Source organism: Streptococcus infantis (assembly GCF_047464415.1).
Lineage (GTDB): Bacteria > Bacillota > Bacilli > Lactobacillales > Streptococcaceae > Streptococcus > Streptococcus infantis_AE.
Map to the genome: position 1 here is coordinate 1 of NZ_JASHBX010000003.1, position 57,671 is coordinate 57,671.

The 57,671-nt window shown below is 41.7% G+C and carries 51 protein-coding genes and 3 pseudogenes (1 of these 54 running past the window's edge); 18 read left to right on the forward strand and 36 right to left on the reverse strand.

Features of this window, described 5'->3' with window-relative positions; genetic code table 11:
• A partial coding sequence (locus QM460_RS02325; protein WP_414289131.1) for an Ig-like domain-containing protein occupies positions 1-5,827 on the reverse strand: 5,827 nt, incomplete at its 3' end.
• Positions 5,828-6,079: 252 nt separating this feature from the next.
• Between QM460_RS02325 and QM460_RS02330 the strand changes: the two genes are divergently transcribed.
• Complete coding sequence (locus QM460_RS02330) at positions 6,080-7,549, forward strand: M protein trans-acting positive regulator PRD domain-containing protein (protein ID WP_414289132.1); 1,470 nt, start codon at positions 6,080-6,082, stop codon at positions 7,547-7,549.
• A gap of 193 nt (positions 7,550-7,742) precedes the next feature.
• On the opposite strand, the gene QM460_RS02335 is transcribed toward QM460_RS02330, so the two are convergent.
• Both QM460_RS02335 and QM460_RS02340 read right to left on the reverse strand, forming a co-directional pair.
• Positions 7,743-8,180 carry an Rrf2 family transcriptional regulator gene (locus tag QM460_RS02335; RefSeq protein ID WP_414289133.1) on the reverse strand — a complete coding sequence of 146 codons (438 nt, stop codon included), beginning with the start codon at positions 8,178-8,180 and terminating at the stop codon, positions 7,743-7,745.
• 71 nt (positions 8,181-8,251) lie between these two features.
• Positions 8,252-9,091: a metallophosphoesterase family protein gene (locus QM460_RS02340; protein ID WP_414289134.1), complete on the reverse strand. Its 840-nt coding sequence runs from the start codon at positions 9,089-9,091 to the stop codon at positions 8,252-8,254.
• A gap of 144 nt (positions 9,092-9,235) precedes the next feature.
• Between QM460_RS02340 and QM460_RS02345 the strand changes: the two genes are divergently transcribed.
• A complete protein-coding gene (locus QM460_RS02345) occupies positions 9,236-9,688 on the forward strand; it encodes a universal stress protein (protein WP_045762643.1) in 453 nt (150 codons plus the stop codon).
• A 115-nt stretch (positions 9,689-9,803) separates the two neighbouring features.
• Here QM460_RS02345 and QM460_RS02350 read toward each other — a convergent pair whose 3' ends face one another.
• Entirely contained in the window at positions 9,804-11,195 is a 1,392-nt protein-coding gene (locus QM460_RS02350) for a Cof-type HAD-IIB family hydrolase (RefSeq protein WP_414289135.1), read from the reverse strand.
• Positions 11,196-11,260: 65 nt separating this feature from the next.
• Here QM460_RS02350 and QM460_RS02355 point away from each other — a divergent pair, with 65 nt between their 5' ends.
• Positions 11,261-12,223 carry an asparaginase gene (locus QM460_RS02355; protein ID WP_373094898.1) on the forward strand — a complete coding sequence of 321 codons (963 nt, stop codon included), beginning with the start codon at positions 11,261-11,263 and terminating at the stop codon, positions 12,221-12,223.
• A 406-nt stretch (positions 12,224-12,629) separates the two neighbouring features.
• Here the strand turns inward: QM460_RS02355 and ccpA are convergent, their stop codons facing one another.
• Positions 12,630-13,637, reverse strand: coding sequence for a catabolite control protein A (ccpA, locus tag QM460_RS02360; protein ID WP_049503580.1), 1,008 nt, complete (start codon positions 13,635-13,637; stop codon positions 12,630-12,632).
• Between the two features lie 205 nt (positions 13,638-13,842).
• On the opposite strand from ccpA, the gene QM460_RS02365 reads away from it, so the two are divergent.
• Complete coding sequence (locus tag QM460_RS02365) at positions 13,843-14,160, forward strand: DUF960 domain-containing protein (protein WP_060955265.1); 318 nt, start codon at positions 13,843-13,845, stop codon at positions 14,158-14,160.
• A 48-nt stretch (positions 14,161-14,208) separates the two neighbouring features.
• On the opposite strand, the gene QM460_RS02370 is transcribed toward QM460_RS02365, so the two are convergent.
• From QM460_RS02370 to QM460_RS02400, 7 genes are all read right to left on the reverse strand, one after another.
• Positions 14,209-15,492: a DUF308 domain-containing protein gene (locus QM460_RS02370; protein WP_414289136.1), complete on the reverse strand. Its 1,284-nt coding sequence runs from the start codon at positions 15,490-15,492 to the stop codon at positions 14,209-14,211.
• A complete protein-coding gene (folK, locus tag QM460_RS02375; protein ID WP_414289137.1) occupies positions 15,485-16,306 on the reverse strand; it encodes a 2-amino-4-hydroxy-6-hydroxymethyldihydropteridine diphosphokinase in 822 nt (273 codons plus the stop codon). The genes QM460_RS02370 and folK overlap by 8 nt, the downstream gene beginning before the upstream one ends.
• Positions 16,307-16,346: 40 nt before the next feature.
• Positions 16,347-16,901 carry a GTP cyclohydrolase I FolE gene (gene folE, locus QM460_RS02380; RefSeq protein WP_000380927.1) on the reverse strand — a complete coding sequence of 185 codons (555 nt, stop codon included), beginning with the start codon at positions 16,899-16,901 and terminating at the stop codon, positions 16,347-16,349.
• 1 nt (position 16,902) lies between these two features.
• On the reverse strand, positions 16,903-18,201 hold the full coding sequence (locus QM460_RS02385) for a bifunctional folylpolyglutamate synthase/dihydrofolate synthase (protein ID WP_414289138.1): 1,299 nt from the start codon (positions 18,199-18,201) through the stop codon (positions 16,903-16,905).
• A gap of 1 nt (position 18,202) precedes the next feature.
• Positions 18,203-19,153, reverse strand: a complete 951-nt coding sequence (folP, locus tag QM460_RS02390) for a dihydropteroate synthase (protein WP_414289139.1) — start codon at positions 19,151-19,153, stop codon at positions 18,203-18,205.
• 134 nt (positions 19,154-19,287) lie between these two features.
• Positions 19,288-20,487: a phosphoglycerate kinase gene (locus tag QM460_RS02395; RefSeq protein WP_001096781.1), complete on the reverse strand. Its 1,200-nt coding sequence runs from the start codon at positions 20,485-20,487 to the stop codon at positions 19,288-19,290.
• A 236-nt stretch (positions 20,488-20,723) separates the two neighbouring features.
• Positions 20,724-25,541: an endo-beta-N-acetylglucosaminidase gene (locus QM460_RS02400; protein ID WP_414289140.1), complete on the reverse strand. Its 4,818-nt coding sequence runs from the start codon at positions 25,539-25,541 to the stop codon at positions 20,724-20,726.
• Between the two features lie 304 nt (positions 25,542-25,845).
• Between QM460_RS02400 and QM460_RS02405 the strand changes: the two genes are divergently transcribed.
• Positions 25,846-27,477, forward strand: coding sequence for a Na/Pi cotransporter family protein (locus tag QM460_RS02405; RefSeq protein ID WP_049527702.1), 1,632 nt, complete (start codon positions 25,846-25,848; stop codon positions 27,475-27,477).
• Between the two features lie 141 nt (positions 27,478-27,618).
• Here QM460_RS02405 and tnpA read toward each other — a convergent pair whose 3' ends face one another.
• The 3 genes from tnpA to pepA all read right to left on the reverse strand — a co-directional run bounded on the left by tnpA (position 27,619) and on the right by pepA (position 29,636).
• Entirely contained in the window at positions 27,619-28,071 is a 453-nt protein-coding gene (tnpA, locus tag QM460_RS02410) for an IS200/IS605 family transposase (protein WP_414289141.1), read from the reverse strand.
• A gap of 179 nt (positions 28,072-28,250) precedes the next feature.
• Positions 28,251-28,547 (reverse strand): bacteriocin immunity protein, encoded by a 297-nt coding sequence (locus QM460_RS02415; protein ID WP_414289142.1) that lies wholly within the window; start codon positions 28,545-28,547, stop codon positions 28,251-28,253.
• 24 nt (positions 28,548-28,571) lie between these two features.
• Positions 28,572-29,636 carry a glutamyl aminopeptidase gene (gene pepA / locus QM460_RS02420; protein WP_414289143.1) on the reverse strand — a complete coding sequence of 355 codons (1,065 nt, stop codon included), beginning with the start codon at positions 29,634-29,636 and terminating at the stop codon, positions 28,572-28,574.
• 264 nt (positions 29,637-29,900) lie between these two features.
• Here pepA and galE point away from each other — a divergent pair, with 264 nt between their 5' ends.
• Complete coding sequence (galE, locus tag QM460_RS02425; protein ID WP_414289144.1) at positions 29,901-30,899, forward strand: UDP-glucose 4-epimerase GalE; 999 nt, start codon at positions 29,901-29,903, stop codon at positions 30,897-30,899.
• Between the two features lie 97 nt (positions 30,900-30,996).
• On the opposite strand, the gene yidD is transcribed toward galE, so the two are convergent.
• From yidD to QM460_RS02475, 10 genes are all read right to left on the reverse strand, one after another.
• Positions 30,997-31,233: a membrane protein insertion efficiency factor YidD gene (gene yidD / locus QM460_RS02430; RefSeq protein ID WP_414289145.1), complete on the reverse strand. Its 237-nt coding sequence runs from the start codon at positions 31,231-31,233 to the stop codon at positions 30,997-30,999.
• Entirely contained in the window at positions 31,233-31,958 is a 726-nt protein-coding gene (locus QM460_RS02435) for a pseudouridine synthase (RefSeq protein ID WP_016466836.1), read from the reverse strand. Before QM460_RS02435 ends, yidD begins: the two co-directional genes overlap by 1 nt.
• Positions 31,945-32,514 carry an SMC-Scp complex subunit ScpB gene (gene scpB / locus QM460_RS02440; RefSeq protein WP_414289146.1) on the reverse strand — a complete coding sequence of 190 codons (570 nt, stop codon included), beginning with the start codon at positions 32,512-32,514 and terminating at the stop codon, positions 31,945-31,947. The genes QM460_RS02435 and scpB overlap by 14 nt, the downstream gene beginning before the upstream one ends.
• A gap of 12 nt (positions 32,515-32,526) precedes the next feature.
• Positions 32,527-33,261, reverse strand: coding sequence for a segregation/condensation protein A (locus QM460_RS02445; protein ID WP_414289147.1), 735 nt, complete (start codon positions 33,259-33,261; stop codon positions 32,527-32,529).
• Positions 33,261-33,995 carry a site-specific tyrosine recombinase XerD gene (gene xerD, locus QM460_RS02450; RefSeq protein ID WP_414289148.1) on the reverse strand — a complete coding sequence of 245 codons (735 nt, stop codon included), beginning with the start codon at positions 33,993-33,995 and terminating at the stop codon, positions 33,261-33,263. The genes QM460_RS02445 and xerD overlap by 1 nt, the downstream gene beginning before the upstream one ends.
• Positions 33,992-34,453 carry a cyclic-di-AMP-binding protein CbpB gene (gene cbpB / locus QM460_RS02455; protein ID WP_049527719.1) on the reverse strand — a complete coding sequence of 154 codons (462 nt, stop codon included), beginning with the start codon at positions 34,451-34,453 and terminating at the stop codon, positions 33,992-33,994. The genes xerD and cbpB overlap by 4 nt, the downstream gene beginning before the upstream one ends.
• On the reverse strand, positions 34,450-34,971 hold the full coding sequence (locus QM460_RS02460; RefSeq protein ID WP_001118959.1) for a metallophosphoesterase: 522 nt from the start codon (positions 34,969-34,971) through the stop codon (positions 34,450-34,452). The genes cbpB and QM460_RS02460 overlap by 4 nt, the downstream gene beginning before the upstream one ends.
• Positions 34,947-35,918: a nucleoside-triphosphate diphosphatase gene (locus tag QM460_RS02465; protein WP_414289149.1), complete on the reverse strand. Its 972-nt coding sequence runs from the start codon at positions 35,916-35,918 to the stop codon at positions 34,947-34,949. The genes QM460_RS02460 and QM460_RS02465 overlap by 25 nt, the downstream gene beginning before the upstream one ends.
• The gene (racE, locus tag QM460_RS02470) at positions 35,915-36,709 is read right to left on the reverse strand and encodes a glutamate racemase (RefSeq protein WP_414289150.1); all 795 of its coding nucleotides are present in this window, start codon (positions 36,707-36,709) and stop codon (positions 35,915-35,917) included. Before racE ends, QM460_RS02465 begins: the two co-directional genes overlap by 4 nt.
• Positions 36,710-36,914: 205 nt before the next feature.
• Positions 36,915-37,160 carry a YneF family protein gene (locus QM460_RS02475; protein WP_001048970.1) on the reverse strand — a complete coding sequence of 82 codons (246 nt, stop codon included), beginning with the start codon at positions 37,158-37,160 and terminating at the stop codon, positions 36,915-36,917.
• Positions 37,161-37,447: 287 nt separating this feature from the next.
• Here QM460_RS02475 and QM460_RS02480 point away from each other — a divergent pair, with 287 nt between their 5' ends.
• A complete protein-coding gene (locus tag QM460_RS02480) occupies positions 37,448-42,601 on the forward strand; it encodes an SIALI-17 repeat-containing surface protein (RefSeq protein ID WP_414289151.1) in 5,154 nt (1,717 codons plus the stop codon).
• 265 nt (positions 42,602-42,866) lie between these two features.
• Here QM460_RS02480 and QM460_RS02485 read toward each other — a convergent pair whose 3' ends face one another.
• From QM460_RS02485 to nrdR, 6 genes and pseudogenes are all read right to left on the reverse strand, one after another.
• Positions 42,867-43,205 (reverse strand): hypothetical protein, encoded by a 339-nt coding sequence (locus QM460_RS02485; protein ID WP_414289152.1) that lies wholly within the window; start codon positions 43,203-43,205, stop codon positions 42,867-42,869.
• 83 nt (positions 43,206-43,288) lie between these two features.
• On the reverse strand, positions 43,289-44,599 hold the full coding sequence (gene der / locus QM460_RS02490) for a ribosome biogenesis GTPase Der (protein WP_045762664.1): 1,311 nt from the start codon (positions 44,597-44,599) through the stop codon (positions 43,289-43,291).
• Positions 44,600-44,612: 13 nt separating this feature from the next.
• A pseudogene (locus tag QM460_RS02495) lies at positions 44,613-45,327 on the reverse strand (NADPH-dependent oxidoreductase).
• Positions 45,324-46,220, reverse strand: coding sequence for a primosomal protein DnaI (dnaI, locus tag QM460_RS02500; protein WP_414289153.1), 897 nt, complete (start codon positions 46,218-46,220; stop codon positions 45,324-45,326). Before dnaI ends, QM460_RS02495 begins: the two are co-directional and overlap by 4 nt.
• Positions 46,221-47,387: a DnaD domain protein gene (locus tag QM460_RS02505; protein WP_414289154.1), complete on the reverse strand. Its 1,167-nt coding sequence runs from the start codon at positions 47,385-47,387 to the stop codon at positions 46,221-46,223.
• Positions 47,388-47,861 (reverse strand): transcriptional regulator NrdR, encoded by a 474-nt coding sequence (gene nrdR / locus QM460_RS02510; RefSeq protein ID WP_001203674.1) that lies wholly within the window; start codon positions 47,859-47,861, stop codon positions 47,388-47,390.
• Between the two features lie 139 nt (positions 47,862-48,000).
• Between nrdR and QM460_RS02515 the strand changes: the two genes are divergently transcribed.
• The 3 genes and pseudogenes from QM460_RS02515 to QM460_RS02525 all read left to right on the forward strand — a co-directional run.
• Entirely contained in the window at positions 48,001-48,366 is a 366-nt protein-coding gene (locus QM460_RS02515) for a GntR family transcriptional regulator (protein WP_414270685.1), read from the forward strand.
• Between the two features lie 3 nt (positions 48,367-48,369).
• On the forward strand, positions 48,370-49,065 hold the full coding sequence (locus QM460_RS02520; RefSeq protein ID WP_414289155.1) for an ABC transporter ATP-binding protein: 696 nt from the start codon (positions 48,370-48,372) through the stop codon (positions 49,063-49,065).
• Between the two features lie 15 nt (positions 49,066-49,080).
• A pseudogene (locus QM460_RS02525) lies at positions 49,081-49,660 on the forward strand (hypothetical protein); the annotation flags it as partial.
• Positions 49,661-49,845: 185 nt separating this feature from the next.
• Here the strand turns inward: QM460_RS02525 and QM460_RS02530 are convergent.
• Both QM460_RS02530 and QM460_RS02535 read right to left on the reverse strand, forming a co-directional pair.
• Complete coding sequence (locus tag QM460_RS02530) at positions 49,846-50,541, reverse strand: LrgB family protein (protein WP_414289156.1); 696 nt, start codon at positions 50,539-50,541, stop codon at positions 49,846-49,848.
• Positions 50,538-50,912 (reverse strand): CidA/LrgA family protein, encoded by a 375-nt coding sequence (locus QM460_RS02535; protein ID WP_000781321.1) that lies wholly within the window; start codon positions 50,910-50,912, stop codon positions 50,538-50,540. The genes QM460_RS02530 and QM460_RS02535 overlap by 4 nt, the downstream gene beginning before the upstream one ends.
• Before the next feature lie 181 nt (positions 50,913-51,093).
• Here QM460_RS02535 and QM460_RS02540 point away from each other — a divergent pair, with 181 nt between their 5' ends.
• From QM460_RS02540 to queF, 7 genes are all read left to right on the forward strand, one after another.
• Positions 51,094-51,474 (forward strand): MarR family winged helix-turn-helix transcriptional regulator, encoded by a 381-nt coding sequence (locus QM460_RS02540; RefSeq protein ID WP_414269436.1) that lies wholly within the window; start codon positions 51,094-51,096, stop codon positions 51,472-51,474.
• 95 nt (positions 51,475-51,569) lie between these two features.
• The gene (locus tag QM460_RS02545) at positions 51,570-51,791 is read left to right on the forward strand and encodes a DUF4649 family protein (protein WP_075227291.1); all 222 of its coding nucleotides are present in this window, start codon (positions 51,570-51,572) and stop codon (positions 51,789-51,791) included.
• Positions 51,792-51,805: 14 nt separating this feature from the next.
• Positions 51,806-52,120 carry a thioredoxin gene (trxA, locus tag QM460_RS02550; RefSeq protein WP_001029584.1) on the forward strand — a complete coding sequence of 105 codons (315 nt, stop codon included), beginning with the start codon at positions 51,806-51,808 and terminating at the stop codon, positions 52,118-52,120.
• Between the two features lie 202 nt (positions 52,121-52,322).
• Positions 52,323-52,976 (forward strand): 7-cyano-7-deazaguanine synthase QueC, encoded by a 654-nt coding sequence (gene queC / locus QM460_RS02555; RefSeq protein WP_414289157.1) that lies wholly within the window; start codon positions 52,323-52,325, stop codon positions 52,974-52,976.
• Positions 52,976-53,419 (forward strand): 6-carboxytetrahydropterin synthase QueD, encoded by a 444-nt coding sequence (gene queD, locus QM460_RS02560; protein WP_414289158.1) that lies wholly within the window; start codon positions 52,976-52,978, stop codon positions 53,417-53,419. Before queC ends, queD begins: the two co-directional genes overlap by 1 nt.
• On the forward strand, positions 53,412-54,128 hold the full coding sequence (gene queE, locus QM460_RS02565; RefSeq protein ID WP_414289159.1) for a 7-carboxy-7-deazaguanine synthase QueE: 717 nt from the start codon (positions 53,412-53,414) through the stop codon (positions 54,126-54,128). The genes queD and queE overlap by 8 nt, the downstream gene beginning before the upstream one ends.
• Before the next feature lie 18 nt (positions 54,129-54,146).
• The gene (gene queF / locus QM460_RS02570) at positions 54,147-54,638 is read left to right on the forward strand and encodes a preQ(1) synthase (protein ID WP_000082591.1); all 492 of its coding nucleotides are present in this window, start codon (positions 54,147-54,149) and stop codon (positions 54,636-54,638) included.
• Positions 54,639-54,884: 246 nt separating this feature from the next.
• Here the strand turns inward: queF and QM460_RS02575 are convergent, their stop codons facing one another.
• Both QM460_RS02575 and QM460_RS02580 read right to left on the reverse strand, forming a co-directional pair.
• Positions 54,885-55,553, reverse strand: a complete 669-nt coding sequence (locus QM460_RS02575; protein ID WP_414289160.1) for an MIP/aquaporin family protein — start codon at positions 55,551-55,553, stop codon at positions 54,885-54,887.
• 109 nt (positions 55,554-55,662) lie between these two features.
• Positions 55,663-56,454: pseudogene (locus QM460_RS02580) on the reverse strand (DUF2785 domain-containing protein).
• Between the two features lie 274 nt (positions 56,455-56,728).
• On the opposite strand from QM460_RS02580, the gene QM460_RS02585 reads away from it, so the two are divergent.
• Positions 56,729-57,493, forward strand: a complete 765-nt coding sequence (locus QM460_RS02585; protein ID WP_000048146.1) for a (S)-acetoin forming diacetyl reductase — start codon at positions 56,729-56,731, stop codon at positions 57,491-57,493.
• A 101-nt stretch (positions 57,494-57,594) separates the two neighbouring features.
• Here the strand turns inward: QM460_RS02585 and QM460_RS02590 are convergent, their stop codons facing one another.
• Positions 57,595-57,671, reverse strand: partial view of a thioredoxin domain-containing protein gene (locus QM460_RS02590; protein ID WP_414289161.1) — the end only. The gene runs 373 nt beyond the window's last position; only the last 77 of its 450 coding nucleotides appear in the window; the start codon falls outside the window, past its right edge; its stop codon occupies positions 57,595-57,597.

Here is a 57,671-nt window from a genome sequence, read left to right on the forward strand (position 1 = left end):
GGTCTGTATCTACAACTGGTGTGCTTGGTTTAGCTGGTGTTGCTGCTGTAGCTTCTTTTGGTGCGCTTGCATCTGATGTTTGACCATCTTTTGTAGCTTTAGCTGTCACATTACCTTCTGGAATATCTACAGTTGGTGTGATTTTAGCTTTACCATTTTCATCAGCTACGCCTTCACCAATCTTGTTACCATCTTTGTCGAACAATTCTACCTTAGTGCCTGGTTCTGCTGTCACTTCAACTGGTGTCTTAGTGCCGGCTTTACCTGTAAGGTCTGTATCTACAACTGGTGTGCTTGGTTTAGCTGGTGTTGCTGCTGTAGCTTCTTTTGGTGCGCTTGCATCTGATGTTTGACCATCTTTTGTAGCTTTAGCTGTCACATTACCTTCTGGAATATCTACTGTTGGTGTGATGGTTGCTTTACCATCTGTTCCTGCTGTAGCTTCACCAATCTTGTTGCCGTCTTTATCGAACAACTCAACTGTTGAGCCTGGTTCTGCTGTCACTTCAACTGGGGTCTTAGTGCCGGCTTTACCTGTGAGATCTGTAGATACAACTGGTTTGCTTGGTTTCGCTGGAGTTGTTGTATCTCTTTCAACATTGATTTCCTTCCAACCAACTGGACTTGAGTATTTACCTTCAACAATGTTCGCGATAGCTTTGGCTTTACCTTCTTTGACCGGTTCTTTCATTTCAAGAACGATAGTATCTGTGAATCCGTCTGTTGCGTATGATTTCACAACAGCTTTTGATTCATCTTTCGCATACCATGGTCCATCGATTGAATCACGTTTAAGAGCAACTTCGCCAGCTTTATTGGTATCTTTGTTCGTATAACCTAGATAAGCCATGCCTGCATCGTGTGGTACTTTAACAGTGATCGTCTTAGTACCTTCGATCAAGCTTTGTTTGTCAGATGATTTTTCATCTGGTTGGATAGTTGTTTCACCTAGACCGACCGGTACTTCTGTTTCAGCACTTGGAACACCATTAAGCGTTTGAGTAACGGTAACTTTTTCTTTTGAAGTCAACTGTGGTTGAGTAGTAATGTTACTGTTCAATCCTTTTGGAAGAGTAGCTGTCCAAGTTCCGTCTGCACCAACAGGTACATTTTCAACAAGTGTGTTATCACCTGACTTGATTGTAACAGTTGCACCTGGTGTTCCTGTACCTGAAATGGTCTTATCAGTTGAACTTACTCCTGCTCCAGGCATATTATTTGCAGTTGCTGGAATAGTTGGAGTAACTACTGGGGCCACTGGACGAACTTTGAAGACTGAGTCTTTTGGAAGTTCATCTGTACTTCCATCGTTATAAGTGACAATAACTTTATCACCATTCACAGCGACTGTCTTAATCTTATCGCTAAATGTAGGGTTAGCACTTTTAACTGCTTGTTCTAGTTCAGCAGCTGTTGGCGCATTATCTCCTACAAGTGGAGTTGTTGGAGCTGTTGCGGTGTATTTGAATGTTTGAGGTTTCCACATGAAGCGGATACGTCCAAGTGCACCTTTGTCCATTGGTGCTCCGACATGTTCATAGGCTGTGTTACCAGCTGCATCTTCTGCAAATAGGTAACGAGTAAACTGACCATTTTGTTCAGTGTACGTATTTGCTGGAACTTCACCTGTTACATGGATAACTGCTGGGGTAGTTTCAGTTGCCTCTGTTTCAGTCTTGATGCGATCAGCTTTCAAATATAAGCCCGCTCTTGAACCACCACCAAGATAGGAAGTATCTTCAGTTCCTAGGCCTTGACGGTTATCAGCTGGCATAGCCAAGTAAGCTTTGACAATCTTACCTGAGTTATCAGTCACCTTAAGCTCAATGTTGTTTGTTTCACCTGAATAAACGTATATTGCTTGGTTTGCAACATCATCATAAGGAATGTTCAATACTGGACGAACTGTTTCTTTTGTTGTCGCTACTTTTGGATCGCTTGCTAATGATGTATTTCCTGATTTATCAGTTGCTTTAGCTGTCACATTACCTTCTGGGATAGGCTTAGTTGGGGTGATTTCAACGACGCCTTGTTCGTTAGCATCCCCTTCACCAATCACATTGTTAGCTTGGTCATACAAGACAACATGTGATCCTTTTTCTGCGTTCACAGTTACTGGAGTTTGAGTTCCTGCTTTATCTTTAAGATCTGTTGTGATTTCAGGTTTCTCTGGAGCTGTTGTATCTCTTTCAACATTGATTTCCTTCCAACCAACTGGACTTGAGTATTTACCTTCAACAATGTTCGCGATAGCTTTGGCTTTACCTTCTTTGACCGGTTCTTTCATCTCAAGAACGATAGTATCTGTGAATCCGTCTGTTGCGTATGATTTCACAACAGCTTTTGATTCATCTTTCGCATACCATGGTCCATCGATTGAATCACGTTTAAGAGCAACTTCGCCAGCTTTATTGGTATCTTTGTTCGTATAACCTAGATAAGCCATGCCTGCATCGTGTGGCACTTTAACAGTAATTGTTTCAGCACCTTCGACAATACTTTGTTTATCAGATGATTTTTCATCTGGCTGGATAGTTGTTTCACCTAGACCAACTGGCACTTCTGTTTCAGCACTTGGAACACCATTAAGCGTTTGAGTAACGGTAACTTTTTCTTTTGAAGTCAACTGTGGTTGAGTAGTAATGTTACTATTCAATCCTTTTGGAAGAGTAGCTGTCCAAGTTCCGTCTGCTCCAACAGGTACATTTTCAACAAGTGTGTTATCACCTGACTTGATTGTAACAGTTGCACCTGGTGTTCCTGTACCTGAAATGGTCTTATCAGTTGAACTTACTCCTGCTCCAGGCATATTATTTGCAGTTGCTGGAATAGTTGGAGTAACTACTGGGGCTGCTGGACGAACTTTGAAGACTGAGTCTTTTGGAAGTTCATCTGTACTTCCATCGTTATAAGTGACAATAACTTTATCACCATTCACAGCGACTGTCTTAATCTTATCGCTAAATGTAGGGTTAGCACTTTTAACTGCTTGTTCTAGTTCAGCAGCTGTTGGCGCATTATCTCCTACAAGTGGAGTTGTTGGCGCTGTTGCAGTGTATTTGAATGTTTGAGGTTTCCACATGAAGCGGATACGTCCAAGCGCACCTTTGTCCATTGGTGCTCCAACATGTTCATAAGCTGTGTTACCAGCTGCATCTTCTGCAAATAGGTAACGAGTAAACTGACCATTTTGTTCAGTGTACGTATTTGCTGGAACTTCACCTGTTACATGGATAACTGCTGGGGTAGTTTCAGTTGCCTCTGTTTCAGTCTTGATGCGATCAGCTTTCAAATATAAGCCCGCTCTTGAACCACCACCAAGATAGGAAGTATCTTCAGTTCCTAGGCCTTGACGGTTATCAGCTGGCATAGCCAAGTAAGCTTTGACAATCTTACCTGAATTATCAGTCACCTTAAGTTCAATATTGTTTGTTTCACCTGAATAAACGTAGATTGCTTGATTATCAGCATCATCATAAGGAATGTTCAATACTGGACGAACTGTTTCTTTTGGTGCTGGTTGTTCAACAACTACAGTAACTTCAATCTCACCTGACTCTTTACCTTGGCTATCAACAGCTTTATACTTAACTGTGTAAGTGCCTTGGGTATTTGTATCAACTGTCTTGGTTGCTGCGTTGCCATTTACTGAAACAACTTCAGCATGTACCTTATCACCTAGAGTTGCTTGGGCATCATCTTCTTTATCTGCTACGGTCACAAGAGATGCAAGGTCAAGTTGAGCACCTTGAGTAACAGTTTTTCTGTTTCCTTCAACAGCTGATGCGATAGTTGGTGCTTGGTTTTCTACTCCACGAGGTTGCCAACCAGCCACACTTGAGAATCCACCATCGGTTACGTTTGAAATAGCTGATACTTCTGTACCTGCAATCTTGTCAGCCATTGTAAGCACAATCGTATCTTCAAACTTTCCGTGTTCGTAAGATTTGACAGTTGCCTTATCTGACTTTTGTGATACCCATGCAGATGAGGCATTGTCACGTTTGACTGGAATCTCAACTGCTTGACCCGCAGTATTTGTATAGCGCATGTAGGCAATTCCTGCATCATGAGGAACCTTAAGAGTAACTTCTTTTTGCCCTGCTACAACTGCATCTTGATTAGTAGTCAAGCTTGAAGGATCAACGGTGGTTACACCGACAGATACTGGTACTGTACGACGGCTACTTTCAGTTCCGTTGACAGTTTGACTCACCTGTACCGTTTGACGTGGTTTAATGGTTGTACCATCACCTTGGTTGTTGTTCAAGGCTGTCGGAAGCTCACCTGTAGTCCAGTTTCCGCTACCATCCACAGTGACATTGCCGATATTTTGTTCACGACCATCAATATAAAGTTTGATAGTTGCCCCTGGAGTTCCTGTACCTGAAAGAGTGCTTGAAGTCGAAGCTACTGTCTGAACAGGAACGTTGACAGAAGTATTGGTCAAGTTTGGAGTTACGCTTGGTGTTGCAACCTGACTAACCAAGTGCTTGTCGTACTTACCTGAGATCACATTCCAGTTAAATCTTGGTAGGTTCCCTGATGATTCGACACCTGCAAGATAAGAAATTGTTTGTGATGGGTCTTCAACCACTGTACGGTAGCGAACAGTAAACTTGCGAACACCTGAGTAAATACTTGTTTGAAGGACGTAGACCTTCTTGGAATCGCCCATAACACCACTCAAACCATCGACCTTATTATAGTCTCTAGATCCGGTAGAATTTTTCACACGCATCTCAAGTTTATTGCCAGCGTCAATATACTGAACCCCTTCTCGGCCTGCTGCCCCAGCACCAGACTCCTTATTTGCATCCTTCCAACCATATCGATTTATGTAGACACCGTCATAATCTGTCACAACATTATAAGGATCCGATACGTTTTTAGGGATTGTGAAATACCAGTAGCCTCCTGGTTTATCATACTGGGCCTCATTAAAGGTTACAGTCCACTCCAATACCGGACGTCCTTGACCAGATGGGTCAGTAGCCACTGTTTTCCCATTGACAACCTCATAGTCATCTAGCTGTCTGTACTCAATCTTAGCACGCTGAGTTGGTTCTCCACCATTTAACGTAGCTTGTCTATTTTGCCAGACATATTTGATATCTCTTCCTTCCATCGAACGTTCTTGTCCTGCAGCTCGACGGCTTCTTGACTTAGGTTGAGTGGCTGAAACTTCTGTTGTTTCGTCTGTTGGTACAGCTTTATCTTCTGTAGCCTCAGTCTTTTCCTCTGCTGCTACAGTTTTTTCTTCTGTTGCTACAGTTTTTTCTTCTGTTGCTACAGTTTTTTCTTCTGTTGCAACTGTTGCTGCTTTTTCTTCTTTGGCAGCAAGTTGAGCTACTGCCTCTTTGAGACTAGCAACCGCTGCATCTACTTGGTCTTGGCTAGCTTCTGCATTTTCCAAAACATTTTGAGCCTGTTCAAGCGCTGTGTTTAAACGAGAAAGAGAATCCTCTGTTTTTCCTGCCTTGTCCAAACCTTTCACTTCTGTCACCAACTGAGTCAAGGCTTCCTTGTTAACCACTTTGACTGTTGGTTTCTCTGCTACAACTGCCTCTTCAACTGCTGCTGGTTGAGCTGCTACAGTAGCGGGCGCTTTATAAGTCCCCACCTCTTCATCAGGGCTGGCCTTGCTATCCGAGTTGGTAGTGGTAGTTTCTACCTCCCCCTTACCAGCAACTGTATCTGCCTTAACTGTCGGAGTCACCAAAGTTGCTCCAACTGCAAAAACAAGCGAACAACCAAAAAGGAAGTGTTTTCCTTTTTTAATCATACGCCAGTTCTTTTGTGCTGCATTTTTACGATTAAAATACATGACATTGTCTCCTTTTATAAAATAAAAGCATGTTTTCTACATACACTATCATTATACAACACCCCCGATGTATAGTCAATGAAAGGGTATTTATTTTTTTTTTTTGATTTTACTATCTTTTTATACTAAAATTTTCTAAAGAAAATAATTCCGAGCATAATCTTTATTCTTTTTATAAATCCTGTGATATAATAGAGGGTGATTGAAATTTATCCCGAATATTCATAAACAGTATAGTATAGGAGAAACTCAATGAGAACATTATTAACTCAAAAAGAACAACGGCAATTAAGGATTTTAGAATATTTATTTGAAAATCCAAGTTGGATTCATTTGGACCCTTTAGCAGAAGCTCTCGATATCAACACTCGTATCATTAAAAGCGATATCAAGGAAATGCGCGAGGTCCTCTCTTGCTTCGAAATTCAATCTTCAACCGCTGGTATCAGACTAGCTAATAATGGTAATCTAGGTATTGAACGAATTTACCGCCACGCTTTACAAAATTCTTCTAATTTTCAAGTATTAAAGGCATTCTTTTTATTAGAAGCACCGTTTACCTACGAACATCTAGCTCAAACCCTCGATGTTTCATTACCTGCACTTCGCAAGAAAGTTGCTGAAATTAACAGTGTCTTGCAAAACAATTACCGATTCAAACTCAAGGTCACTCCAATCTCTATCATTGGGGATGAAAGAGACATCCGCTTCTTTTTTGCCCAGTACTTCCATGAAGCCTATGGTTACTTCAAATGGCCGTTTATTGATTCTAAGGAAGATATCGAAGGATTTGTTCGTTTCTTCCTAGATATAACAGGCTTCACTGCCAACTATGCAAACCTATTTCAGATAGAAACACTAGTCGCTGTTAATTTGCACCGTTTTAGAATTGGTGCTACTATTCAAACAACAGGTGATTCTTCAAGTGTTCTCCCTTTATATGACCAACTCTCTGAATTTAAGAACCAGCTTGAACCTCTGGCTAAGGAGCTGAACATTGAAATTAACCGTGACACTTTAGATCAACTGTTTTACTCTTATACCCAAGAAGGAATCTTCTTTACAGTTGAGGAATTCCTAGATGCACGATCAGTTGATAAACAAGTCAACCGTTCTTACCACGCTGCCCGAGATGTCCTTGATAACTTAACACGTGAGTTTGGCGTTCAATTTTCAAATACAGATGAACTAGTCTGGCACTTGCACAACACCGCCCTTCTTGAACGTCAAGAAATCAACTCCGAATCCATCATTTCACACAACAAATCCTATGCTCTCAACAAAATTAAGAAATTTTTCCCTGAATTTTATGAAGCATCTGTTTTCGAAATGATGCGCTACAAGTCTAGCCTGGGACAAAAAGAACATGCCTATGCAGTTGTTCATCTTGTCTATACCCTTTTTACTCACGCTTCAGATTTGATGGAACAACTGTTAGAAGCTCATAGTAACATTCGTGTCCTTGTTTTGAGTGAGTTTGACTTTGCCCACCCTCATGCTTTAATCTCTCTTTATACATTCTACACCTCTAAAAATATCCAATTTGAAACTTGGGATAAGGAGACACTAGATGTTGATGAGATTATGAATGCTGGATATGATGCCATTTTAACAAACTTCGATATAGATGGACTAAAACATCCAAATCTAATCAATATCGGTCGCATGTCCAATCTTCAGGTTATTAACCAACTGAACACTATCTCAATTGGTAAACTTTAAGGAAGTCTATTGAAGAATAGATTTGCTCAGACATTAGAATCTTAGAGAACAATTCCCATAACCTATAAAAGCGAAGATACCAGAACTCTAACTATCGAAATTCTGGTATCTTCGCTTTTTACTATTTTGATTTTTAAAAAAGGAAATTTAGTGCTTTAAACCGAAAAGACTCTTTCTGCTACTTGTATAGTTTCTATTTCTCTATCCTTGCTTCGGCATCTGCCACTACTTGGGCAAGGCTGGTTTGGCTCAGCTCCTGCTCCATGGCGAGCTGAATCTTTTGTAATTTCTCATCTAAAACTCCATGGATATTTGCGCCAACTGGGCAGGCTGGATTGGGATTGTCATGAAAGCTAAAGAGTTGACCTGTCTTTCCTAGACATTCAACTGCCTGGTAAACATCTAAAAGACTGACATCCTCTAGGTCTTTGATGATCTCTGCTCCACCAGTTCCACGCGCAACTGAGATCAACTCCGCCTTTTTCAGTTGAGATAAGGTCTTACGGATAATGACAGGATTGACTCCAACGCTACTAGCAAGAAAATCACTAGTCACCTTACTTTCTTTCCCTTTCAAAGCTATGATAATCAACATATGGGTCGCGATGGTAAATCGACTTGAAATTTGCATAAGGTTCTCCTTTTTCTATTAGACTAGTTCGTTTTTTACTTATATTTATTATATCTCTTGCAGTTGTAATGTCAAGAGTTACCACTCAACCAATCGTCTAGTTCTGCATCATGCCCTTGACTTTGGGCAATTTCATGAAGTAGTTCCTGATTATGGGTATGGTGAATCCCATTAACCAAGCTTTCATAATAAACTTGGTAGTAGGGTAATTGTAACTCTTTGGCTAGTTGTAATTCTGCATCAATATCATAATCAACCCGACGAAAATCGATATCTTTCAATCCTTTTTCATCAAATTCTAATATCATGTACTGGGCCCGCAAGTCCTTGCGTAAATGTTCAGATAAAAAGAAGGGTTGACCAATGGAACCTGGATTCAGGATAAGTTGGCCACCACTACCATAACGAAGAAACTGTTGATGGATATGCCCGTAAATGGCAATATCACAATCTGGATTGGTGACAAGGCGGTCAAAGTCCTCTTGCTTTCCAAGATGAATCAGTTCTCGTCCCCAATTTTTATCAGGCAAGTGATGGCTAATCCCTAGCTTCAAATCTCCAAACTGACGATGCACTTGCAAGGGATAGTCCTGCAGTTCCTCAATCTCCTCAACACTGAGTTCTTCCATAATATACTGACACTGGCGCAGGAGATAACGATGACTGGGTCTACTTTCATCCAACTGACGATGGCAAGCGCGCCATAAGCTCTCCTCCCAATTCCCTAAAACTCTAAGGGTGATGGGTAAAGTGTCCAAGATCTGGAGAATATTTTTTCGTCCTGTTCCAGGCATGAGGATATCTCCCAAGAGCCAATACTCATCAACCTCCGCCTTCTGCGCATTTGTCAGAACAGCCTCCAAAGCTGTCGTATTGCCATGTATATCCGATAATACTGCGATTTTTGTCATATCTCTTCCTCTTAGCTTTTCTAGTTTTATTATAACAAACTCCAAGTCAAAGTCAAAAAGCATCTATATTCCTATCGTTTTTTACTTTACTTTTTTAGTGAAAAGGAATACAATGAAGGTAATAAGAACGAGGAGGTTTTTGCTATGGCACAACGTTATGAAAACATCATGGTAGCGGTTGACGGTTCTAAGGAAGCTGACTTGGCTTTCATCAAAGGGGTTCATTCAGCACTACGTAACCAGGCAAAACTAACGATTGCCCATGTCATTGACACACGTGCTCTTCAAAGCATCTCAACATTTGATGCCGAAGTTTACGAAGAATTGCAAGTCGAGGCCAACGATTTGATGGCTGAATATGAAAAGCGTGCAAAAGATGCTGGGCTCACAGACATTAAAGTTGTTATTGAGATGGGAAATCCTAAAACTCTCTTAGCTAAAACAATTCCAGATAAAGAAAAGGTTGATTTGATTTTAGTTGGAGCAACAGGACTCAATGCCTTTGAGCGTCTGCTAGTTGGTTCTTCATCAGAATATATCCTACGCCATACCAGCGTTGACCTTCTCGTCGTTAGAGATAAGGATAAAACTTTGTAATAAAAACAGAAATGAGGTTGGGATTTTTCTCCTAACCTCATTTTTTTATAAATTGTTGATGTCGTAGTTAGAGCTAGGAACTCAAAATATCATTCCAGGCTTCCTCTGCGATCGTCTATTTTTTATCTTCTCTTTCCTTGTGGCGTTCATAGGCCTTTATCTGACGCTCAATCTCCTTTTTAATGGCTGGTTCTGGAGCATATCTCTCCTCCCAGTCATCTGGTTTTAGGATTTTGTGAGTAACTGGGTCAAAATGAGCTTTTCCATCGGGAAACATTTTACCCATATTGGCTTGATGGACAATATCAAAAATCCGTTCTGGATCCACTCCCATCAAAACAAAGCTACCATAGGTAAAATACAAGGTATCAATTAAGGCATCTACTTGCCCTACCAAATCTTGCTTAGCAGGTGTTTTCTTAGCAACTTTCTCTGCTGCTTGATCCAATGCTTGGTGTAACTGTCCAACTGCCCGTTCGAAATCTTCTTCAGAAGAGCTAGCAGCTCGAACAAATTCGACCAGTTCTTCTATCTTAAATCCCGCTCTATGGGTGGCACCTTCTAAATCCCAAGCTTGTGGCTCTTCTTGAGTTCGTTCATCCATCATGTGGTGGAAGGTTTTGACCTTATTGAAATGATAGTCACGGCTGACAAAGACTTTCTCTGAAGCCAAAACACCAAAGTGTTCCAAGGCCTTGTGAATCCCATCTTGCTGGTTGCTGGTTGTGATATGCTTCGCCACTTCCTTGACACTGCTACTACCATTGCCCATAGCGACTGACATCCCAACACCCGCCAGCATCTCTAAGTCATTGTCCGAGTCACCAAAGGCCATGACTTGATTGAGATCAAAACCATACTCTTTTCCGACTCGGCGAATGCCTTCTAACTTGGAATTTCCTTGGTTAATGACATCGGCTGCAAAAGGATTACTACGAGTTAATTTCAAGTCTTTAAAATCAGCTGCTGCTTTCTCAGATTCTTCTGGCGTCATTAGCATCAAAACTTGATAAATGGGCTGATTCATCAATTGAAGCAAGTCTTCTTCCTTCTGAGGAACAATCTTACTCACCATTCGATTAAAGGAATGACTAACTGTACGAGTCAACATAGAGGGGACAAAACGACTCACCCTTTGAGAAAAAGAACCTAGGCCAAAAGACATGATTTTCGAACCCAGCATGGCATCCTTGGTCCCTAGAGCAATCTCCTTGCCCTCTTTTTTGGCATAGGTGATCAACTGCCGTAAATGAGACTTGGAAAGAGGACTTGTAAACAAGACTCTGTTTTTATTAAAGATATATTGGCCGTTATAGGTTACGGCAAAATCCAGATCTAAATCTTCCATTAAATCCTTAACAAAAAAAGGGCCTCGCCCTGTCGCTACTCCAACAAGCACTCCCTGTTCCTTCACAATCTTAATCGCGTCCTTAGTGGATTTCAAAACACTCTTGCGATCGTTGACTAGTGTTCCATCGATATCAAAAAAAACAGCTTTGACTTCCATCCTACCTCATTCTCCCCTTTTGTGATACAATGATTATACCACATTTCAGAAAGAGTGAGTAAATCATGCCTAAGAAAATCCTTGTTTTACATACGGGTGGTACTATTTCCATGCAAGCCGATGACTCTGGCGCTGTTGTAACTAGCCAAGAAAACCCTATGAATCATGTATCCAATCCACTTGGAGGAGTTGAAGTCCACGCGCTCGACTTTTTTAATCTGCCAAGTCCCCATATTAAACCCAAGCATATGCTGGCCCTCTATCAAAAAATCAAAGAGGAGGCTAATCATTATGACGGTTTCGTGATTACACATGGGACAGATACCTTGGAGGAAACTGCCTATTTCCTCGATACCATGGAGGTTCCTCACAAACCGATCGTACTAACAGGGGCCATGCGTAGTTCCAACGAACTCGGAAGCGATGGTGTCTACAATTATCTCAGTGCCCTACGCGTAGTGAGTGACGATAAGGCTGCTGATAAGGGGGTCTTGGTCGTAATGAATGATGAAATCCACGCTGCTAAGTATGTGACCAAGACGCACACGACAAACGTTAGTACCTTTCAAACGCCGACCCACGGCCCTCTTGGGCTCATCATGAAACACGAGATTCTCTACTTCAAAACAGCTGAACCCCGTGTTCGTTTTGACCTTGATAGGATCCAGGGCTTGGTCCCTATTATCCCTGTCTATGCTGGTATGACAGAAGAACTCCTTGATTTGCTTCCTGTTGACCAGCTAGATGGTCTTATTATCCAGGCCTTTGGTGCTGGAAATGTTCCCAAGGAAACATCACAAAAATTGAACGCCCTTATCCAAGAAGGACTCCCAATCGCCTTGGTTTCTCGTTGTTTTAACGGGATTGCTGAACCTGTTTATGCCTATGAAGGCGGTGGCGTTTGTCTACAAAAGGCTGGTGTCTTCTTTGTCAAAGAGCTCAATGCTCAAAAGGCTCGTCTCAAACTCCTCATTGCTATTAATGCTGGCCTTACAGGGGATGAATTACGAGCCTATATGGAAGGATAATACTCTTCGAAAATCAAATTCAAACCTCGTCAACGTCGCCTTGCCGTACTCAAGTACAGCCTGCGGCTAGTTTCCTAGTTTGCTCTTTGATTTTCATTGAGTATAAAAAAGTCGGTGAGATAGAAATTACTAGATCAAGTCTTGTTTTCTAGTCACCCCCGCAAGCCTTCTACCATCAACTTGATGCTTGAACCATTGACCAAAAAGTTTTTACTACTAAAAAGCGAGAGTGGGACAGAAATCGGTAATTCGTTAGAATTCGATTTCGTCGTCCCACCTCCGCACAGTTGAGTAGGACTGTAAAAGCTGATGAAATCAGCGTAGTAGAGCCCACTCAACCACTGCGTCTTGCTCGACAATCCAAATACAATTGAGAGGCTAGGACTTTTGTCCCAGCCTCTTCTTGTTAATCTTTACGAGTTGAATGACGTTCTACCAAACCATGTGGCAAAAGAACTTCACGCTCTTCTAACTCTTCCTTATGCATAATCTTCGTCAACATACGCATACTAATAGCACCAAGGTCATACAAAGGTTGCGCAATGGTGGTTAGGTTTGGACGAGTATAGCGCGCGATTTGTGAATCATCACTGGTGATAATTTCAAAGTCTTCCGGTACAGAAACTCCCTTGTCAGCAAGTCCGTTCAAAACACCTGCCGCTAATTCATCACCTGTTACAATCGCTGCTGTTGCTTTAGAAGAAATCAAGCGTTCTGCCAAGGCATAACCATCATCATAACGGTATTTTGATTCAAAAACAAGACCTTCACTGTAGTTAATTCCCGCTTCTTTCAAAGCATCTTTGTAACCAGCCAAGCGAATCTTGCCATTAATATCATCCACTAATGGTCCACTAACGAAGGCAATTTTTTTATTTCGTTTCAAGAGATGGCGGACTGCATCAACAGTAGCATGTTTATAGTCAATATTGACACTTGGAAGTTGGTGTTCTATGTCCACTGTTCCTGCAAGAACCACAGGTGTGCGTGAGCGTGAAAACTCTGAGCGAATCTTCTCAGTTAAATGATAACCCATGAAGATAACGCCATCCACCTGTTTAGAAAAGAGAGTATTGACCACAGATACTTCCTTTTCATCATCCTCATCACTGTTAGCAAGGACGATGTTGTATTTGTACATTTCCGCGATATCGTCAATCCCTTTAGCAAGGGTAGAGAAATAAGTGTTTGTGATATCTGGAATAACAACTCCAACTGTTGTTGTTTTCTTGCTTGCTAGACCACGAGCTACTGCATTAGGGCGGTAGTCAAGACGATCAATGACCTCTAGGACTTTTTTACGGGTGTTTTCTTTGACGTTCTTATTGCCATTGACAACACGGCTGACAGTCGCCATTGACACTCCCGCTTCTCGGGCAACGTCATAAATTGTTACTGTATCATCTGTGTTCATTCCGTTTCCTTTCTACTTTGAAAATTTTGTTTTCATGATTCCACTGTTTTCATTTTACCACTAATTGTAAGCATTTTCAAGCATTTGATGAAGATTCGTTGAAAAAATTTCAAAATCATTCTCATCTTTTTAAAGGTAGTTGACTTTTCTTGATTTTTCTAGCAGTTTGCAGTATGATAATTAAAAAATCAATTAGGAGATAGGGATGGCTTTTACAGATTCTCATAGACGATGCGCTAGTTTCGGTGTAGTGACCAATTTACCCGACGATGTTATCGATTCAATCTGGTATATAATCGATCATTTTTTAAAGCATGTTTTTGATCTAGAAGATGAATTGGAATTTCGGCTTTTGAATAATGAAGGCTCCATCACTTTTCGTTTTTCTAGTCAACATCTTCCAACAACGATTGACTTCGACTTCAACCATCCCTTTGACCCTCTCTATCCACCTAAAGTTCTGGTCTTGGATATGGATGGGAAGGAAACCATTCTCCTACCAGAAGAAAATGACCTATTTTAAAAACTCTAGCTTCCCCTATCTACTTAGGAAACTAGAGTTTTCTTTTTGCTAATAAATAGAACGACTGACTACTATACCACTTGGTTTGGTATATTCTAAATCAAGATAATCCTGATAAGTTCCTGGGACGATAAATCCTTGGGGGCTGAGAATGTCTGTTCCAGCTTTACCCACGATAGAGTCAGCTAATAAGACACAATTTGTACTGAGAACAAAATAGGTCTTAAACTTAGACGAACTAAACTTATAAAGAGCGGCATCAGCCTCGTGTTTCAGCTGATAAGAGTAGGTATGATTGATTTCTCCTTCTCTTCTTTTCATGAGTTGAGAACTTGGTTCCCAAGGAATTAAGAGTTCTTCAATTTCTCTCAGTTGTTCTTCTATAGCTTTTTTCTGTCGCTCAGACAAGCTTAATCCATAGGCGAATAGAGTTTTCTGACTTTCTCTCTTACAGAGTTCGATATACTTTTCTCGATTAGCCTTAAATAAAACCCCATCCCCAATCATCCCAAATAAACGCTCCGAGTGCGGATCATAAGAACCATAGGAAATAACCTGACCTTGATAGCAGATATCCACATGCCCCATGGCTAAAAAGAAAGAGGATTCTGAAGTATGGATAAAAATTTCCATATCAACTGTCTGATCATTTTTTCTCTCTGAATGTACTTTCCCTTCTTCGGACTCATGATTAGAAAACCATTTATTCAATCGACGTAGGGTATTGATAGGAATTAGAGCTGTTACAAAAATGGGCAGGGTCATTCGTATCTTCCGCTTAAGCTTAGGATTACGGATTCCTTTTTCAAAAAAGAAACCATCTCTGAGACTACTTGCCCCTAACATCAGTAAGTAAAAACCAAGTAAGAGCAATTCAAAATTTGTTGCATCATGAAAAGGGGAGATACTATAGAAACCAAATCCCATCATCCACAAAGCATCAAATAAGTAATTGAGCCTCGGATGGATATGATTATTTCGGTAAATCAACCAGGTAATCAGGCTAATCAAACCTGTAAACAATTGATAACTTCCAATAGCAATGACTAAGACATAGAGGGCTATCCCTTGCAGGATGACTGACTCAAATAGAATGACAGCAAGTCCTAACTTGGCTATGGTTACAAAAATATTTTCTCTACAGGACTTTTCCTGAAACCATCGTGTCAATAAATGCCAAACAGTCGACAAGGAAAAGTAGGCCATCAAGAGTTGATAACCAAGCCTCGGTACAATCTGTCCAAAACAAATCAAGAGAAAACCTAGGATAATAACTAGCATTCCTTCCCCTAGACTTTTCCATTTACTATAAGTTTCGAAAAACTTAGGCATTTTCTTTCTCCAATTGACGATACAAGTGGCGGATCGGTTGTTTCAGTGTTGGATGGATGAAATGCGGAGCTATTTCTTGGAGTGATTCTAGGACAAAGAGGCGTTCAGCAATATAAGGATGAGGCAAGATGAGGTCGTCTGTATAGATGATCTGGTCCTCTACAAAAAGCAAATCCAGGTCAATCAAGCGAGGTCCCCAATGAATCTCTCTAACCCGTCCCATCTCTGATTCAATCTCTAACAAGGTTTCTAACAAGATTGGAGCTGGCAACCAGGTTTCCACTTCAATGACTTGATTGGCAAAGCTATCCTGCTCCACACCACCCCAAGGCTCGGTCGTAATCACACTAGATTCTTTGAGAATATGGATACCACGATCTTGCATTTTGTCAATCGCTTGCTGGAGATTAGCCGTCTTATCCCCCATATTGCTTCCTAAAGCGATAAAGGCACGCTGTTTGCGACGGTGGATGGTTACTGAACAAGTATCCAGCGGTAGATGGATAGGTGCCCAAGGTTTTTTTAGTTCCAGCTCAATCTCTTGAACGAGAGGGTAGGTCTCAAAAGTACGCTCTACTAGTTTGTAGGCTACTGTTTCAATCAAGTCCTCAGTATTTTCCTGAAACCATGTCGTCCATTTCTGGCAAAGTTCTCCGTAATGGACAGAAGCAGTTAAATCCAAGTCTGTCGCAGCCTTGGTCATATCATAGGATAGGGTAGCTGAAACGACAAACTTCTGCCCCAGTTCCTTCTCACTAGGAAAGAGTCCATGAAAGGCGAAAATTTCTAGGTCTTTAATTCGCAGTTGATCCATAACTAGTCCTTTCTAGAAAAATCCGCTTAACGCGGATTTTTTAAAGTCCCATGAGACGATAAGCTTGATCACGAAGATCCTTATCTGTCTCAAATAGACCACGAGCCACTGTGGTCAAGGTTGCAGTTCCTGGTTTTCGAACACCGCGCATACTCATACACATATGTTCTGCTTCAATGACAACGAAGGCTCCCTTGGCTCCCAAATACTCCATCAAGGCATCAGCCACTTCGATATTCAAACGCTCTTGAATCTGTGGCTTTTTAGAGTAGACTTCCACCGTACGAGCTAACTTTGATAAGCCTGCTACACGCCCATCAGGAATGTAGGCAATATGAGCTCGACCATAAAATGGTAAAAAGTGGTGTTCACACATGGTATGGAAAAAGATATCCTTTTCCACTACCATATTGTCATCAATAATCTCAAAGGATTTTGACAGGTGCTCTTCAGCAGTTTGCCCAAGACCTGAAAAAATCTCTTGGTACATACGAGCGACACGGGCTGGTGTTTCCTGCAAGCCTTCGCGATTTGCATCCTCACCAACTGCCTCGATAATCATTTTTACAGCTTCTTCAATTTTTTGTGTATCCATTCTAATTTTTCCTCTCCATTAGGTAGGTTCTCACTTGGGCTAAAAAGTATAATGAGCCCGTGATAATCCTAACTGTTTTTTTCTCTTCATTTTCTGATAATTTTTTGTCTAGAAATTCCTGCCAACTTTGGTAGTTGAGATTTCTAGAATCAGCCATCTCTTTCAAGACTTTTTCATCCGTCGCCCGACTATCCTCAAAATGAGTTAGTGTAATCTTAGTATTGGACAAAGTTTCTAGCAAGTCCAACATATCCTCCAAGGCCTTAGTTTTGATACAAGTAAAGAGGATTTCCTTCTGATAGTCCGTAAAGCGTTCTTTCAAGGTAGCCAACAAGGCCTTGATGGCATGGGGATTGTGGGCCCCATCTAAAATCATCAAGGGTTCCCTATAAATAACTTCCAAGCGTCCAGGCCAGCTTGTTTCTTCCAAAGCTTGAGCCACTAAAGCATTATCTGGTAATTTTTGACCAGTCTCTTTGCAATAGCTATCTAACAAGGCCAGCGCCATCCCTGCATTCTCTATCTGGTGCAAACCAAGCAATCCTGTTTGGAAACGACCTTGTCTGATTGAGCTTGAATAATCAAAAATTTCGCCCGTCTCCACACTCTCATGATGGCTAACTTGATAATCTTCCCCATAAGCAAGCCTAGAAGCTTGTTTCGCTTTCGCAATCTGATCGATAACCGACAAGGCTTCTGGGACAATGTGTCCTGTCACTAGAGGAACTCCTTGCTTGATAATCCCTGCTTTCTGCTCTGCTATGGCTTCCAAGCTATCCCCTAAAAGCGCTACATGGTCTAATCCGATAGTCGTGATGCCTGTTAGGATAGGTTGACAGACATTAGTACTATCCAAAAGTCCGCCCATACCAACTTCCATAATCGCCACATCGACTTGCTCAGAAGCAAAATAGTCATAAGCTATAGCAGTGATAATCTCAAATTCTGTCGTTCCTTGCAAGGCTTGAGCATGCTCCCCTTCAAGTAGTGAACGATAATCCACCATCAAGGACTCTAATCTCGCTTCTGGGATAGATTCCCCATTAATGACAATCTGATCGGTATAATGAATCAGATAAGGAGAGCTAAAGACACCAACTCTTAGTCCCATCTTTTCCAACAGATTCTTCAAAAAGGCTATAGTAGAGCCCTTTCCATTGGTCCCACCAATATGGATAACCTTGAGTTTAAGATGAGGATTACCACGTAAAGCTAATAGCTCCACCATCCTCTCCAGACCAAAATGCGGTTGATCTGTCCGGTAGTTTGCTATCCACTGGTTCGTTTCGTTTTTATTCATATTATTTATATTGTTTCAAATCTAAATTTTCCGCATGGTCTGCCAGACGGATGGCTGATGCAACTTCGATTGCCATCTTGTGGCTGGCTACATCATGCACGCGCACCACTTCTACACCCTGTCTAGCAGCAATGCTAGTCACATGAGCCGAAGCAATATCACGATTGCGGAAGCCAGCTTCAGTATCTGGCTTGACTTCAAATCCATTTTCTTCAAGGATATTGATGACAAAGCGCTTGCGAGAAACTCCTAAAAAGATAGGATAGCCCATTTTGTGCAATTTTCCAAGATCACGTAGGAGGATGAGATTTTCCTTTTTGGTCAAGCCAAAGCCAATCCCAGGATCCAGCATGATGTTTCCTTTCGAAATTCCTGCTTTTTCCGCTCTTGCTAGAGCACGGTCAAAGAAGGCTATCATCAATTCTTCTACTGGTAGTTGTTCAAAGTCTGCTAAGTCTTCCTTTGTAAAAGTCTCTCCAAATCCAAAATGAGGAAATATGAGTGAACTAGGGTGCTGAGGGCGTGCCATGACTGGATTAAACATGATGACTACCCGAGCTCCAGCCCTGGCAACCACCTCTGCCATCTTCTCATCACCCATGAGTCCTGTAATGTCATTGACTATATTAGCCCCAGCTCGTAAAGCCGCTTCTGCCACCTGGCTCTTCCAAGTATCTACCGAAATCCGAACATCACTTTCTTGACGAATAGCCTGAATGACTGGAACCACACGCTGGATTTCCTCTTCTATCTCAACATAGCTACTCCCAGGTCGAGTGGATTCTCCACCGATATCTAAGATAGTGGCACCTTCAGCTATCAATTTTCGAGCCTGCTTCAAAGCTTCCTCAACAGCAAAAAACTGGCCCCCATCAGAAAAAGAATCTGGGGTGACATTGATAATTCCACAAATAGCTGTTTTTGTAAGATTGTCTCTTTTTTCCACGTTCATCACTCAAATTTCATTTAGATTGGTATTCCTCTATTTTACTGTTTTTTTTGGATTCTGTCCAATTATCCCTCGGTACTCCCATACTTTAAAAGAGCGCAAAAAAAGGAGAAGCTGAGTTCTCCTTTTTTATATTCTTATTTTTCAGTCAAAGCTGCAAGTCCTGGAAGAACTTTACCTTCAAGAAGTTCCATTGAAGCGCCTCCGCCCGTACTAATCCATGAGAACTTGTCTGCACGACCAAGGTTGATAGCTGCGGCAGCTGAGTCACCACCACCGATGATTGATTTAACGCCTGGTTGTTTCACGATAGCGTCCATCACACCGATTGTACCAGCTTGGAAGTCAGGGTTTTCAAATACACCCATAGGTCCGTTCCATACAACTGTTTTAGCACCAGTCAAAGCTTCGTCAAATTTAGCGATAGATTTTGGACCGATGTCAAGACCAAGGAAACCTGGGTCAACTGCTTCACCTTCAGTGTCTTTCACTTCAGTGTAGTCAGCAAATGCGTTCGCTTCTTTTGAGTCAACTGGCAAGATCAATTTGCCGTTTGCTTTTTCAAGAAGAGCTTTCGCAACATCCAATTTATCTTCTTCTACAAGTGAGTTACCGATTTCGATACCTTGTGCTTTGTAGAATGTGTAAGTCATCCCACCACCAATAAGAACTTTATCAGCTTTTTCAAGCAAGTTTTCGATAACACCGATCTTGTCTGAAACTTTTGAACCACCAAGGATAGCCACGAATGGACGTTCTGGAGCTTCAACTGCTTCTTGAATGTAAGCAATTTCGTTTTCAAGAAGGAATCCAGCGACTGCTTTTTCAACGTTTGCTGAGATACCAACGTTAGATGCGTGTGCGCGGTGAGCTGTACCGAATGCATCGTTTACGAAGATACCATCTCCAAGTGATGCCCAGTATTTACCAAGTTCAGGATCGTTTTTAGATTCTTTCTTACCGTCAACATCTTCAAAACGAGTGTTTTCAACCAAAAGAACTTGTCCATCTTCAAGAGCGTTGATAGCTGCTTCCAATTCAGCACCACGAGTTACACCTGGAAGGAAAGTAACTTCTTGACCCAATTTAGCAGCCAAGTCAGCAGCTACAGGAGCAAGTGATTTACCAGCTTTGTCTGCTTCTTCTTTTACACGTCCAAGGTGAGAGAAAAGAATCGCACGTCCACCTTGTTCAAGGATGTACTTGATAGTTGGAAGAGCTGCAGTGATACGGTTGTCATTAGTAATCACGCCATCTTTTACAGGAACGTTGAAGTCAACACGAACGAGAACTTTTTTCCCTTTCAACTCAACGTCTTTAACAGTCAATTTTGCCATTTGGAAAGACTCCTTAATTTTTTTTACGTGTTAATTATATCACAAAATCAATAAAAGAGATAGCAAAACCTTAAACTTTTATCCACAACAATTTTTCTCGACTAAGTAAGGACAGTGCTTGTAACTACGACAGAATACTCTGCCATTTTTATTCTCCTCCCCTATACAAAAAGATTTGACACTTAAAAGTCAAATCTTTTTATTATATGAAGTCAGTGTTAGATACACTCTCTATCTTAATCTTCTTTTTTCTTTTGAGCGAGAAGTCCAAAGCCACCTAAAACTCCGACCAAGCCAAGGGCTAGGAGGTTTGCATCTACTTCTGCACTTGTATTTGGAAGTTGTTTTCCTTCAGTCTTTTCAGCTTGTACTTGTGCTTCTGCTTTTGCTGGTTCTTGCTTCGCTGCTTGGCTTACTTGAACTGACGCAACGGATGTTTCAGTTTTAGGTTCTGTTTTTGTAGTTTCCTTCTTAGTATCTTGAGTAGCTGGAGCAGGTGTAACTGGTCTGTCACCTGGTACTTTAACTACTTTTTTACCGACTTCAACAATTTCAGTTACGGCTTCCTTGAGAACTTCTGTCCCCTTAAGACTGCGATGTCCTTCAGAATCAATCTCTACAAGGTTTCTACGAAGGCCTGCAACTCCTACTTGAACCAAGCGACGTTCTCCTACTGGGAGGCTAGGATTTACTCGTTCTTCATGTCCATAGGCAAGAACTTCTTCTTCCACAACCAAGCTTGGTTTCTTAACTTCTAAGACTTTTGGACCGTCAAGCGGTTGAGTGCTACTTTCAATCTTAGTACCAATCTTAGTACCAACCTCAGTAATCTCTGCCACTGCTTCCTTGACGACTTCTGTCTGAAGAAGAGTACGGTTGCCTTTGGCATCCACTTCAATCAAATGACGGATTTGTCCTTCTGCACCAGCCTGAACGAGACGTCGTTCACCCAATAAGAGGTCTCCTGACGGACGTTCTTGACGCTCGAAGGCTTGAGTTTCTGTCTCAACCACTAATTCAGGTAGTGCTTCAACTGTTGGCGCAGTTTCACCTTCTTCTAAGCTACCCACATGATGGCTTTCTTTAACAAGGAGTTTTTTATTGAGTTCTTCCTTGAGGTTTGCAAATGCTTCTGGAGTTGGCGTTTGTGAAGACAACAAAGCTTCAGCTTCCGCAATCAACTCAGATTGAGGATCTTTTTCAATGACGGATTCGAGCAAGCTTTCCAATTCTTCTCTAGCAGTTTGATAACGTTGATTGCCATCCAATTCAGTACCAGCTTGTTTCAAGTCATTCAAGGCTTGGTTGACTGCTTCTTGACTAGCATCATGATTTTCTAATATCGCTTTCGCTGCTTCAATCTTCTCAACTAGAGCTGCTTGTTTTGCTGCATCAGCAAATGTATAAGCTATTGTTTCTTTGCGTCCTTGAGCAGATGTGATTTCTTGTTTCAGATATTCGTCGTTGACAGCCGCTTTAGGTGATACTAGAACATCAAAGTCGACAGTTTGTCCTTGATAGTGTAACTGAAGTTTTTGACGGCCTGTTTTTTGAGCATCATAGCCTGTAATTTCGACTCCTTGGTCTGTAAAGTTATGTTCAGTCTCCGTTTCATCATCATACAAGACCTTGAAACGTCCTTCTGATAAGTCAAGAGTATCGCCTACAAAGTAATCAATTTTTGGTTGCTTGCTAATATACAAGGCTGCGACTTCTTTTGGACCAGCTTCTTCACCTGTCACTTGAACCTTAAAGCTTCCTGCAACAGGTAGACCAAGATAGGTCACTGTTAACTCTTGCTCGCCGTGACGGTGACCGTTGACTACAACACCTGCATGGCTAAGGTTGATGACTTCATCTGCTTCTTCCCCTTCGTATTTGACACGGAGAAGACCACCTTTGAGATTCAATTCCTCGCCATCTTGGTAACTTGTCTTTTTAGGTGTCGCTTCTAGACTGACAGACTTAATCTTTCTATCATCCCGAGGAATCGTTACAGCAAGAGTATTACTGATTTCTTTACCTGGCAATTGTGTACGATAGTAAAGAAGGCTCGGACGTTTTTCAAAGCTCAATGGTTCTGTCGCCAAATCCCCTCCAACTGCTGTATTTAAGGTAGCGATTGGAGTTTGTGAATCTGCCTTGTCATAAACTGTGATGGTTGCCCCAGCAGGAACTTCTGAGAATCCAAGCTGAATCTTATTGTCCGTTAGGACACGCGCTGCCACTTTAGCCATTGGAATGTTTTGACTCTCCGTATCAAGAGCTTCATACATCTTCCAGTTGTAGATACGAATAGCTTTCCATGGTGTTCCATTGTCAGATGTGATAACATTCAAACGCCAGTCTTGGGCCGTAATTGGACTATCAAGAGTAATATCTGAAACATGGGCTTTATTGCCACGAACTTCTTTAGCTAGTTTCCATTCTCCAGCTTCATCCTTGTAGTAGAGGTCGAAGTCCTTCGTATTCATCAAGCCGTCATTAACAGATTCTCCACCAGCACCGGCATGGTCCATGACCCATCTAACGACACGGCGTGGTTGTGTCAAACGGATATCAACGCTACCACTCAACTGAGCAGAAGACCATTTATCAGATAGGCTGGTGATCGTACCATTCAACATACCTTCGATACCTTCGCCGCCTTCTGTATTTGGGAAGGTACTTCCGATAACAGTAGCTCCTGGAACGATGTTTTCTGCTAGAGGTCTTGGAAGACTGGTATCTTGGACCGTCATTCCCCAGTCAAAGTTTGTGGTTGCAGCTTCAGAACGAAGGCCATTCTTACCAACTGCGACAACCTTCAACTCTTGACTGGTTCCAGTCGCAGTAGCTGAACGGCTAACTTTGGGAAGATAAATCGTAGTAGCAGATGAACCTGTCAATAGACGCCAAGCATCGCCATCCTTCTCATAAACTTCATAGAAATCAGCATCTTTGTTACCTGTAAATTGGACAATGGCTTCCGCTTCTTGGGCATTTTTGAGAGATTGTTTGGCTACTTTAAGAGCTGTTGGTGCTTGAGGAGCCTCTTGATTATCTGACACGGTCAACTCACCCAAGTTAAATTGATAATCCTTAAGAGCAGCAGTATTTTCGAAAGTAAGTTTGATACCGTAAATGGTCTGACCTGCCAAGGCACTCAAGTCAAATTCGTCTTTTGTCCAATCGTCGGATAGAGTCAGTTCTTTACGAGCATTCTCACCACCATAAGTATAGTTTTTCTGAGTCGCAAATTCTACATAAACCTTGCTTCCCTTACCACCTTTATGGGCAACACGAAGTTTTGTTTTATCTGTTACTTCCAGTTTTGTAGAGTAAAGACGAACATCTTGGTTGGTATTTTCGGCTAAATCACCTGCAAATTTGAGTGAGTTACCGCCATTGTAGGCATCTTCAAAGTCATAGTCAGCTTGGAGTTTAGCAGCTGAAGATGTTTGCCACCAACGCCATGTAGGCAAGATACCAGATACAGAGCGATAGTTCCATTCAGAATCCTTGGAAACTTTACCGTCTACAAACCACTTCTTCCCATGTCCTGTGTTAAAGGATGTTGTAAAGGTACGGCCTACTGCTGGTGTGCGGTCAGCTACGAGGTTAGCAATCCCGTACCAGTCCTTGTCATCTGGTTTTTGGCCAGTTGGATCTCCTTGGTAACCTGTGAAGAAGATATTTTCATTCTTATGATAGTCTTCACCTGTTTTCCCAAGACTCGTGATAGTATCTGGGGCAAAAAGTCCAAGTGATAAGCGAAGTTTGCCATTCTCATCAAAAAGGGCATCCCATTTCACTTTTGTCTTGTAAGAACCACCTTGTTGCAATTCCAAACCTGCAAAAACATCATACTGACTGCGTTCTAGCCATTTGGCCATAGCTACAGAATAGTCATTTTTCTCTTTGGTCCAGTTAAAGTTGGCAAAGAAGTGATCTGCAGGAACCTTGTCTCCTTCTTTTTGCATGAATGGATAGTTGTACTCGCCTAGTCCGTCTTCATGATAACGACCATATTCATAGGTCATGGCATCATACCAAGAATACTTGACAGGATGGTTGACTTTGGCAGCATATTCCTTGGTATAAAGCATGAAGTCACGCATCTTCTTACCAAGGGGCGTTACGATATCACCTGTTGTTTCTTGGTTGATAAAGTAACCATCAAAGCCGTAGTATTTAGCCAAATCAACTAACTTGCGAGCGATAGGGAATGTTCCGTCTTCGTCTTGTTGAAGGGCTGCAGCAAATTTTTCTTGGTCTGCAATACTGTTAGACCAGTTAAAGAACAAAGTTCCTAATACAGGAACACCATTACGGTGACCAGCATCAATCACGTCTGGAGTTGGAACAAGCCCTTCCCAGAAGACCATGGAATTCAAGTATTGCCAGTAGTCAAAAGCATAGGCCTTAAACTCTTCACCACCTACAGAAGCGTGGTCTTTAGCCTTAGAGTTGGTATTGGCAAGAGCTTCAACCTTGGCGTCCTTATTGGCTTTTTCGTTGACTACATGTCCACGGTAACGTTTAGCCAATTCAACTGAAGAACGGTTAATAGCGTCATCTTCACGGGCACCTGGTTCCCATTTCAACAAATCTTCCCAGGTGTCAAACTTAATTTCTTTTGGTCGAAGACTTTTTTCTTCTTTCTTAGGAACGTCAGCGACAGTAGCTTTTTCTTCTGGCTTATTTTCTGTAGTAGCAGGCGTTTCTTCAGCCTTAGGCGTTTCAGCAACTGGATTAGTTGCTTCCTTATCAGCTGCAGTCAATTGATCCAAACTTGGTTTCTCTTCTGAAACAGGCTGCTCGCTTGTCTTATCTTCCGTCGCTTCCAGCTCCTTCAATACTTCTGGTGCTGGTGTGGTTGCTTCTGCTGGAGTAGTGGTTGACGGTTGCTCTGAAGCTACTGCTGTAGTTGTTGCCCCATTTTCTGGAACGACAGACTCTTCAGCCAAAGCTGGACCTGCAAATAGAACTGAACCAATCATCAATGAGCAGGCACCCACTGACAATTTCCGAATACTATAGCGACAATGTTTTTCAAAAAATGGATTCTTCATCTTTTTCTCCTTTGACTTTCCGTAAAAGTAAGCGCTTTATTTTTGAATTAAAAAAGTAGCTGTTCCAAAAATATACAGAACAGGTCATTTTTATTTTACGATATTTAGAAAAAGAGTCAACACTAGCCCTTCAAGAACTATAAAGAAGTGAAGAATTAATATAAATTAGACAATCATTGACCATTTTTCGAATAAAATCAACATTTTTCTCAAAAAAAGAGCATTTACTACTTGTTAGATTTACTTTTATCCTTTAAAATAGAATGGGAGAAATTCCGCGATTATTTTTCGGAGGAAAAAGAAAATGTCCATTAATTGGCAGGAAATTATTTTTCACTTTTTAGGTGGTCTGGGTCTATTTTTATATAGTATCAAGACCATGGGAGACGGTTTGCAACAAGCTGCTGGAGACCGCCTTCGATATTACATTGACAAGTACACAAGTAATCCCTTCTTAGGGGTTTTAGTCGGGATTGTCGTCACTGCCCTAATCCAGTCAAGTACAGGTGTAACGGTTATTACGGTTGGACTAGTCAGTGCTAGTCTCCTCACCCTTAGACAGGCCATCGGGATTATCATGGGAGCCAATATTGGAACGACCGTAACGTCCTTCATCATCGGTTTCAAACTTGGCGAGTATGCCCTACCCTTGATTTTCCTTGGAACCATGTTCTTATTCTTTACAAAAAACCGTACTGCAAATAATATTGGACGTATCCTTTTTGGTGTGGGTGGTATCTTCTATGCCCTTAACCTCATTAGTGCTGGGATGAGCCCTCTTAAAGACTTGCCTCAGTTTAAGGAATACATGGTTACCTTGGGTCAAAATCCTATCTTGGGAGTTGTGGCTGGTGCAGTTATTACCGTTCTGATTCAGGCTTCTTCTGCAACCATCGGGATCCTACAAGGTCTTTATGCAGGTGGATTCCTCGATCTCAAAGGGGCACTACCAGTCCTATTCGGAGATAATATCGGTACAACCTTAACGGTTATTATCGCAGCAGCCGGAGCAAACATCTCTGCTAAACGGGTTGCAGCAACACACGTTACCTTTAACGTTTTAGGAACCATCCTCTGCTTAATCTTGTTAGGCCCATTCACTTCGATGATCGAGTACTTCCAGGCACTACTTCACCTCTCACCTGAGATGACGATTGCCTTCTCACACGGTGCCTTTAACGTAAGTAACACCATTGTACAATTCCCATTCATCGGTGCTCTGGCTTACTTTGTTACTAAGCTAATCCCTGGTGAAGACGAAGTCGTTAAATACGAACCACTTTATCTGGATGAACAACTCATCAAGCAAGCTCCTTCTATCGCTCTAGGAAATGCCAAGAAAGAACTCTTGCACTTAGGAAACTATGCGGTTAAAGCATTTGACCTCTCTTACGACTACATTATCAATTCTAATGAAAAAGTCGCAGAAAAAGGACACAAGACTGAAGAAGCTATCAACACAATCGACGAGAAATTAACACGTTACCTCATTAGTCTATCTAGTGAAGCATTGAGCCAAAAAGAGAGTGAAGTCTTAACCAACATCCTTGACTCTTCTCGTGACTTGGAACGTATCGGTGACCACGCTGAAGCTTTGATTAATCTTAACGACTACTTGCAACGCAAGAATGTTCAATTCTCTAACTCAGCCCTAGAAGAGTTGGAAGAGATTTACCGTCAAACAAGCGATTTCGTTAAAGATGCTCTTGAAAGTGTTGAAAACAATGACCTTGAAAAAGCTCAAGCTCTTATTGAACGCCATGAAGCCATCAACAAGATGGAACGTGTCCTTCGTAAGACTCACATCAAGCGCCTAAACAATGGTGAATGTTCTACCCAAGCAGGTGTCAACTTTATCGATATCATTTCACACTATACTCGTGTGTCAGACCACGCTATGAACCTTGCTGAAAAGGTTTTGGCTGAACAAATTTAATCATGACCACCCGTCTAACGGGTGGTTTGAACCAGGGCTATAAGCCCAAATTACCAGCCAGCGCCTAAAGACGCTGGCTTTCACGTTGTTCAAGCCTCATTGCTCTTGACTCGTCACTTACCTCTTAAAGAGGCGTGAGTATTACTTACCACTATCCCTAAAGGGATCCTCATATTCTTTTACACTCAATTTATCTAGTGCTATATCATACTTTTCCTGATCTTGAATATATTTCTTAATTGTGGCTTCATTAAGCCCTACTGTACTCACATAGTAACCTTCTGCCCAGAAATGCCGATTCCCAAACTTGTACTTGAGATTAGCGTGTTTGTCAAACATCATGAGTGCACTTTTACCTTTTAAATAACCCATGAAACTTGAAACACTTATCCTCGGTGGAATACTGACTAACATATGCATTAAATGGCCCTCGATAATCTCAACACCTTTATAACTACATAATCGGCGGAATATTTCTCCCAAACTACTTCGATATTGATTATAAATGACTTTTCGTCTATACTTAGGGGTGAACACAATGTGATACTTACAGTGCCACTTTGTGTGTGATAAACTATGTGTCTTTTGTGCCATGGTTTTCTCCTTTCGCTTTACAATTGGCTTGAACACCTTTATTGTATCGCGTTTGGAGTTTTTTTGGTATAACCTTCGATGCGCACCCGCATAGCGGGTGGTTTATTTGTCTCGCATCTCACGGAGCGAGACGGACTGAAAGTCACATAAATATAAAAAAATGCTTTGATTCTTTCGAATCAAAGCATTTTAAATAGCTCTCCAATCATAAAGGAAGAGGCAGCTGCACCCTTGTACCTTGCTTCTTCCTTTTTGATATAGCGGGCCAGATTAACTAACTCTGGCGCTGGTGTTCTAGGATTCTTGAGGAGTTCAAGTGTGACTAGCCCTGAAAGTCGGACTGCAAGCAAGCGCTCATTGGTGCTGGGCAATTGCTTAGCAGTTTCTAGGAGTGCAGCCACTAAATCTTCACTCAAGTTTTTACGGGCATGATTGTAAAGGTCCCGTATCAAGGTTTCTAGGTTTGGTTCTTCCATACCTATCACCTCCATCTTTTTAGTTTAGTAATTTTTGATCAAATCTACTGTAGAACGATCCAATTTTTTAACCAAGGCTTGTAGAAAAGCTTGGGCTTCAAGAAAATCGTCCATAGCATAAAGTGTTTGATGAGAGTGGATATAACGAGCGCATACACCGATTGTTGTTGATGGGACACCACCATTTTTCAGATGAGCTGCACCTGCGTCAGTTCCACCTTTTCCACAGTAGTATTGGTACTTGATACCAGCTTCTTCAGCAGTTGTCAAAAGGAAGTCCTTCATGCCTGGGAGAAGCAAGTGACCTGGATCGTAGAAACGAATCAAGGTTCCATCACCAATCTTACCTTGACCACCATAAACATCACCTGCTGGTGAGCAATCCACCGCAAAGAATACTTCTGGATCAAATTTTGTTGTAGATGCATGGGCACCACGAAGTCCAACTTCCTCTTGGACGTTAGCACCAAGGTAAAGTTCATTTCCCAGTTTTTGACCTGACAAGTTTTCAGCTAACTCGCTAACCATAAGCACACCGTAACGGTTATCCCATGCTTTTGAGATGATATTTTTTTCATTAGCAGTTAGGATTGCGCTACTATCTGGCACGATTGTGTCCCCAGGACGGATACCAAAACTTTCAGCTTCTTCCTTATCCGCAAAACCACCGTCAAAAACGATATCTGAAATAGCTGGCATGGTTGGGCCACCTGTACCTCGAGTCAAATGTGGAGGTACTGAACCTGAGATGACTGGAATTTCACGTCCTTGGCGCGTAAAGAGTTTAAAACGCTGGCTGCTAACAACCATAGGGTTCCAACCACCAATGCTGACTACTCGGAAGGTTCCGTCTGGCTTGATTTCACTTACCATAAAACCAACTTCATCCATGTGAGAGGCTACCAAGACACGAGGTGCATTCGTAACTTCTGAATGTTTGATACCAAAAATGCCACCCAAGCCATCAGTCACAACTTCATCCACGTGAGGTGTTAATTTTTCACGAAGATAAGCACGTACAGGTGCTTCATGACCTGAGATAGCGGAAAGTTCTGTTACTTCTTTGATTTTAGAAAATAATGTTGTCATTTCTATCCCTTCTTTCTTTCAACCATTTTACCACTTTTTATAGGAGAAGGGTAGTAGGAAGTTAGATTTCTAAATTGTACCTTTTCCACTTTCTACAAATCCTATTTTATTTTCTAAGTAGTAAAACAGTATTCCCTTGTATATGAGGAAAGGTCTAAAAAAATTATAACACCAACGTCTTTACTTTTATGAAACTATAAAAAATATTTGACTTTTTCTTCTACATTTTTTAAAATAGAACAAAATTAGAAAAAGGAAAAAATCATGACTAAAACAATTCTTGTTACAGGCGGTGCTGGCTACATTGGCTCACATACTGTCAAAGCTCTTTTAAATGCTGGATATCGGGTTCATGTCCTAGATAACCTCTCTACAGGAAATCGTTCAGCTGTAGATAGTCGTGCTAGCTTTAAACAACTGGATGTTTATGATGCTAGCGCCTTAAAAGCTTACTTAGAAGGAAATCAGATTGATGCTGTTCTGCATTGTGCAGGTGAAATTGTTGTGAGCGAAAGTATTGAAAATCCAAGCAAATACTTCACTGCCAATGTTGCTGGTATGAACCAAGTTCTCAAAGTCTTATCTGAAGTTGGCATTCAAAAAATCATGTTCTCTTCGACTGCATCCCTCTATGGTAATAACTGTATTGACAAGCCAGCAACTGAAGATACCCTACTCGACCCTGTCAACCCTTATGCAGAGACAAAACTGATGGGCGAACGAATGATTTACTGGATGGCTAATCGTTATGATTGGAAATATGTCATTTTCCGCTATTTCAATGTAGCTGGTGCAGAAATGGATGCTTCAAATGGTCTCCGTGTAAAAAATCCAACTCACATCATTCCCAACATCAACAAGACTGCATTGGGACAAAATGATAGCCTAAAAATATTTGGAGATGACTACGATACACGTGACGGTTCATGTATTCGGGATTACATTCATGTCTTGGACCTTGCACAGGCTCATGTTAAAGGAATGAACTACCTATTTCAAGAAGACAGTTCTTCTCAAATCTTTAACTTAGGAACTGAAAAAGGTTATACCGTCAAAGAAATCTTTAAAACTGCTGAAGAATTACTGAATCAAAAAATCCCACACGAAATTGTTGCTCGCCGTGCTGGTGACCCAGCTAGCGTCCTAGCAGACGCATCAAAAGCTAAAAAATATCTTGATTGGAAGGCTAGCTACTCCCTTGAAGATATTATTTTATCAGATTATCATTGGCGTGTTAAAGAAGGCAAAAACATTTTGGAATAAATAACAGAAACATCAATAATAAATAAAAACACAGATAGATGGCACTTGATAAATACCAAGTATCATCTATCTGTGTTTTATACATTAGAAGCCAATTTTATCTTGTATTTCGCTTTAATGAAAAGTAGTCTGGTACTGGATCTTTACCCGTTTCAGACCAAGGATGGCAACGTAATATCCTAGCCAAGCCCATCAAAACTCCCTTGAATCCATGTTTTTCAATTGCCTGAATCATATAGTTTGAACAACTAGGCTCAAATCTGCAGGACGGTGGAAAAGCTGGCGAGATAAAGCGTTGGTAAAAGCGCACTGGCGCAATTAAGATTTTTTTCATTATTTATTATTTGTTACAGCCATGGTGTGTAGTTGGCTGATTTCTTTTTTATTGAGACGGCGTGATTCTCCTGGACGAAGTCCTGTCAAGTCTAGATGACCAAAACGAGTTCGAGAAAGTTTATCTACTTGGAGACCAACAGCTTCAAACATTTTTTTGACCTGGTGATTGCGTCCTTCATGAATGGTCAACTGAACAACTGAACGGTTTTTAACTGGATCCACTTTAAGAATCTCATAAACAGCTGGCTTGGTCTTCTTGCCATCAATCTCAACCCCTCGAGTCAAGGGACGGAGATTTTCTTTATTGGCAATCCCTTTCACACGCGCAACATAGACCTTGTCAATCTCATTACGAGGGTGAATCATCTCATCTGTAAAGTCTCCATCATTGGTCAAAATCAAAACTCCAGACGTATCCCAGTCCAAACGTCCCACAGGGTAGATACGCTCTTTAACATTGGGCAAAAGGTCGACAACAGTCTTACGACCCTTGTCATCTGTCACACTGGAAATCACACCGCGTGGTTTATTGAGCAGATAGTAGACCTTTTCTTCGTTATAGATTGGTTGTCCTTCAACTTCGACCTTGTCGCCTGACTTGATAGTCGTTGCTAGTTCACGAACCACTTGGCCATTGACAGTTACCAAGCCTTGCTTGATCAACTCTTCTGCTTTTCTCCTACTGGCCACACCTGCGTGGGCAATATATTTATTGATTCTCATCTTCTTCTATCCTTTCACCAAATAATTGGCTTTCTTGTGCTTGAATGTCAAGCTCATCAATCACGGGCAACTCTTCCAAATGGTTAATGCCCATATAATCCAGAAAATAATCCGTCGTTACATAGAGATTAGGGCGTCCAAGAACTTCTTTTTTCCCGTCTTCTTTTATCAAGTCAAAGGCTTGCAACTTAGCTAGCGCTCCACTTGAATTACCCCCCCGAATAGCATCGATCTCTATCCGTGTGATAGGCTGCTTGTAAGCAATGATGGACAAGGTTTCAAGGGCAGCCCGAGACAGGCTCTGATTGATGGGTGCCTTAGAGTATTCTTTCAAAATTGCTGCAAATTGAGGCTTGGTTACCAATCTGTAGGCACCACCTGTCTCAATCAAGGCTAAACTGGAATCCTGGTCTTTTTCATACTTTTGAACTAACTTTTCTAAGCTTTGCTGAATCCCAGTCGGTGGCAAAGAAAGGAGTTCAGCCAACTGTCGAATCCTTATCCCCTCTTCACCCGCTACAAACAAGAGCGCTTCTATTTCTGCTAAAGTACTCATATTTCCTCTCTATCAAGATCGACTCTGCTCTACTTGATTTTCCTCATTCTTTTTCAGGAGATAGATATCTCCAAAGCTCTCTTTTTGAATTAAGAGAATTTCTTGGGTTTTAATCAACTCCAAGGTCGCTAAAAAGAGTGTAATGACCTCTTGTAAATCCTTGGTTTCTTTAAACAAATCCTGCAAGCGCAATTGTTGACCTTCAACCAAGGCTTCTCGGACGATAACCATCATGTCCTCAATCTTATACTCATCTCGTAAAATGGTTGTGTGACTTTGCGAGAATTCTTCTTTTTTCTTGGAAAGCAAGTTTGAAAAGGCTAAGAAAAGATCGATAGTAGTCTTATCGTGGACAAGTTTAGCATCCTCATAAATCAACTCTGTCGGCGCTTTTGAGTAATATTGAGCTCGTTCTTGGTGTTTCACTTCCAACTGCTCTCCCAAAAGTTTAAACTTGCGGTATTCTTCGATTTGAGAAAGGAGGTCCTGCTCCAGGTCATCCTCTAGGTCTGTCACTTCTGCAACCTTCGGCAAGAGCTTGCGACTCTTGATCAGCATGAGTTGACTAGCCATGACCATGTACTCACCTGCGACTTCCAAACGCATAGCTTGTAATGTCGAGATATAGGCTAGATATTGCTCGATAACCTCTGTAATCGGCACATCATAGATATCCATCTGGTACTTTGAAACCAAGTGCAAAAGAAGATCCAAAGGCCCTTCAAAATCTTTTAATTTAATATCCATTATCTATATTTTTCCAAGGTCATGACTGTCTTTAATCCTAATTTTTTAGCAATTTCGTACAAGTCAACCTTTTCTTCGATTTGTCTTAATATAAACTGTCCCCTCAATCCTTGAGCCGATAAGTCTGAAAAACCTTTTTCCTTTAGAAAGGCTTCTAACTGACGAAAGGCCCACTGACGGGAGTATGGCTTCCCAGCTTTTTCAAAGAGATAGGTCTGCCCCATCAAGGGTTCTAACTCTGCAAGCAAGTTTGTGGGAAGGCTCAAGATTCTTTGTTGAGAAGCTTTATTGATTCTCAATACTTGAAAGTCTAGATTCACATCACTTGTTTTTAAGGCTAGAATTTCACTTGGTAAGAGGCCCAATTCAACTATCAGTAAGGCCAATAAGCGTCCCTCTAGATAGGCACTTTCTTGCCAGAAAGAACTGAGGTCTAAAAGTTCTGACTGAACTTGCTTTTTCTCAGCCTGTTTTGGCAATTCTAAACGATAAAAGGTGTCAATTTTCCCCTTCTGGTATAAAAAGTAAAGAAATTGATTGCAAGCAGAAACCTTACGCTTTTGGGCACTGATTTTAAAATTTGATAGTTGAGCTTGGTAGATTTTTAAACTTGTCTTAGAGATTCGTTCTCCAATCAAATCTAAAAACTGCTCCAAGTCATACTTATAGGATTGCTTAGAATTTACAGACAAACCTTGTTTTTCTTCTAAAAATGCTGAAATTCCTTCTCTCATTTGCTTCGAATCTCATATTCCTTACTAAAGTCATGCAAGAGAGCATTGACAGCCTTAAGGATTGATTTCCGTGTGATAATGCCTTGGAAGATACCATCCTTGTCAACGACTGGTAGGAAAGACTCATCCACTAACTTATGTAAAACATCCGTCAGTGTATAGTCTGGACTTACAACTGCTACGTCCTTCTTGGTCATATGTACGATATCCGTATCTGCCATAGCTTCCTGACTCAAGCCCTGCTCCATCTGGTAGGCCAGAATGTCTCTAAGTCCAATGGTTCCGACAAATTCTTTCTCATCAGTCACTACTGGCACTCTGGTATAGGTCATCTGGCTAAGGAGGAGAATTGCATGATCTGCATTGTGGCTATCAATGAGTACAGCCAAATTTTCAGCAGGAGTTAAAAAGGTTTCCTCTTGCTCCAGTAAAAACTGTTCAAACTCCTTGGCAATCATCGAGCAAACTCCTTGGATAAGCCTGGATAGACCTCATGGTTACGTGTCAAAAAGTCCACTTTAAAGTAGCTATCATCAATCTCTACACGGGCATAGAGACATTCTCTGATAGTCCCACGTGGCTGACTGATAGAACCTGGATTTAAAAAGAGGGTCTTTCCTTCCATCCAAGCATTTGGAACATGCAAGTGACCATAAAGACAAATATCCGCATCTTCTTCCTGCGCCCAGAAATCAAGCTTTTGGAAATTGAAGTTAATATCAAATAAGTGTCCATGGGTCTGGATGATCTTGGTAGGGCCTAGTTGAGTCACCAAGCGTTCTGGATAATCTGAATAAAAATCCATATTTCCTCTGACTACCTGGATTCCTTCCCAGAGGGGTGAATCTGGGCGAAGCTCAGAGTCACCATCGTGAAAAATAGCATCGACTTTCCCCAGATAGCGGTTACGGATTTCTTCTACAATCAAGCTATCTCCGTGGGAGTCACTCATTACAATGATGGTTTGCTTTGCCATGATGGAAATACCTCCAAAAGTTTCTTAACGGCTAAGGCACGGTGGGATTGACTATTTTTTTCTTCGAGGGTTAATTCAGCTGAGGATTTGCCAGTTTCTCCTACTAGGAAAAGTGGATCATAACCAAAACCATTTTCACCCTTAGGTTCAAAGTTAATGTAGCCTGGCCAGTCAGCTTCGACAACCAAGCTTTCCTTACCTGGGCTAGCCACGACCAGGGTGGTGTGGAATTGTGCCGAACGGTCCTTGAGTTCAAAGACCATAGCCAACTCATGCAAGAGTTTAGCATTATTTTCTTGGTCAGTAGCCCCCACTCCTGCAAATCGAGCTGACCAGACACCTGGTAATCCACCGAGAACATCGACTTTAAGACCAGAGTCATCAGCTAAAACCATCTTGCCTGTTAATTTAGAGATGGTTTCTGCCTTAAGGCGGGCATTTTCTTCAAAGGTCATACCTGTTTCAGCTACTTCAGGCAGGTCAGGATAGTCATTGAGATTTTCTACATCATAACCTAGCTTATCAAAGATAGCTCGGAATTCCTTGGTCTTGCCCTCGTTACGAGTCGCAATCAATAAGGTTTCTCTGACCTTATTTGTCTCAAAGAAATCTTGAACGTTGACTCCTTCTTTAGGCAATTCGACATGCAGAAGTTGTCCATTTTCAACTAAGAGCAAGGCACCCTGACGTTGAATGACTTCTAAGTTTCGGTCCGCTTCTTGGTTGAGAATATCTACCACAAAAGAGAGTAAGCGATAGGCTGAATCATATCGTAAAACAGTGACTGAAAGTGGAAATCCTCGCTCCTCATCTCGAAAGATTTTGGCTAAATCAAACAAAGGAAACTCTAAGTCATCATCCGTCAAAGTCCGAATGCCACCAAAAACACTGTAGGATCCAACATACCAGTCCTGGTCGTCCTTGTATTCATAAATTTTGTTTGTCATAATGTTACATGCTCCACATGAATCTCTTTTTCCAGCCATTCTGCTCCTATCTGGGCAAAACTTTGGCTATTTGCAGTTGTATAAAAATGGTGTTGAAGGGGCGCTGCATCTCGGCTACGGTTAATCTCAAAATAATTGAGCAAGACTGAGATATCGCGCACACACTCAGCTCCACTATCGATCAGCTGAACCTTAGGCCCCATGACATTTTGGATGATAGGTCTAAGGAGCGGATAATGGGTACAGCCTAAAATCAAGCTATCCACTTTTCCGACCAAGGGGCGCAAGGTTTCATAAACGACTTTCTTAGTCACACTGGTCGATAGAGCACCTGACTCGACCAAGGGAGCAAACTTAGGGCAGGCCAAGCTTTCCACTTGTAAATCTGGGTCTAGATCATGAATCTTTTGTCGATAAATATCTGATTTTACCGTCATCGGGGTTCCGATCACACCGATCTTCCCACCCTGACTCGCTTTGATAGCTGCTGACGCACCAGGCAAAATCACACCCAACACCGGAATATCCAACTTAGCTTTAATCTCTTCCCAGACCACTGCCGTTGCTGTATTGCAAGCAATGACAATCATCTTAACATCCTTGGTCAAAAGAAAGTTGACCAGTTGCCAAGTATATTCACGAATTTGCTCAGCAGGACGGGGACCATAAGGAGCCCGTGCCGAATCTCCAATATAGACGATCTCTTCATGAGGAAGCTGGCGCATGAGTTCACGCACAACCGTCAAGCCCCCGACACCCGAATCCAAAAAACCAATTGGTCGATTATCCATACAGTCTTCTTTCTAGTATTTTTTCTGATTGATAGTTCATTATCATTACATTTCTTCCTGAAATTTCTGACAGTCTGGGTAGCTCCCGACTGTCTCCCTCTTAATCATAATCAAATATCAATAGAATGCAAGGAAAAAGTCTTGTCTCTAAATATCAGTCAAACATAGTGAGAAGTCTGGAACTTTCATCCCAGACTTTTCCTATTTATTTCTTTTTATTGTTAGCAAGGGCTGCTTTTTGTTGGCGAATGATTTGGTGGTAAACTTGTTGTACTTTAGCTTCGCTTGGCTTTTGACCGTTTGCACTCAAGAGAGTACGAACTGCTTCTGCGTTCAAACGTGGGTTATCCGCAAATTCTTTTTCGATTTGCTTGCGCACCAAGTACATACCTCCAAGAGCTCCTCCTAGAAAAGCTAAAAGAATCAATACAATTGCTAAAATAAGGTTCATAACATTTCTCCTGTTTCTTTTTGAATCTTCTATATTATACCATAAAGTCCTACGCCTGACTAGTTTGAGTTACGCTTACATCCACTGTAATTTCCTAAGTAATTAGCAAATACTTCATACTTAGTAAAATTTGGTAAAAAAAGTCCATTTACCTTGTAAGCCCTTGCAATAGTTTTGTTTATTTGTTATATTAAGATTATCTGAAAAAATCACACATATTTCTGCAAGACTTATTTTTTTTTAAAAAGAGAATGTATGCGCTTACAGATTTAAGAAAGGAGAATTTTGTGGATAAGAGATATTGGGAAAAATCCTGTAAGTATAGCATCCGCAAGCTAAGTGTCGGAGCTGCATCTGTCTTACTTGGAGCTGTGTTTTTAGCAGCACAGGGTGTGGCTGCTGATGGTGTCGAGATTACGGAAAGTGAGGCAACAATTACTGAAACCTCTGCTAAACCGGATACGAAGGTAGAGGAAGTTCTTGTTTCTAACACAGAGACTCAGCCTGTAGCTGAATCAGCTGAAAAGCAAACAAACCCAGGGACAGAACTACCTCAAACTAGTAGTCAGTCAGAGACAAGTACTACTACCGCCCCTGCTGACAATAAGGAGAGCGAGAAACCAGAACTTCCTGTGAACAAGCAAGAACATTACGAATTACATTACAACCAACCAACTGCTCCTTCCTATGATGGATGGGAAAAACAAGCCCTCCCAGTCGGAAATGGGGAAATGGGTGCCAAGGTTTTCGGACTCATCGGTGAAGAAAGAATTCAGTACAACGAAAAAACACTTTGGTCTGGAGGCCCACAACCTGATAGTCAAGACTACAACGGAGGAAACTACAAGGACCGCTACAAAGTCTTAGCCGAAATCCGTAAGGCCTTAGAAGACGGTGACCGTCAAAAAGCCAAACAACTAGCAGAGAGAAATTTGGTTGGACCAAACAATGCCCAATACGGTCGCTACCTAGCCTTCGGTGATATCTTCATGGTCTTTAATAACCAGAAGAAGGGCTTGGAAAATGTTACTGACTATCATCGTGGCTTAGACATTTCTGAAGCTATCACAACTACCTCCTATACTCAAGATGGGACAAGTTTCAAACGAGAAACCTTCTCTAGTTATCCAGACGACGTCACTGTTACCCACTTGACTAAAAAGGGAGATAAGACGCTTGATTTTACCCTTTGGAATAGCTTGACTGAAGATTTGATTGCTAACGGAGACTATTCTTGGGAGAATTCTAAGTACAAACAAGGGACTGTGAGCGTTGATTCTAATGGTATTTTACTCAAGGGAACTGTCAAAGATAATGGTCTGAAATTTGCTTCCTATCTTGGTATCAAGACTGACGGACAAGTCACTGCTCAAGATGGTTATTTGACTGTCACTGGAGCCAGTTATGCAACACTGCTACTCAGTGCCAAGACTAATTTTGCTCAAAATCCAAAAACTAATTATCGCAAGGATATTGACGTAGAGAAAACTGTCAAATCTATCGTAGATGCTGCCAAGGCAAAAGACTATGAAACTCTGAAAAATGAACACATCAAGGACTATCAAAGTCTTTTCAACCGTGTCCAATTAAACCTCGGAGGTAGCAAGTCTAATCAAACTACAAAAGAAGCTCTTCAAACCTATAATCCAACAAAAGGCCAAAAGCTAGAAGAACTCTTCTTCCAATACGGACGTTATCTACTGATCAGTTCTTCTCGTAACCGGACAGATGCCCTCCCTGCCAACTTGCAAGGAGTCTGGAATGCTGTAGATAATCCACCTTGGAACTCAGACTACCACCTCAATGTCAACCTACAGATGAACTACTGGCCTGCCTACATGAGCAATCTCGCAGAAACGGCTAAGCCAATGATCAATTATATCGATGACATGCGCTACTATGGCCGTATAGCTGCTAAAGAATATGCAGGTATCGAGTCTAAAGAAGGTCAAGAAAATGGTTGGTTGGTTCATACTCAGGCGACACCATTCGGCTGGACTACTCCTGGTTGGAACTACTATTGGGGTTGGTCTCCTGCTGCCAATGCTTGGATGATGCAGAACGTCTATGACTACTACAAATTCACCAAGGATGAAACTTACCTAAAAGAAAAGATTTATCCAATGCTCAAGGAAACTGCTAAGTTCTGGAATTCCTTCTTGCACTACGACAAGGCTAGTGACCGCTGGGTTTCTTCTCCATCCTACTCACCAGAACATGGAACCATCACGATTGGGAATACCTTTGACCAAGCTCTAGTTTGGCAGTTATTCCACGACTATATGGAAGCAGCCAATCATCTGAAAGTCGACCAAGATTTGGTGACAGAAGTGAAGGCTAAATTTGATAAGCTCAAACCACTTCATATCAACCAAGACGGCCGTATCAAGGAATGGTACGAGGAAGACAGCCCACAATTCACCAACGAAGGCATTGAAAACCATCACCGCCACGTTTCTCATCTAGTTGGACTCTTCCCAGGTACTCTATTTGGCAAGGATCAGCCTGAATATCTAGAAGCTGCACGCGCAACCCTAAACCACCGTGGAGATGGTGGAACTGGTTGGTCTAAAGCCAACAAAATCAACCTCTGGGCCCGTCTCCTAGATGGAAATCGTGCCCACCGTTTGTTGGCAGAACAGCTCAGATCCTCAACTCTAGAAAATCTCTGGGATACGCACGCGCCTTTCCAAATCGATGGAAACTTTGGTGCAACCAGCGGTATGGCAGAAATGCTCCTTCAGTCTCACACAGGCTACATTGCCCCATTACCAGCCCTTCCAGATGCATGGAAGGATGGACAAGTTTCAGGTCTTGTAGCTCGTGGCAATTTTGAAGTCAGCATGAAATGGAAAGAGAAAAATCTTGAAACGCTATCTTTCCTTTCTAATGTTGGTGGAGACTTAGTCGTAGACTATCCAAATATCGAATCTAGTATTATCAAGATTAATGGCAAGGAAGTTCAAGCTAGTCGCCTTAAAGATAACCGTATCCAACTTGCGACTCAAAAAGGTGATGTCATTACCTTTGAAAACTTCCCTGGACGAGTGACTCGCTTATCAGCCCTTCGAAAAGATTCCGTCACAGCCGAACTCGACTTTAACACAGTTGAGGGAGCAACTCATTATGTCATCCGACGAGAAAGCAAGGATGAAAACAGTCAAACTCCTAGCGTTCGTGAGTTTATCACCAATCAAACTCACTTTATCGATCGCTCGATTGATTCTAGCCATGCCTATACCTATACCGTTAAGGCTATGCTAGGGGACCGTACAACACCAGTTTCAGATCCTGCCTCCATCGATGCCTTCAGTGAGTTGATGGATGACCGTGACAAACGCATCCAGTACGGCTCTGCCTATGGAAACTGGGCTGACTCAGAACTTTTTGGTGGAACAGAGAAATACGCCGATATCTCAAATGGAAATTACTCCGATAAGGATGCGACTGCAACCATTCCATTCAATGGACCTGGTATTGAAATTTACGGACTCAAGTCATCTCAATTGGGACTTGCTGACGTTAAAATCGATGGTAAATCTGTTGGAGAACTTGACTTCTATACAGCAGGAGCAACTGAAAAAGGTGTCCTAATCGGTCGTTATACAAACCTATCCTCAGCCCCTCACCTTATGACTATCACTGTTAAACGCGAGCACAAAGGACGTACAAACGAGCGTGCAAAAATTTCTCTCGATTACTTCAAAGTCTTCCCAGGCCAAGGAGCAAGTGTTGAGAAAATCGACGACCGTGACCCTCGTATCCAGTATGGTTCCATGTTTAAGGATTGGAGCGATGCAGAACTATATGCTTCTACAGAAAAATATGCTGACATCAACGCTGATGCTAGTCTCGCTTCTGAAGCCACTGCAACTATTCCATTCTCTGGAACAGGTATCCGAATCTATGGATTAAAAACGGCATCACTAGGCAAGGCACTTGTCACACTGGATGGAAAAGAGATGCCAACCCTTGACTTCTACACTCCAGGAGCGACTGAAAAAGGTGCTTTGATTGGCGAATTCACCAATCTAGCTGATGGTGATCACATCCTAACTTTGAAAGTAGATCCTGATTCTCCAGAAGGGCGAAAGAAAATCTCTCTCGATTCCTTTGATATCTTAAAGGCACCATCTGTGTCTCTCGATAGTCCAAGCCTTGATCCTATTAAGTCCAAAGATAAGACTGTTACCTTAACTCTACCAACTGGCAATTGGGATGGAGTCGCTGTCACTTTCCCTGGTATCAAAGATCCTCTTCTACTCAGAAAAGTCGATGATGACCATCTTGTCACATCAGGTGAACAAACTGTTCTAACCATTAAGGATAACAAGGTCCAACTAGACATCCCTGAAACTACAGATCGTAAAGCTGGTAATCCGATAGAAGCTTATGCTATCCAAGGAAAAACAATCAGCAGCTCTGTTGTAACAGTATTTCCTAAGGATGAAACTAGTCCAGTGGAAGAAAAAATCCAAACAAGTAAAGGGGATGAGCCTGCTCCAGTAGTAACCATTCCTGAGTACACAGATCCTATTGGTACTGCTGGTGAGCAGGAGGCACCTACTGTAGAAAGACCTGAATACACTGGTCCTATCGGAACTGCTGGGAATCAAGAAGCACCTACTGTGGAAATTCCTGAATACACTGGTCCTATCGGAACTGCTGGAGACCAGGAAGCACCTACTGTGGAAAGACCTGAATACACTGGTCCTATCGGAACAGTTGGGGATCAGGAAGCGCCTACTGTAGAAAAACCTGAATACACTGGCCCTGTCGGAACAGTTGGGGTCCAGAAAGCACCTACTGTGGAAAGACCTGAATATACCAAACCTATTGGAACAGGTAGTGGTCAAGCCGCGCCAAGTAACACAGTTCCTGAGTTTAAACTCAAAGTATTGAAAGACAAGACTACAAGAGTTCAAGTTATTAGTGGAACAACTGAACTAGGAGGCGCAAGCTACCTCGATAGTCAAAAAGTTGAAAACAAAGAACTCTTGGGCAAGAAATACGATGCTTATACTCTTCAACTCAAGGATAAAGATGGACAGCCAGTTCAACCAAAAGGTGCTGTACTCGTTCGACTACCAATTTCAGGTGATGTTCAAGAACTCTATCAATTAACTTCAACAAGTGAATTAAAACCACAAGAATTCACCATTCGAGACGGTATGATTGAGTTTATTACTTTTGACGTGAGCACCTACGCTATTGTTTACAAGACAGAAGGCTCAACTGTTAAACCTGTCCCAGCTCATACGGAAAAAAGAAACCTAGAAACCACAAAACCATTGGTTGAAAGTAATGAAGCCAATGATCAGGTCTCTACGAATGACAAACAACTCCCAGCCACAGGTGAACAAACTAGCCCTCTCCTCTTTATGGCAAGTCTCAGCCTAGCCTTATCGGCTACCTTCTTACTAAAAGGTAAGAAAGATTAAACATTGTCCCCCTAGGAATATAGATTTATTCCGCTATAAAAAAGATGGAAAATCATTCCATCCTTTTTCTATTTCAATAATATACTACAAATCAAATCCTATTCACATCTTTTGAAAATAATTTGGTGGGGTAGATAAGTGGTAGAACAAGTCTTGATGTTCTACCGTTTTTTTACATCCACTACTTCCGTTTTCTTGCGATTAGATGGATTGGAGTTCCCTCAAAGACAAAGGTCTTGCGGATTTGATTTTCGAAGAGTATAAATCAATGCCTTCCGCCTTTAGATTTCCCTAACTCCCGTCTCAAACGAAACATTTTTTTGAAGAAGATGTAGTCTAGCCAGTCACTGCTTAGAGATAGGACTATCAACAGCAACCAAACACCCCAAGCACTCGTATCTGATACATGTTTCAGAACAAGAGGGAAAAATAAGAATGAAAAAATTGTCAAATCCAGGCTAAATAGAGCTAAAAGGGAAAAATAAATCCAGTAGAAATAGTAGATGATGGGGAAAAAGTTACTGTTTCTATCAGCATTGTCTATCCAATAGAAAAAGCAAAAGCAAGGAAATAAGAGTATCAATTGATTAAACGACAGCTTCATTATCGACACCTCTTTTCGATAGCGTTTTCTTCAGCTTCATTCTATCAAAAAAATCTGGAAATGTCATTCCAGATTCTACTTTTTTATTTACGTTTTCTTGCGATGAGATGGATTGGGGTTCCCTCAAAAACAAAGGCCTTGCGGATTTGATTTTCCAAGAAACGCAAGTAAGAGAAGTGCATGAGCTCTTCTTCGTTGACAAAGATGACAAAGGTTGGTGGTTTGGTTGCCACTTGGGTCGCATAGAAAATCTTAAGACGTTTTCCTTTGTCGGTCGGTGTTGGGTTGATGGCGATAGCATCCATAATCACATCATTCAAGACAGCTGATGGAATACGGGTATTTTGACTCTCGCTGATTTGCTTAATCATCTCAGGCAACTTGTGGAGACGTTGCTTAGTCAAAGCTGAAACAAAGATAATCGGTGCGTAAGGCAGATACTGGAACTGCTCACGGATATCCTCTTCCCAGTTTTTCATGGTGTGGTTGTCTTTTTCAAGAGTATCCCACTTATTGACCACGATAATCATCCCTTTACCAGCTTCATGGGCAAATCCAGCGATACGCTTGTCATACTCACGAATACCTTCTTCGGCATTGAGGACCATCAAAACTACATCTGAACGGTCAATGGCACGCATAGCACGCATGACAGAGTATTTCTCAGTATTTTCATAGACTTTACCAGACTTACGCATACCAGCCGTATCAATCATGGTAAACTCTTGGCCGTCAGCATCTGTAAAATGGGTATCAATGGCATCACGTGTTGTACCAGCAACAGGGCTAGCAATGACGCGGTCTTCACCCAAGATAGCATTGATCAAGCTAGATTTTCCAACATTGGGACGTCCAATCAAGCTGAATTTAATAACATCTGGATTTTCTTCTTCAACTTCATGCGGGAGATTTTCCACAATAGCATCTAGCACATCCCCTGTCCCGATACCGTGAACAGATGAAATTGGTAGAGGTTCGCCCAATCCAAGAGCATAGAAATCATAGATATCATTTCGCATCTCTGGATTGTCAACCTTGTTAACGGCTAAGATGACTGGTTTATGGGTTTTATAAAGTTTACGGGCAACGTATTCGTCCGCATCTGTAATTCCTTCTTTACCAGACACGACAAAGACGATAACATCCGCTTCTTCCATAGCAATTTCTGCCTGGTGCTTAATTTGTTCCATGAACGGAGCATCGACATCATCGATCCCCCCAGTATCAATCATACTAAAAGAACGGTTAAGCCACTCACCCGTGGCATAGATACGATCTCGCGTTACACCTTCAACATCTTCTACGATTGAGATGCGCTCTCCCGCGATACGATTAAATAGGGTTGATTTCCCAACATTGGGACGTCCCACAATGGCAACAGTTGGTAAGGCCATGTTTTCTCACTTTCTACAATAACTTCTTCTGCTCAAGATTTTCTCGAGTCGAGCTTGGTTCTGGATTGCCGAATTGCTCTGCCAAACGTTGACTCCAAGTTGTAGTCGCACGCGCCACCTGCATATTCAGTCTGTACACGGTCATAGGCTTCAATAGCCTCAGTTGACTGTTCTTGGTATTCTTCCTCAAAGACAACTTGCTCGAGTGGCAATCTTGGTTTTACATCATGCTTTTGATTTGGCACACCTAGTGCAATCCCAAAGACTGGATAGGTATAGTCTGGAAGCTTAAACAATTCTGCTAATTCAACAGACTTGTAACGCACCAAACCGATGATCACTCCTCCGTAGCCTAGGCTTTCTGCAGCAAGCAAGGTATTTTGCCCAGCAAGCGCAGCATCTACTGAAGTGATGAGGAGTCCTTCCACCCCTTGAGGTTGGAAAACATCCGTATGGAGACGGGTCCCTTTTTCTGCACGGTTTAGGTCACCGACAAAGAGGAGAAAGGCTGCAGACTGGCGAATCGCTTCTTGAGGAACTAACTCAAATAAGGCATCCTTCTTTTCTTGACTTCTAACTACAATCACAGAATACGATTGGAAATTTTTCCAAGAAGAAGCCATTTGTCCTGCAGACAAAATGGTATTTAAATCTTCTTGGGGAATCTCTTGCTCCTTAAATCTACGCACTGAAGTATGAGCCTTCATTAATTTGATTGTTTCTGTCATCGGCGGTTTTCTCCTTCAAGTCTGGTTTCCTCTGCTAAATAACGAATGCGTTCCATGACGCGTCTGGCTTCCCAGGTTTCGTCATTTCCATTTTTCCCTTTAGCGAAATGCTTCTCCAAATCTTCAAAATTGAAATTGGAGGTGAAAAAGGTCGGTAAATCTTCCTGCATGCGATATTGGAGAATGACCTGCAAGATCTCGTCACGCACCCAAGCTGTTGATTGCTCGGCACCAATATCATCTAAAATCAAGACTTCAGCCAGCTTAATCTCGTCCACCAAGGTCTTAACATTGCCATCACCGATGGCATTTTTGACATCGATGACAAAACTAGGATAGTGGAGGAGAGTTGATGAAACGCCACGTTTTTCTGACAAATCATGGGCTAGGGCAGCCACCATGAAACTTTTACCCACACCAAAGTCTCCATATAAGTACAGACCTTTTCGAATAGTTGGATATTGCTCCACAAAGTCTAAAAGTTTTTCAAAAACGGACAAGCGCCCCAAATCATCCAAGTCTACTTGAGCTAGGCTAGCTTTTTTAAGACTACCTGGAAGATTGATTAGCTTGAGACGGTTTTTAATCGCCGCTTCTTTTTCTGCCGCGATGAGCTCTGGAGTCTCTTCATAAGAGACATCTGCATAGCCGTGGTTCATGACTAGGATAGGCTTGTAGCCACGTGCGATATAGTCTGTATCTCCTCGGAGGAACTTATCTCTCTCAGTGATATATTGGTTAAACTTGGAAATACTTCGGTTTAACTCCTCCTGACTGAGAGATTCTTTCTGGATAAAGGCCGCAACATCAGGGTCTTTCACAATTTGCTGGACCAAATCCTGATACTGAAATCGGCTTGGTTGACGCTTGAGTACGTCTCCGACACTTTCCATCTAGTCCCCTCCTTTTTCTAATCGAGCTAACATTTCTTTTTTCTTACGTTCTAGTTCTAAGCGAGTTTCTTCGCTCGTTTCATTCTTATATTCAGGATTGCTCCATTTAGGCACATTGGTTTTTACTGGGGCAGTCTGATTCTGCTTTTGCGTTTTTGCTTTTTGGCCACGTTCACGAATACGGAGGACAGCCTCCTCGGCACTACGAATATTTTGATAGGCGTAGTCATTAGCCACCTTCATGGCGTATTTTTCATTGATATTGGCTGAATCAACCTTATTAAAGGTCAGGAGCAAGATAACATTGATCACTTCATCCAGCAAACCCAAGGCTGCCATCTGCTGGAGCAGGTCCCGTTCAGTTTGGGTAATACTTCCCTTGCGGGTCTGCTTAATCTCAGCAAGGAACTGCAAGGCTGTCTTTCTCTTAGCCTCTCGAATAATAGTTGCTTCCTTGGGACTAAAGTCAGAAGTCACAGGCTTTTGCGCTATCTTTTCACGGATGCGTTTGACAGAAATCACTTGCGACACTGCTGTCGCTTTGGCTACTTGATAAGTCTCAAACCAGGTCCACTTCTGCTCGTCTGCTATTGCAAACAAGGCCAAAACATCCGAAGTCTCATCTTGAAAACGAAGACCATCGCGAGCCATAAGCTGACGGAAATGCTCCAAATCAAAATCATCTGCTGCTGGCTGACTGCCAGAGGTTTCTTGACTCGCAGACTCAGATAACTGAGGAAAGATTTGACTCAAGGCCACCGAGATCGGTTCCCCTTCAACACCTTCCTGTCTCATGGCTGCTACCGCACTATCCCCAATCATTTTTTCTAATAAGGTCCGATAAACTGTATGTTGTAAAAATTCTTGAGTTGATAAGGGAGGATGGATTAACAAGTTATAGGCCTCATCCTGCTGATAGAGGGTCACCAATTTCATGGCTGTCAGAGTTTTAAAAGCCTTTAAAAGGGTATCCATCCCGAAATTCAGATGATTAAGCATGGCTGCAAAGAGATGTTCCTTTTGACCACCATCCCAAAAAGTCACAGCATAAAGATAGAGGCTCAGCGCCTCCTGACCGATAATCGGGAGGTAGCACTGCACCATTGATGAGGTATCTTGCGACACCCGATTATTCTTTACAAAAGAAAAACGGTCATTTGGCTTCATTTATTTTTCCTTTTTCTTTTTAGAGGATTGTGTAATCTGCTGGAGTAGGCTTTCAAGCTCACTCACATCCTTAAAGCTACGGTAAACGCTGGCAAAACGTACATAAGTAATCTCATCTAACTCTGCCAACTCTTCCATAACCAAAGAGCCAATAACCTCACTCTGAATTTCATTTTCATTGCGACTACGGAGTTTTTGTTCGATACGATTGACCACCATGCCAATCTCATCACTAGACACTGGACGTTTCTGGGCTGAGCGAATAATCCCGTTAAAGATTTTATCTCTTGAAAATTGTTCCCGTGTACCATCTTTTTTGACCACAACTAGTGTTCTCTCTTCAACACGTTCATAGGTTGTAAACCGATGCTGACACTCTTCACACTCACGTCTTCTTCTGATTGTATTTCCTTCTTCAGCCTGGCGACTATCGATCACACTTGATTTTGTAGCGCCACATTTTGGACAACGCATGCCTTCCCCTCCTTGTCGTTTTCTTTTCATTATACCATTTTTTGAACAATTCCCAAAATAATTCTCCTTTTGGCTTGACAAGTTTTTTGTTTCGTTGTATTATTGGATTAACACAAAGGTAATTAGAAAGGAGATCGTGATGTCTTGGACATTTGATAACAATAAACCCATTTATTTGCAGATTATGGAGAAAATCAAATTGCAGATTATTTCCCATAAACTCGAGCCCAATCAACAACTTCCAACCGTTAGAGAATTAGCAAGCGAGGCAGGGGTCAATCCCAACACCATCCAGCGTGCCCTAGCGGACTTGGAGAGAGAAGGCTTTGTCTATACCAAGCGGACGTCAGGACGCTTTGTCACAGAGGATTTGGACTTGATCCTCCAATCCCGTAAGCAACTGTCAGAAGAACAGCTGCAACAGTTTGTAACAGGCATGGTAGAATTCGGCTATGAAAAAGAAGAACTACCGACTGTTTTGAGAGATTATATTGAAGGAGTTTAAACTATGACCTTGTTAGCATTAGAAAATGTGTCAAAATCCTATGGAGCAAGCCCTGCTCTTACAAATGTTTCCCTTGAAATTCCAGCTGGAAAAATCGTTGGCCTCCTTGGTCCAAACGGTTCTGGAAAGACAACCTTGATTAAACTAATCAACGGCTTGCTACAGCCAGAGGAAGGGCGTATCCTTATCAACGGCATAGAACCAAGCCCAGCAACTAAAGCGATTGTTTCTTATCTCCCTGATACGACCTACCTCAACGAACAGATGAAGGTCAAAGAAGCTCTCACTTATTTCAAGACCTTCTACCAAGATTTCAATCTAGAACGTGCTCAAGGTCTCCTTCGTGACCTTGGCATCGATGAGAACAGCCGTTTCAAGAAACTCTCAAAAGGGAACAAAGAAAAGGTTCAGTTGATCCTTGTCATGAGTCGCGATGCTCGTCTATACGTTCTTGATGAACCAATCGGTGGTGTCGACCCCGCAGCTCGTGACTATATCTTGAACACCATCATTAACAACTACTCTCCAACTTCGACTGTCTTGATTTCAACTCACTTGATTTCAGATATCGAACCAATCTTGGATGAGATTATCTTCCTAAAGGATGGAAAAGTCGTCCGTCAAGGAAATGTTGATGATATTCGCTATGAGTCTGGAGAGTCTATCGACCAGCTCTTCCGCCACGAATTCAAAGCCTAGATAAAGGAGATTATTATGTTTTGGAATTTAGTTCGTTATGAATTTAAAAATGTTAACAAATGGTATTTAGCCCTCTATGGTGCTGTGTTGGCTCTTTCTGCCCTTATCGGGGTTCAAGCTAGTTCCCTAAAATCCATTGATACACCTGATCAACAAATGATTATGTTAGTTTTTCTGGCTCTAGTTTTTGGTGGACTAATCATTACTTTAAGTATTTCAACCTTGATTTTGATCATCCGTCGCTTCAAGGGTAGTGTCTACGATCGTCAGGGATACCTAACTCTCACACTCCCCGTATCTGAGCACCAAATCATTTTATCCAAACTTTTGGGTGCTTTCATCTGGTCTCTGGCGAGCTCATTAGTCTTTATCTTGAGTATTTATATCATTTTAGTTCTGACTGGTGCAAACTTCCTTGATATCTTTTCTCTCGAATACCTCTTTAAATTTTACATGGATAGTTTCTGGCTTTCTGTGATTTCATTCATCCTTAGCACTGTAGCTAGCATCCTTTGCATCTACTTGTCTATTTCAATTGGACAGCTCTTTAATGAATACCGTACAGCTCTTGCCGTTTTAGCCTATATTGTTATCCAAACCATTCTCGGCTTTGTTGGTCTCAACCTTCGCATAGATATCGACTACAATTGGATGATCTCCTTTGAAATCGTTAAAGACCTAATCCTCAGCGCAGCCTTCTATCTCGGAACCTACTATATCTTGAAGAATAAAGTTAATTTGCAATAAAAAATGCCCAGCTACTAGAGCTGGGTTTTTGCGTTAACTTAAAATCAAATTAGCTACAATAGGACTGACAAATACATAGAGAACACCTGTAACACCGATGGCTAGTCCTCCCATGGCACCTGCGACTGGTCCATAGCGGAAGGCCGTTCCAGTTCCAACCGCGTGTCCTGTTCCTCCCAGTGCTAGTCCAACAGCCACTGGATCGTCTATCTTGAGCCATTTTAGAAGTGTTGGTCCGATTACACTGGTCAAAATCCCCGTCGCTACTACAACTACCAGGGTCACGGTAGTCAAACCCTGCAACTTTTCTGTAATTCCTACTGCCATAGCGGTCGTTACTGACTTAGGAAAGAGGGAAATAGCTAGGAAAAAGTCCATGCCAAAGACTTTTGCGACTAGAGCGGTAAAAGTGGTATTGACGATGACAGCTAGAAAGCTCCCCAGCAAAATACTCCTAACATGATGCTTCATCAAGTGGAAACTCTTATAGAGGGGAATTCCTAGAGCCACTGTTGAAGGAACAATCAAGTTATTAAGATAAACCCCACCTTGGTAGTAATCTTGGTAGGAAATGCCAGTTACCTTTAGAAAGATGATAATAAAAATAGCTGACAGCAACAAGGGAGTCGTTAAGGGATGAGGATAGCGTCTGAAAATCATCATTCCCCCAAGATAGGCTAAGATTGACAAGGCAATCCCAAATAGGGGATTGGATACAAATTCGCTCATTTAGCACCTCTTTCTTCGTAGTCACCTTCATAGCGTTTTTTGATAAATTGAACCACAAGCGCAATCAAGATGATATTAATCACTGCTGCAAAAAAGACAATCAAAACAATCGGCAGAAGATAGGGAGCAATCACATCAAATTTTTCCATAATTCCAACTGCAGGAGGTAGAAAAAGAATGGTCATGTTGGCTAGGAGAAAATTCCCCACCATATTGACATGGCGGATGCGCAACCACTTGAACTGCAAGGCTAGAAACAGAATAATCAAGCCGATGATACTTCCTGGTATGGGCAAATGAAAAAAACTGGAGATTCCTTCACCGATTAGAGAAATCACAAAGAGAATCATTAACTGAACATATAACTTCATTGTAAACTCCACAAATAGACTTTCTGCATACCAGTTTACTCTTTTTTCAGAAAATTTCAAGGAAATATATAAGAAACATCCTTCTTGCTATCCAAGCCAAAAAGGTGTATACTAATTGCGTGCGCAAGCATCATAGATGCACTAGTATGATTACACTATTATAGAGGGAAAGGAGATGGACATGACTTACTTAGAAAAATGGTTTGACTTCAACCGTAGGCAAGTAGAGCTAGAAGCTATTTTAGAAGAGACCATCGCTGAGCAGAGTGAACAAACCTTGACACTCAAGGAGTTTTACCTCTTGCACTTTCTAAATCAGGCTGAAAGCAAATCCCTACGACAAATCGACTTGCCAGATAAACTCCACCTGAGCCCTAGTGCTGTTTCACGGATGGTGGCTCGCTTAGAAGCCAAGAACTGCGGTTTACTTAGTCGGAGATGCTGCGATCAGGACAAGCGAGCTAGTTTTATTTGCCTGACTAACGAAGGACAGACTACCTTGGCTTATTTACAAACAGCTGTCGAAAAAAGCTTAGCAAGAAAATCAAACTGGTTAGCCTAAAATATTTTTAAAAAACTTGCGTGCGCAATCATTTTTCTTGACATTCCTTTTTTCAAGGAGTAAAATGAAAACATGATTTAGCAAAGGAGAATCCTATGATTGAAATCACTTATCTTGATGCCAGCAAGCAAGAGAGAACTATGACCTTCGAGTCTTATGAAGACTTTGAACGTTCTCAGCATGCCTGCCTGATTGGTGTCGCAGACTATTACCCCGTCCAAAAAGTAACCTACAAGGGTCATGATTTGGACTACCATGGGACTTATGGAGATGTTTTCTTCTATCTCATGAAACAAGATTTAAGCCAATATAACTAAAAAGGAGAAATACTATGGCAAAAGCAATTACAGACGCAACATTCGAACAAGAAACTAAAGACGGATTGGTCTTGGTAGACTTCTGGGCAACTTGGTGTGGCCCATGTCGTATGCAAGGTCCAATCTTGGACAAATTGTCTGAAGAACTTTCAGAAGATGTCTTGAAAATCGTTAAAATGGACGTTGATGAAAATCCTAACACAGCTCGTTCATTCGGTATCATGTCTATCCCTACTCTACTCTTCAAGAAAGATGGACAAGTGGTTAAACAAGTGGCTGGTGTCCACACAGCAGAACAAATCAAAGCTATCGTTGCTGAATTAAGCTAATCAAAGGAGAGACCAAGTGCATTCATTTGGTCTCTTTTTTCTTGCCCTTTGCCATTTTTCAAAAAATATGCTAGACTGTAACTAGAATATTACGATGTTTGGGACATGCCATCGCTAAAAAAAACCTTTACTTGGTATTTTTTAGCTCCCTCTAGGGAGCTTTTTGCGTGCTCTGAACATTTCCCATTTTGGAAGGAGTACTATGAAACGTCAATCAGCCTTGGTCGTCTTTAGTGGCGGACAAGATTCAACAACCTGCCTTTTCTGGGCCAAGCAACACTATGAAAGGGTCGAAGCCGTTACCTTTGCCTACGGTCAACGCCACCATTTAGAAATTCAAGTGGCCAAAGAAATCGCTGAGGAACAAGGAATTCGTCATCATATCCTAGATATGTCTCTGCTAGGACAAATTACTGAAAATGCCTTGACTTCAGATTTAGAAATTGAGCAAAAAGAAGGAGAGGTTCCTAATACCTTCGTTGACGGTCGCAATCATCTCTTTCTGTCCTTTGCTGCAGTCCTTGCCAAGCAGCGTGGAATTACGGATATCGTGACAGGAGTGTGCGAAACAGACTTCTCAGGTTATCCTGACTGTCGGGATGTCTTTGTCAAATCACTCAATGTCACGCTCAACCTTGCTATGGATTACGACTTTGTGATCCAAACGCCTCTCATGTGGCTAGACAAGGCTGAAACTTGGGAATTAGCTGACCAACTTGGTGCCTTTGACTATGTTCGTGAGAAGACCTTGACCTGCTACAATGGGATTATCGGTACTGGTTGTGGAGATTGTCCTGCCTGCCATCTACGCCAACATGGTTTAGAGGTTTATCTCTCTCAGAAAGGAGAGGTCTGATGTTTTTTGCCCCCAAAGAAATCAAACAAGAAACTGGGGAATCTCTTGTCTACAATCCTCACAGAACCTTAGTCTCAAAAGAATTTACCTTCGATGCTGCCCACCACCTCTTTCACTATGAAGGAAAATGCAAATCCCTACACGGTCACACCTATCATCTGCAAATCGCTGTCAGTGGATTTTTAGATGATAGAGGTATGACCTACGATTTCGGAGACATCAAAGCGATCTACAAGAATTACTTAGAGCCCCACTTGGATCATCGCTATCTCAACGAAACTCTTCCCTATATGAACACGACTGCTGAAAATATGGTTTACTGGATTTTCCAAACCATGAGCCAAGAGTTGCCAGACGAGCGCGGTCTCCGTTTGGAATATGTTCGCCTCTATGAAACTCCGACTGCCTTTGCAGAGTTTAGACGGGAGTGGTTAGATGACTAAGGAACGTGTCCTCAAACTACCAGTTCTGGAAATTTTCGGCCCAACCTTTCAAGGAGAAGGTCGTGCTATCGGCCAGAAAACCATGTTTGTCCGCACTGCTGGTTGCGACTACCACTGCGACTGGTGCGACTCTGCCTTTACTTGGGATGGATCTGAAAAACCAACTCGCATGACAGCTGATGAAGTAATCGCTGAGTTAGATAAACTAGGAAGCTACGACTATGTAACCCTATCTGGTGGAAATCCTGCTATCCTAGCAGCCAATATGGCTCAACTGGTCACCAAACTCAAGGAACGTGGGGTTACTCTGGCTGTTGAAACCCAAGGCTCCCGCTGGCAAAATTGGTTAAAAGATATCGACCAAGTCACTCTGAGTCCTAAACCTCCTTCCTCCAAGATGGAAGTCAACTTTGAGACCTTGGACTTTATCGTTTCCCAACTAGATCCAGACAAAGTCACCTTTAAAATCCCTGTCTTTGATGATGCAGATCTAGCCTTCGCCAAAGGTATTCAAGAACGCTACCAACCAGATGTCCTCTTCTTATCGGCGGGAAATCCTGAGCCCAAGGCTACAGGCAATATTGTCCAAGACCAACTGGACCGCCTCAAAGAACTCTGGGAACGTATCGCTGCCGACGATAGCTGGGGCAATGTCCGCGTCCTTCCTCAACTCCATACCCTCCTCTACGACAACCAACGTGGTGTTTAAGATTAGAAAGAAAAAATCATGTCACAACAAGAAGAAATGAAAAACCTCAGCCTACTGGGCAACAAAGAAACTACCTACATCTTTGACTATCAACCAGAAGTCCTCGAATCCTTTGACAATCGTCATGTAGAAAATGACTATTTCATCAAATTCAACTGCCCTGAATTTACCTCACTGTGCCCAATCACTGCGCAGCCAGACTTTGCAACGATTTATATTTCCTACATTCCTGACAAGCTCTGTGTCGAGTCAAAATCCCTAAAACTCTACCTCTTTAGTTACCGAAATCATGGGGATTTTCACGAAAACTGTATCAATACCATCGGGAAAGACTTGGTCAACTTGCTAGACCCTCGCTATTTAGAGGTTTGGGGGAAATTTACACCTCGCGGTGGTATTTCAATCGACCCTTACTACAACTACGGTAGACCTGGAACCAAGTATGAAGGATTGGCAGAACAACGCCTCTTCCAACACGACCTTTATCCAGAGAAAATTGACAACCGCTAATACTCTTAGAAAATCTCTTCAAACCGCGTCAACGTCGCCTTGCCGTAGGTATGGTTACTGACTTCGTCAGTTCTATCCACAACCTCAAAACAGTGTTTTGAGCTGACTTCGTCAGTTTCATCTACAACCTCAAAGCAGTGCTTTAAGCAACCTGCGGCTAGTTTGCTCTTTGATTTTCATTGAGTATAAACAGATACGAAAAAGCCCTGTTCCTCATCATGAGGAGCAAGGCTTTTTGAGTTTCAATTATTCTTCAGTTCCAAGGAAGTTTTTAGCTACAAGAGCTGCAAGAACTCCACCAACGATTGGTGCAAGGATGAAAATCCAAACTTGTTGAAGGGCTGCGCCACCTACCAAGACAGCAGGAGCCAAGCTACGAGCTGGGTTTACTGAAAGTCCAGTGATGTTCAAGCCAGCTAGAATCAAAGCTGTCAATGACAAACCAATGACCAAACCAGCGATTGCGCCATTACCTTTGCTTGCTGATGTTACAGTCATGATCACCAAAACAAACAAGAATGTTGCGATTGTTTCAAACAAGAAACCACCAAAAACAGTTACACCGTTTGCCAAGGCATTTTCACCAAGACTTGCAGTTGACATACCTGAATTCGCCAAGAGGAAGAGTACAGATCCAGATGCAAGGAAAGCACCAACCACTTGACCAAGGATATAGTTTACAAGTTCTGAAGATGACAAACGTTTGTTAACAAACATAGCGATAGAAACAGCTGGGTTCAAGTGAGCACCTGAAATAGTTCCGATTGAGAAGGCTGCGACTACGATTGCCAAACCAAAAGCAAGAGCAATCCCAAGGTGTCCAAGTCCTTCAACACCATTTCCAAAAACAACAGCTCCTGTTCCGATGAACACAAGCATAAAAGTACCGATTAATTCAGCAACAAATTTTTTCATGTTAAATCTCCTTTTTTCAAACTATGTATTAGTCTATCAGAAGAAGTAAAGGGTTTCAAGAAATGTGCTTGGAACTTTTGTGCAAGTTTTCACATTTGATAATCAAAATCTAATATTGGAAAGATTGAATAGCTTCTTTCAAGTCATCTTGTAAACTATTTCTCTGGTCAAGTTGAACATAGACTTCTAAGAGACAGGATCTGAAATTGGAAAATTTATAAAAATCTTCCCTCTCTTCTATCGGGAAATCAAGTGACTTTATCCAAGAAGCCAGTGTCGCTTACTCCGCTTTTCCTTGCAAAATAGGTTCGTAAAGGACTCTGGCCAAGCGCCAGTCCTCATCATCTATAAATCGAACCGAAATTCTTTTAAATAGTTGGCCAAGTATGTCAAATACTTCATGAACTCTATTTTTAGAAAAGTCTGGATGACAAACAACTTCAGTCAAAAGATCAGCCCCATGAGCAAAAGCATGCACCCAACCATATTGACTTGAAAAACCTGTCGTATCCTCTTCTTTTTCAAGGTAATGCAACCCTTGATCGAGCAACGTATTTCTGATATCAGTTTTAAGCACTTGATAAAAAAGAGACTGTTCATTGCCATCGGCAGATAAGAGATTGGCATAAATAAGTGCCCTAAAAGAACGTTCAAGCGTTGAAGCTCCTGCCTTATCAATCTCTTTATCTAGGCCACCATCAGAAACAATCACATCAGCGATCAACTGAAATTGCTCCTTGGTAAATAACTCTTCTTGAATCCCCCTAGCTAAACTAGTAAAAACCAATTCATCGCGAATCTCTGGACTCGGATCCCCTGTGTGCTCAAGCAACCACAGGATTTCTTCTTGACGATAACTCGGTTTTGCTTCTATTACTTTTCTTTTCAATTCTGGATACATCCCCGTACCTCCAATCATTCACACCTATTATACAACATTCTTTTCTAGCTATCTTCATTATAAGAGATAAACATGTTAGTCTCAGATAGTTTTTTCACTCTTAGAGGGTTAATTTTTTCCAAAAACCAAGTATTTGTTTGACACAAATTTCACAAAGGTGTATACTGAAACGTGATAGGACTTCTTTTAGAAACCTATCACGACTCACTTATAAACCTTTTGCTGTTCTTTTATGAACGTTTGAATGGTATCACGGATACCGAGGAGGAATCATATGTCTAAAGTAGCTATCGTTACAGGTGCAGGTCAAGGGATCGGTTTTGCAATCGCAAAACGCTTGGTTCAAGATGGTTTTAAGGTTGGAGTTTTAGACTACAACGCTGAAACAGCTGAGAAAGCAGTTGCTGAATTGTCAGCAGATAAAGCTTTTGCTGTTGTAGCTGATGTGTCTAAACAAGCAGAAGTTGCTGCAGCTTTCCAAAAAGTTGTCGATCATTTCGGAGACTTGAACGTTGTTGTAAACAATGCTGGTGTCGCTCCTACTACACCTCTGGATACAATTACAGAGGAACAATTCGCTCGCACATTTGCTATTAACGTCGGTGGTGTGATTTGGGGAGCTCAAGCTGCTCAAGCTCAATTTAAAGCACTTGGTCACGGTGGTAAAATCATCAATGCTACTTCTCAGGCAGGTGTTGTCGGAAATCCAAACTTGACTGTTTACGGCGGTACAAAATTCGCTGTTCGTGGTATTACTCAAACATTGGCGCGTGATTTAGCAGAGTCAGGTATCACTGTCAACGCCTATGCTCCAGGTATCGTTAAAACACCAATGATGTATGATATCGCTCATGAAGTTGGAAAAAATGCAGGAAAAGACGACGAGTGGGGTATGCAAACATTCGCAAAAGATATTACATTGAAACGCCTATCTGAACCAGAAGATGTAGCTGCAGCAGTTAGCTTCCTTGCTGGACCAGATTCAAACTACATTACAGGTCAAACCATTATCGTTGATGGTGGTATGCAATTCCATTAAGATTAAAAAAGTGAGGTTGGGAAAAAATCCAACCTCTTTTATCATCTCTACGACTCCAATTTTCGGAGTCGTTTTTTGCCATTTATAATAATTCTTCAGCACTATTCATTCTTTAAAAATGATAGTATTTCTTCAAGACTAGCAGTACTCCCCTGCTCTAAATAGCGTGATTTACTAC

Excerpts from the sequence above, each read along its gene's own strand:
- QM460_RS02575 (WP_414289160.1), bottom strand. The coding sequence starts at position 55,553 with ATGAAAAAATTTGTTGCTGAATTAATCGGTACTTTTATGCTTGTGTTC.
- QM460_RS02460 (WP_001118959.1), bottom strand. The coding sequence starts at position 34,971 with ATGGCAAAGCAAACCATCATTGTAATGAGTGACTCCCACGGAGATAGC.
- QM460_RS02340 (WP_414289134.1), bottom strand. The coding sequence starts at position 9,091 with ATGACAAAAATCGCAGTATTATCGGATATACATGGCAATACGACAGCT.
- QM460_RS02530 (WP_414289156.1), bottom strand. The coding sequence starts at position 50,541 with ATGAGCGAATTTGTATCCAATCCCCTATTTGGGATTGCCTTGTCAATC.
- der (WP_045762664.1), bottom strand. The coding sequence starts at position 44,599 with ATGGCCTTACCAACTGTTGCCATTGTGGGACGTCCCAATGTTGGGAAA.
- QM460_RS02385 (WP_414289138.1), bottom strand. The coding sequence starts at position 18,201 with ATGAATAAAAACGAAACGAACCAGTGGATAGCAAACTACCGGACAGAT.
- QM460_RS02485 (WP_414289152.1), bottom strand. The coding sequence starts at position 43,205 with ATGAAGCTGTCGTTTAATCAATTGATACTCTTATTTCCTTGCTTTTGC.
- QM460_RS02520 (WP_414289155.1), top strand. The coding sequence starts at position 48,370 with ATGACCTTGTTAGCATTAGAAAATGTGTCAAAATCCTATGGAGCAAGC.
- tnpA (WP_414289141.1), bottom strand. The coding sequence starts at position 28,071 with ATGGCACAAAAGACACATAGTTTATCACACACAAAGTGGCACTGTAAG.
- xerD (WP_414289148.1), bottom strand. The coding sequence starts at position 33,995 with ATGAGAGAAGGAATTTCAGCATTTTTAGAAGAAAAACAAGGTTTGTCT.
- cbpB (WP_049527719.1), bottom strand. The coding sequence starts at position 34,453 with ATGATTGCCAAGGAGTTTGAACAGTTTTTACTGGAGCAAGAGGAAACC.
- nrdR (WP_001203674.1), bottom strand. The coding sequence starts at position 47,861 with ATGCGTTGTCCAAAATGTGGCGCTACAAAATCAAGTGTGATCGATAGT.
- QM460_RS02370 (WP_414289136.1), bottom strand. The coding sequence starts at position 15,492 with ATGCCTAAGTTTTTCGAAACTTATAGTAAATGGAAAAGTCTAGGGGAA.
- QM460_RS02515 (WP_414270685.1), top strand. The coding sequence starts at position 48,001 with ATGTCTTGGACATTTGATAACAATAAACCCATTTATTTGCAGATTATG.
- yidD (WP_414289145.1), bottom strand. The coding sequence starts at position 31,233 with ATGAAAAAAATCTTAATTGCGCCAGTGCGCTTTTACCAACGCTTTATC.
- QM460_RS02365 (WP_060955265.1), top strand. The coding sequence starts at position 13,843 with ATGGCTTTTACAGATTCTCATAGACGATGCGCTAGTTTCGGTGTAGTG.
- QM460_RS02395 (WP_001096781.1), bottom strand. The coding sequence starts at position 20,487 with ATGGCAAAATTGACTGTTAAAGACGTTGAGTTGAAAGGGAAAAAAGTT.
- QM460_RS02330 (WP_414289132.1), top strand. The coding sequence starts at position 6,080 with ATGAGAACATTATTAACTCAAAAAGAACAACGGCAATTAAGGATTTTA.
- galE (WP_414289144.1), top strand. The coding sequence starts at position 29,901 with ATGACTAAAACAATTCTTGTTACAGGCGGTGCTGGCTACATTGGCTCA.
- pepA (WP_414289143.1), bottom strand. The coding sequence starts at position 29,636 with ATGACAACATTATTTTCTAAAATCAAAGAAGTAACAGAACTTTCCGCT.
- QM460_RS02350 (WP_414289135.1), bottom strand. The coding sequence starts at position 11,195 with ATGGAAGTCAAAGCTGTTTTTTTTGATATCGATGGAACACTAGTCAAC.
- QM460_RS02535 (WP_000781321.1), bottom strand. The coding sequence starts at position 50,912 with ATGAAGTTATATGTTCAGTTAATGATTCTCTTTGTGATTTCTCTAATC.
- QM460_RS02445 (WP_414289147.1), bottom strand. The coding sequence starts at position 33,261 with ATGGATATTAAATTAAAAGATTTTGAAGGGCCTTTGGATCTTCTTTTG.
- folK (WP_414289137.1), bottom strand. The coding sequence starts at position 16,306 with ATGGATCAACTGCGAATTAAAGACCTAGAAATTTTCGCCTTTCATGGA.
- QM460_RS02585 (WP_000048146.1), top strand. The coding sequence starts at position 56,729 with ATGTCTAAAGTAGCTATCGTTACAGGTGCAGGTCAAGGGATCGGTTTT.
- racE (WP_414289150.1), bottom strand. The coding sequence starts at position 36,709 with ATGGATAATCGACCAATTGGTTTTTTGGATTCGGGTGTCGGGGGCTTG.
- QM460_RS02465 (WP_414289149.1), bottom strand. The coding sequence starts at position 35,918 with ATGACAAACAAAATTTATGAATACAAGGACGACCAGGACTGGTATGTT.
- QM460_RS02505 (WP_414289154.1), bottom strand. The coding sequence starts at position 47,387 with ATGAAGCCAAATGACCGTTTTTCTTTTGTAAAGAATAATCGGGTGTCG.
- ccpA (WP_049503580.1), bottom strand. The coding sequence starts at position 13,637 with ATGAACACAGATGATACAGTAACAATTTATGACGTTGCCCGAGAAGCG.
- QM460_RS02400 (WP_414289140.1), bottom strand. The coding sequence starts at position 25,541 with ATGAAGAATCCATTTTTTGAAAAACATTGTCGCTATAGTATTCGGAAA.
- QM460_RS02475 (WP_001048970.1), bottom strand. The coding sequence starts at position 37,160 with ATGAACCTTATTTTAGCAATTGTATTGATTCTTTTAGCTTTTCTAGGA.
- QM460_RS02355 (WP_373094898.1), top strand. The coding sequence starts at position 11,261 with ATGCCTAAGAAAATCCTTGTTTTACATACGGGTGGTACTATTTCCATG.
- QM460_RS02435 (WP_016466836.1), bottom strand. The coding sequence starts at position 31,958 with ATGAGAATCAATAAATATATTGCCCACGCAGGTGTGGCCAGTAGGAGA.
- QM460_RS02545 (WP_075227291.1), top strand. The coding sequence starts at position 51,570 with ATGATTGAAATCACTTATCTTGATGCCAGCAAGCAAGAGAGAACTATG.
- dnaI (WP_414289153.1), bottom strand. The coding sequence starts at position 46,220 with ATGGAAAGTGTCGGAGACGTACTCAAGCGTCAACCAAGCCGATTTCAG.
- queE (WP_414289159.1), top strand. The coding sequence starts at position 53,412 with ATGACTAAGGAACGTGTCCTCAAACTACCAGTTCTGGAAATTTTCGGC.
- QM460_RS02345 (WP_045762643.1), top strand. The coding sequence starts at position 9,236 with ATGGCACAACGTTATGAAAACATCATGGTAGCGGTTGACGGTTCTAAG.
- QM460_RS02415 (WP_414289142.1), bottom strand. The coding sequence starts at position 28,547 with ATGGAAGAACCAAACCTAGAAACCTTGATACGGGACCTTTACAATCAT.
- QM460_RS02540 (WP_414269436.1), top strand. The coding sequence starts at position 51,094 with ATGACTTACTTAGAAAAATGGTTTGACTTCAACCGTAGGCAAGTAGAG.
- QM460_RS02405 (WP_049527702.1), top strand. The coding sequence starts at position 25,846 with ATGTCCATTAATTGGCAGGAAATTATTTTTCACTTTTTAGGTGGTCTG.
- trxA (WP_001029584.1), top strand. The coding sequence starts at position 51,806 with ATGGCAAAAGCAATTACAGACGCAACATTCGAACAAGAAACTAAAGAC.
- scpB (WP_414289146.1), bottom strand. The coding sequence starts at position 32,514 with ATGAGTACTTTAGCAGAAATAGAAGCGCTCTTGTTTGTAGCGGGTGAA.
- QM460_RS02335 (WP_414289133.1), bottom strand. The coding sequence starts at position 8,180 with ATGCAAATTTCAAGTCGATTTACCATCGCGACCCATATGTTGATTATC.
- folP (WP_414289139.1), bottom strand. The coding sequence starts at position 19,153 with ATGAACGTGGAAAAAAGAGACAATCTTACAAAAACAGCTATTTGTGGA.
- queF (WP_000082591.1), top strand. The coding sequence starts at position 54,147 with ATGTCACAACAAGAAGAAATGAAAAACCTCAGCCTACTGGGCAACAAA.
- queD (WP_414289158.1), top strand. The coding sequence starts at position 52,976 with ATGTTTTTTGCCCCCAAAGAAATCAAACAAGAAACTGGGGAATCTCTT.
- queC (WP_414289157.1), top strand. The coding sequence starts at position 52,323 with ATGAAACGTCAATCAGCCTTGGTCGTCTTTAGTGGCGGACAAGATTCA.
- folE (WP_000380927.1), bottom strand. The coding sequence starts at position 16,901 with ATGGATACACAAAAAATTGAAGAAGCTGTAAAAATGATTATCGAGGCA.